Source organism: Chitinivibrionales bacterium, assembly GCA_014728215.1.
Lineage (GTDB): Bacteria > Fibrobacterota > Chitinivibrionia > Chitinivibrionales > WJKA01 > WJKA01.
This window is the reverse complement of the sequence record WJLZ01000133.1, coordinates 1-57,671: the sequence shown is the minus strand read 5'-3', so window position 1 is coordinate 57,671 and position 57,671 is coordinate 1. Positions and strand designations below refer to the sequence as shown.

Annotated in this window: 45 protein-coding genes and 2 tRNA genes (1 of these 47 running past the window's edge); 19 read left to right on the top strand and 28 right to left on the bottom strand. The window is 48.9% G+C overall.

The features are described from left to right. Together trkA and GF401_10960 are read left to right on the top strand one after the other, a co-directional pair. Window positions 1–367: the final stretch of a Trk system potassium transporter TrkA gene (trkA, locus tag GF401_10965; protein ID MBD3345571.1), read on the top strand. 1,004 nt of this gene lie to the left of the window's left edge; 367 of the gene's 1,371 nt are visible here — the last part of the coding sequence; its start codon lies beyond the left edge, outside the window; its stop codon occupies window positions 365–367. Window positions 368–535: 168 nt separating this feature from the next. Further along, on the top strand, window positions 536–2,038 hold the full coding sequence (locus GF401_10960; protein MBD3345570.1) for a TrkH family potassium uptake protein: 1,503 nt from the start codon (window positions 536–538) through the stop codon (window positions 2,036–2,038). 37 nt (window positions 2,039–2,075) lie between these two features. On the opposite strand, the gene GF401_10955 is transcribed toward GF401_10960, so the two are convergent. From GF401_10955 to yajC, 3 genes are all read right to left on the bottom strand, one after another. After that, a complete protein-coding gene (locus GF401_10955; GenBank protein MBD3345569.1) occupies window positions 2,076–3,446 on the bottom strand; it encodes a SpoIID/LytB domain-containing protein in 1,371 nt (456 codons plus the stop codon). A 146-nt stretch (window positions 3,447–3,592) separates the two neighbouring features. Continuing rightward, window positions 3,593–4,120 (bottom strand): peptide deformylase, encoded by a 528-nt coding sequence (def, locus tag GF401_10950; GenBank protein MBD3345568.1) that lies wholly within the window; start codon window positions 4,118–4,120, stop codon window positions 3,593–3,595. Continuing rightward, window positions 4,117–4,461, bottom strand: coding sequence for a preprotein translocase subunit YajC (gene yajC / locus GF401_10945; protein ID MBD3345567.1), 345 nt, complete (start codon window positions 4,459–4,461; stop codon window positions 4,117–4,119). The genes def and yajC overlap by 4 nt, the downstream gene beginning before the upstream one ends. A 188-nt stretch (window positions 4,462–4,649) precedes the next feature. Between yajC and GF401_10940 the strand changes: the two genes are divergently transcribed. Beyond that, window positions 4,650–5,882 carry an amidohydrolase family protein gene (locus GF401_10940; GenBank protein ID MBD3345566.1) on the top strand — a complete coding sequence of 411 codons (1,233 nt, stop codon included), beginning with the start codon at window positions 4,650–4,652 and terminating at the stop codon, window positions 5,880–5,882. Window positions 5,883–5,979: 97 nt separating this feature from the next. On the opposite strand, the gene GF401_10935 is transcribed toward GF401_10940, so the two are convergent. Continuing rightward, window positions 5,980–6,915, bottom strand: a complete 936-nt coding sequence (locus GF401_10935) for a hypothetical protein (GenBank protein ID MBD3345565.1) — start codon at window positions 6,913–6,915, stop codon at window positions 5,980–5,982. 19 nt (window positions 6,916–6,934) lie between these two features. Further along, window positions 6,935–7,681 carry a hypothetical protein gene (locus GF401_10930; protein ID MBD3345564.1) on the bottom strand — a complete coding sequence of 249 codons (747 nt, stop codon included), beginning with the start codon at window positions 7,679–7,681 and terminating at the stop codon, window positions 6,935–6,937. Window positions 7,682–8,087: 406 nt separating this feature from the next. Between GF401_10930 and GF401_10925 the strand changes: the two genes are divergently transcribed. Both GF401_10925 and GF401_10920 read left to right on the top strand, forming a co-directional pair. Continuing rightward, a complete protein-coding gene (locus tag GF401_10925) occupies window positions 8,088–9,008 on the top strand; it encodes a hypothetical protein (protein MBD3345563.1) in 921 nt (306 codons plus the stop codon). A 226-nt stretch (window positions 9,009–9,234) separates the two neighbouring features. Continuing rightward, window positions 9,235–10,035 (top strand): M48 family metalloprotease, encoded by an 801-nt coding sequence (locus tag GF401_10920; protein MBD3345562.1) that lies wholly within the window; start codon window positions 9,235–9,237, stop codon window positions 10,033–10,035. A gap of 199 nt (window positions 10,036–10,234) precedes the next feature. Here GF401_10920 and GF401_10915 read toward each other — a convergent pair whose 3' ends face one another. Beyond that, on the bottom strand, window positions 10,235–12,199 hold the full coding sequence (locus GF401_10915; GenBank protein MBD3345561.1) for a protein kinase: 1,965 nt from the start codon (window positions 12,197–12,199) through the stop codon (window positions 10,235–10,237). A gap of 205 nt (window positions 12,200–12,404) precedes the next feature. Here GF401_10915 and kaiC point away from each other — a divergent pair, with 205 nt between their 5' ends. The 5 genes from kaiC to GF401_10890 all read left to right on the top strand — a co-directional run bounded on the left by kaiC (window position 12,405) and on the right by GF401_10890 (window position 16,231). Further along, entirely contained in the window at window positions 12,405–14,117 is a 1,713-nt protein-coding gene (gene kaiC / locus GF401_10910) for a circadian clock protein KaiC (GenBank protein ID MBD3345560.1), read from the top strand. Then, entirely contained in the window at window positions 14,114–14,437 is a 324-nt protein-coding gene (locus tag GF401_10905) for a hypothetical protein (protein MBD3345559.1), read from the top strand. The genes kaiC and GF401_10905 overlap by 4 nt, the downstream gene beginning before the upstream one ends. Next, window positions 14,382–15,293, top strand: coding sequence for a hypothetical protein (locus GF401_10900; GenBank protein ID MBD3345558.1), 912 nt, complete (start codon window positions 14,382–14,384; stop codon window positions 15,291–15,293). The genes GF401_10905 and GF401_10900 overlap by 56 nt, the downstream gene beginning before the upstream one ends. Window positions 15,294–15,697: 404 nt before the next feature. Continuing rightward, entirely contained in the window at window positions 15,698–15,967 is a 270-nt protein-coding gene (locus GF401_10895; protein ID MBD3345557.1) for a DUF4160 domain-containing protein, read from the top strand. A 9-nt stretch (window positions 15,968–15,976) separates the two neighbouring features. Then, window positions 15,977–16,231, top strand: coding sequence for a DUF2442 domain-containing protein (locus tag GF401_10890; protein ID MBD3345556.1), 255 nt, complete (start codon window positions 15,977–15,979; stop codon window positions 16,229–16,231). Window positions 16,232–16,401: 170 nt separating this feature from the next. Here GF401_10890 and GF401_10885 read toward each other — a convergent pair whose 3' ends face one another. From GF401_10885 to GF401_10875, 3 genes are all read right to left on the bottom strand, one after another. Next, window positions 16,402–18,054 carry a PAS domain S-box protein gene (locus GF401_10885; GenBank protein MBD3345555.1) on the bottom strand — a complete coding sequence of 551 codons (1,653 nt, stop codon included), beginning with the start codon at window positions 18,052–18,054 and terminating at the stop codon, window positions 16,402–16,404. A 292-nt stretch (window positions 18,055–18,346) separates the two neighbouring features. After that, the gene (locus GF401_10880) at window positions 18,347–18,874 is read right to left on the bottom strand and encodes a hypothetical protein (protein ID MBD3345554.1); all 528 of its coding nucleotides are present in this window, start codon (window positions 18,872–18,874) and stop codon (window positions 18,347–18,349) included. A 175-nt stretch (window positions 18,875–19,049) separates the two neighbouring features. Next, complete coding sequence (locus tag GF401_10875; protein MBD3345553.1) at window positions 19,050–22,031, bottom strand: PAS domain-containing protein; 2,982 nt, start codon at window positions 22,029–22,031, stop codon at window positions 19,050–19,052. 485 nt (window positions 22,032–22,516) lie between these two features. On the opposite strand from GF401_10875, the gene GF401_10870 reads away from it, so the two are divergent. Continuing rightward, complete coding sequence (locus tag GF401_10870; protein MBD3345552.1) at window positions 22,517–25,351, top strand: AsmA family protein; 2,835 nt, start codon at window positions 22,517–22,519, stop codon at window positions 25,349–25,351. A 108-nt stretch (window positions 25,352–25,459) separates the two neighbouring features. Here the strand turns inward: GF401_10870 and GF401_10865 are convergent, their stop codons facing one another. The 3 genes from GF401_10865 to GF401_10855 all read right to left on the bottom strand — a co-directional run bounded on the left by GF401_10865 (window position 25,460) and on the right by GF401_10855 (window position 29,717). Then, window positions 25,460–26,914: a hypothetical protein gene (locus GF401_10865; protein MBD3345551.1), complete on the bottom strand. Its 1,455-nt coding sequence runs from the start codon at window positions 26,912–26,914 to the stop codon at window positions 25,460–25,462. A gap of 44 nt (window positions 26,915–26,958) precedes the next feature. After that, window positions 26,959–27,561, bottom strand: a complete 603-nt coding sequence (locus tag GF401_10860; protein ID MBD3345550.1) for a penicillin-binding protein activator LpoB — start codon at window positions 27,559–27,561, stop codon at window positions 26,959–26,961. 218 nt (window positions 27,562–27,779) lie between these two features. Then, on the bottom strand, window positions 27,780–29,717 hold the full coding sequence (locus GF401_10855) for a tetratricopeptide repeat protein (GenBank protein ID MBD3345549.1): 1,938 nt from the start codon (window positions 29,715–29,717) through the stop codon (window positions 27,780–27,782). Window positions 29,718–29,912: 195 nt separating this feature from the next. Between GF401_10855 and GF401_10850 the strand changes: the two genes are divergently transcribed. Beyond that, window positions 29,913–32,018: a hypothetical protein gene (locus GF401_10850; protein MBD3345548.1), complete on the top strand. Its 2,106-nt coding sequence runs from the start codon at window positions 29,913–29,915 to the stop codon at window positions 32,016–32,018. 39 nt (window positions 32,019–32,057) lie between these two features. Here the strand turns inward: GF401_10850 and GF401_10845 are convergent, their stop codons facing one another. The 3 genes from GF401_10845 to GF401_10835 all read right to left on the bottom strand — a co-directional run bounded on the left by GF401_10845 (window position 32,058) and on the right by GF401_10835 (window position 38,138). Then, complete coding sequence (locus GF401_10845; GenBank protein ID MBD3345547.1) at window positions 32,058–34,262, bottom strand: S8 family serine peptidase; 2,205 nt, start codon at window positions 34,260–34,262, stop codon at window positions 32,058–32,060. A gap of 105 nt (window positions 34,263–34,367) precedes the next feature. After that, a complete protein-coding gene (locus GF401_10840; protein ID MBD3345546.1) occupies window positions 34,368–36,254 on the bottom strand; it encodes an OmpA family protein in 1,887 nt (628 codons plus the stop codon). 24 nt (window positions 36,255–36,278) lie between these two features. Beyond that, on the bottom strand, window positions 36,279–38,138 hold the full coding sequence (locus GF401_10835) for an OmpA family protein (protein ID MBD3345545.1): 1,860 nt from the start codon (window positions 38,136–38,138) through the stop codon (window positions 36,279–36,281). Window positions 38,139–38,335: 197 nt separating this feature from the next. Between GF401_10835 and GF401_10830 the strand changes: the two genes are divergently transcribed. Further along, window positions 38,336–39,217, top strand: coding sequence for an HDOD domain-containing protein (locus GF401_10830; GenBank protein MBD3345544.1), 882 nt, complete (start codon window positions 38,336–38,338; stop codon window positions 39,215–39,217). Window positions 39,218–39,266: 49 nt separating this feature from the next. Here the strand turns inward: GF401_10830 and GF401_10825 are convergent, their stop codons facing one another. From GF401_10825 to GF401_10810, 4 genes are all read right to left on the bottom strand, one after another. After that, on the bottom strand, window positions 39,267–41,276 hold the full coding sequence (locus tag GF401_10825) for a pyruvate carboxylase subunit B (GenBank protein MBD3345543.1): 2,010 nt from the start codon (window positions 41,274–41,276) through the stop codon (window positions 39,267–39,269). A gap of 11 nt (window positions 41,277–41,287) precedes the next feature. Next, entirely contained in the window at window positions 41,288–42,241 is a 954-nt protein-coding gene (locus tag GF401_10820; protein ID MBD3345542.1) for an acetyl-CoA carboxylase carboxyltransferase subunit alpha, read from the bottom strand. A 15-nt stretch (window positions 42,242–42,256) separates the two neighbouring features. After that, window positions 42,257–43,090: an acetyl-CoA carboxylase carboxyltransferase subunit beta gene (locus GF401_10815; GenBank protein ID MBD3345541.1), complete on the bottom strand. Its 834-nt coding sequence runs from the start codon at window positions 43,088–43,090 to the stop codon at window positions 42,257–42,259. Between the two features lie 467 nt (window positions 43,091–43,557). Next, complete coding sequence (locus GF401_10810) at window positions 43,558–43,935, bottom strand: DUF2294 family protein (protein ID MBD3345540.1); 378 nt, start codon at window positions 43,933–43,935, stop codon at window positions 43,558–43,560. 227 nt (window positions 43,936–44,162) lie between these two features. Here GF401_10810 and GF401_10805 point away from each other — a divergent pair, with 227 nt between their 5' ends. Next, complete coding sequence (locus tag GF401_10805; protein ID MBD3345539.1) at window positions 44,163–44,900, top strand: hypothetical protein; 738 nt, start codon at window positions 44,163–44,165, stop codon at window positions 44,898–44,900. Between the two features lie 79 nt (window positions 44,901–44,979). On the opposite strand, the gene GF401_10800 is transcribed toward GF401_10805, so the two are convergent. From GF401_10800 to miaB, 7 genes are all read right to left on the bottom strand, one after another. After that, window positions 44,980–45,054, bottom strand: a tRNA-Cys gene (locus tag GF401_10800). Between the two features lie 29 nt (window positions 45,055–45,083). Then, window positions 45,084–45,159: transfer RNA gene (locus GF401_10795), tRNA-Gly, on the bottom strand. 214 nt (window positions 45,160–45,373) lie between these two features. Beyond that, entirely contained in the window at window positions 45,374–45,640 is a 267-nt protein-coding gene (locus GF401_10790) for a hypothetical protein (protein ID MBD3345538.1), read from the bottom strand. Then, a complete protein-coding gene (gene gatB, locus GF401_10785; protein ID MBD3345537.1) occupies window positions 45,637–47,061 on the bottom strand; it encodes an Asp-tRNA(Asn)/Glu-tRNA(Gln) amidotransferase subunit GatB in 1,425 nt (474 codons plus the stop codon). Before gatB ends, GF401_10790 begins: the two co-directional genes overlap by 4 nt. Before the next feature lie 57 nt (window positions 47,062–47,118). Next, window positions 47,119–47,949, bottom strand: a complete 831-nt coding sequence (locus tag GF401_10780; GenBank protein MBD3345536.1) for a tetratricopeptide repeat protein — start codon at window positions 47,947–47,949, stop codon at window positions 47,119–47,121. After that, window positions 47,810–48,256 carry a DUF1049 domain-containing protein gene (locus tag GF401_10775; GenBank protein MBD3345535.1) on the bottom strand — a complete coding sequence of 149 codons (447 nt, stop codon included), beginning with the start codon at window positions 48,254–48,256 and terminating at the stop codon, window positions 47,810–47,812. Before GF401_10775 ends, GF401_10780 begins: the two co-directional genes overlap by 140 nt. A gap of 1 nt (window position 48,257) precedes the next feature. Next, the gene (miaB, locus tag GF401_10770; protein MBD3345534.1) at window positions 48,258–49,520 is read right to left on the bottom strand and encodes a tRNA (N6-isopentenyl adenosine(37)-C2)-methylthiotransferase MiaB; all 1,263 of its coding nucleotides are present in this window, start codon (window positions 49,518–49,520) and stop codon (window positions 48,258–48,260) included. 204 nt (window positions 49,521–49,724) lie between these two features. On the opposite strand from miaB, the gene GF401_10765 reads away from it, so the two are divergent. From GF401_10765 to GF401_10745, 5 genes are all read left to right on the top strand, one after another. Next, window positions 49,725–49,892, top strand: coding sequence for a hypothetical protein (locus GF401_10765; GenBank protein MBD3345533.1), 168 nt, complete (start codon window positions 49,725–49,727; stop codon window positions 49,890–49,892). 343 nt (window positions 49,893–50,235) lie between these two features. After that, window positions 50,236–50,754, top strand: a complete 519-nt coding sequence (locus GF401_10760; GenBank protein MBD3345532.1) for a phospholipase — start codon at window positions 50,236–50,238, stop codon at window positions 50,752–50,754. A gap of 149 nt (window positions 50,755–50,903) precedes the next feature. Then, window positions 50,904–52,154 (top strand): ArgE/DapE family deacylase, encoded by a 1,251-nt coding sequence (locus tag GF401_10755; GenBank protein MBD3345531.1) that lies wholly within the window; start codon window positions 50,904–50,906, stop codon window positions 52,152–52,154. 30 nt (window positions 52,155–52,184) lie between these two features. Then, a complete protein-coding gene (locus GF401_10750) occupies window positions 52,185–53,021 on the top strand; it encodes a peptidase M55 (protein ID MBD3345530.1) in 837 nt (278 codons plus the stop codon). A 7-nt stretch (window positions 53,022–53,028) separates the two neighbouring features. Continuing rightward, window positions 53,029–53,994 carry an ATP-grasp domain-containing protein gene (locus tag GF401_10745; protein ID MBD3345529.1) on the top strand — a complete coding sequence of 322 codons (966 nt, stop codon included), beginning with the start codon at window positions 53,029–53,031 and terminating at the stop codon, window positions 53,992–53,994. A 37-nt stretch (window positions 53,995–54,031) separates the two neighbouring features. Here the strand turns inward: GF401_10745 and GF401_10740 are convergent, their stop codons facing one another. Both GF401_10740 and GF401_10735 read right to left on the bottom strand, forming a co-directional pair. Then, the gene (locus tag GF401_10740) at window positions 54,032–56,149 is read right to left on the bottom strand and encodes an endopolygalacturonase (protein ID MBD3345528.1); all 2,118 of its coding nucleotides are present in this window, start codon (window positions 56,147–56,149) and stop codon (window positions 54,032–54,034) included. A 105-nt stretch (window positions 56,150–56,254) separates the two neighbouring features. Further along, window positions 56,255–57,220 (bottom strand): alpha/beta fold hydrolase, encoded by a 966-nt coding sequence (locus tag GF401_10735; GenBank protein ID MBD3345527.1) that lies wholly within the window; start codon window positions 57,218–57,220, stop codon window positions 56,255–56,257. Window positions 57,221–57,671 lie beyond the last annotated feature (451 nt).

Genomic DNA, 57,671 nt, shown 5'->3' with positions numbered 1-57,671 from the left:
ACGGCTCTTTCAATCGCTGGGCCTGGACCACATCATCAATCCGCGCAAAATTACCGCCCAGAAAATAATCTCGAGCATCCTCCGCATGCCGATCAGTGCCCATCTGGGGCTGGAAAAAACCGACATACAGGTTACCCGATTCATTGCAGAAAAGAAGTCAAAAATCATTGGAAAACCCCTGCAGGAGTTTAAGGAGATTTTTCGGCGGTCTATTGTGATCGGCGCGGTGATGCGGGGAGAAAATGTTATTATTCCCCGGGGAGATACGGTAATTCTTCCCGATGATGAAGTGCTTGTTTTATGTCAGACGTCGAGCCTCAAATTCGCGGGAAAACTCTTTAAAACCGGGGTCTCACTGTCGGTATAATCGTATGACTGCTGATTTTATGAATTCATCCGAACCATCCGTTCATTTATCGATAAAGGTGGCCGATTGAACCAACGCTTCATTTTTTATGCGGTTGGCAAACTGCTTCAAGTCCTCTCTCTTGTACTCTTTGTCCCCCTGGCAATAGCTGTTCACGAAGCGCGGCCGATCTCTTTACCCTCAACACTCTTAGATCCCCGCGTGCTGGGTTTTGTCATTGCCGTAATCTCGGCCTTTGTCTGTGGGACCCTGGTGGTCATTACAGGACGCAAGGAACGAAAAAGCGAGGGAATCAAGGAGGGATTTGCCATTGTAACTATCGGGTGGCTTTTATTTACGCTCTTTGGATGTATTCCACTTTTTGTTTTTCTGATCTCAGAAGCCCCCGTGGTCAACATAGAAACCGTCCTGCGGTTAATTACCGATTCCTATTTTGAAATCATGAGCGGATTTACGACCACCGGAGCGACAATTTTAACCGACATCGAAATTTTACCGCGGGGGCTCCTTTTCTGGCGGAGTCTTACCCACTGGCTGGGCGGTATGGGAATCGTGACCCTTGCACTGGCAATTTTTCCGGCCTTTGGTGTTGCTGCCTATCAGATGTTCAGGGGTGAAGTTCCCGGACCGACATCGGAACGTCTTTCGCCCCGTCTCCGTTGGACCGCCACGATTCTCTGGGGTGTCTATGCATTGCTCACCCTGGCCGAAACGCTTTTGCTCTGGCTGGGCGGTATGTCGATTTTCGAGTCCTTCTGCCATTCCTTCGGTACTATGGCAACCGGTGGATTCTCTACCCGAAACACCTCGATCAGCGCCTACAACAGCGCGTATATCGACTGGGTGATAATCATATTCATGTTCTTTGCGGGCATGAATTTTATTCTTCACTACCGGATTATCTTCTCTCAAGATTTCAATGTGCTTTCCAAAAACCGGGAATTCATTTTTTACGTGACCGTCATCATGTCGGTGATTATAATCGGCACGGTGCTGCTGAGAATATGGGGAATCAATTCTCCCGAACATATCGAACGAAGTTATCGGCCTGATCCGCTTTCTCAAATCGAGCTTGTCGACAAAATCGAGACAGAGGAAAACAAGGTCGCCACGATTGGAAAGACTATCCGGTATATGGCATTTCAAGTCATTTCGATCACCACCACCACCGGGTATACTACCGCCGACTTTGATGTGTGGCCTAATTTCCTCAGATTCGCGCTTGTAATTCTCATGTTTTTCGGGGGGTGCGCTGGTTCCACGGGAGGAGGCATGAAAATGATCCGGATTCTCGTGGTACTTAAAACCGCGTGGAAAGAAGTACGCACTATGATACAGCCACGACTTATCATGCCCATAAAAATCGGTAATGAGGCCATTGATTATAAAATCGTTTCCAATATCCTCGGGTTTTTTACCCTTTTTATGCTCCTTTTCGTGCTCTTTTCGGCAATTATGGCCTTCATGATCCCCGATTTTACCACCGCGGTAACGACCGTTGTTGCCACAATGTGCAATATCGGTCCCGGCTTATCGGGAATCGGAGCAATGGAAAATTATGCCTGGATACCGATGATCGGTAAATGGGTGCTTATTCTCTGCATGCTTTTAGGACGGCTTGAAGTTTATACGGTGCTTATTGCGCTGGCGCCTATTTCGTGGAAAAAGTAGATCTTTGAGAAACACTTCTGCAAAAAAGCACGCCCTTCTACCTTTTCGGAACCGCAGTCCTCATATCAACACCGGTGTAATACGCCTTGAGGATTTCTTCGAAACTCTGCCCGGCCCGGGCACGTCCGATAGCACCCATCTGGCACATACCCACGCCATGGCCATAGCCTTTGCCCTCGATTTTAACCGACCGGGCATTGCCCGAGCGAATCCTGAAATTGCAGGACCGCAGAATCGGATTCCCCGAAATATCCCGCCTGAGCACAAAGCGGATCTTATCGCCATGGTGAACACAGTCGCCCTGGGTTGTACGGATATTGAGATCGGCAATACGGCCACAGGAATGCCGCCATTTTATTTTCATACCCTTCACCGTACCTTTACATCCAGCGCTGCCCCCATGCCGGGCAATTATCGATGACAACCGGTAGGTTGACCAGTTCTCAATCCAGGTATAATATCTGGATATTGCACAATAGGCATTGCCGTTCTTATCGTAATCACTCACCGATTTTAAATAGGGCTTCGGCGGCCTTTGCCATACATCCTCCACATTGGCGGTCTTCCCTCCGCAGGTCGAATGGTAATAGGCGATTATCAGGCTGTCACCATAGACCATCACGAGATCTTCGGTGAGCCTTATGGCTTTATCGCAGTGCCTGTTTTCGGCATTCAGACCGCCGTATACCTGATCGGCGACCGTCGTGACAAGATCGAAGGATGCATTGCTTCTTTCAAGAATTTTCCGGTAGGTATAGGTACGGGCAGCCACCGCCTGGGCTTTCACCGCCTCGATCTCCTTTTCTTTCCGGGGGCCGATCTCGAGGGGAACAACACCCCGGAGATACTCTTCGACGTCGATATAATTAACTAAAGAAAACCTCTTGGGCTTTTCGGAAATGATAATCATCGATCCCCGGTAGGAGCCGTCGTCGAGTTCGATAAAATTGTATTCATTTTCCGATAGGAGAGTGCAGGGAACACTAACCTCCCGGCGCTTAATATCGTCTGCTGTTACCAGTACTTTACCGGCTGAATAGGATGCCTCAACCAGCAATCGTCCACGAAAGGAAATGCGATTTTTTTGCCCGGCACCTCTCAAAACGACTTTTCCTACCGAGTAAAGAGAGGTTTTAAGATTATTTCGAAGAACCGCAACCCGCGCTTTGACAGCGGGAACAGGAAAATCCGGATATCGCAGTGAAACCACCCCGGTTTTGTTCATTGAGCTTTTAGGATCGGTTTGTGGACGGCCGGACCGGGATGGTCTTTCTTCAAGTTCTGCGGTATCGACAAAGGCCAGACCGAAATCGAATGCATCGGGGTGAGAGGATTTTTTTTCTTCCTGTTGCGGCTCTGGTGCAGACTCTTCATGGGTTGTATCCGAAGAGGGAGGCTGTTTTTGCATTCCCCTGGGATGGGGCGTTAAAATTTTTGATGAAGAACATCCGGAATAGAGAAGGGGGAAAATGAAGACTCCTCCTGCAATGAGGATTCTCCGCAACCGGTAATTATATCTTTGTAGCACCAATGGTTTGAAAAGATGAAAAATGATCAGACGGTCTTATTTTTTATCTTTTGTGATTTGGCCATTTTTTTCAGCTTGCCGCTCACTAACTGACGGGCAACCGGGGAAGCGCGGTCGATAAAAAGTACACCGTCCAGATGATCTATTTCGTGCTGCAAAGCGCGGGCCAGCAGACCTTCGGCATTTTCGATACTATATTCTCTGCCTTCGGCATCGAAGGCTTTTATCGAAACTTTTAACGGACGGTTTACTTTAAGACGGATATCCGGAATACTCAGGCACCCTTCTTCGAAATCTTCACGCTCCTCAGAGGAGTGAATGATTTCGGGATTGATCAGAATATAAGGCTCCTGTTCGCCACCGGTCGTATCGATAACGGCAATACGCAATGATTTACTGACCTGAGGAGCGGCAAGGCCAACACCATCCTGGATTTTCATGGTTTCGGCCATCTCTTCAACAAAACCTTTCAGCTCATCATTGAATTCGGTTACGGCTTCAGCCTTTTTCCGCAATACCGGATTTCCGTAAATACAAACTTCAAACATGTCTATTTTCCGTCTTTCTTTTCACTCTTTTCGCCCATTTCCTGCTTATTGAGCACTTCGGAGACAGCCCCTTTGCGAACTTCAACGACGGTATTTTCCGCGATCTTGACCATCAACGAATTTTCTTTCACATTACCGACCGTCCCGTATACACCGCCGATTGTTACGACCTTATCGCCCTTTTTCATCTCGCCGATCATTTTCTGACGGTTTTTCTGCTTTTTCTGTTCAGGACGGATCATCAGGAAATAGATAATCCCAAACATGATCACCATCATAAAAATCATATTCGCACCGCCAACACCTCTTCCCGGCGCCTCATTCTGAGCAAATACAGCAGCATTCATTACAAAAAAGGTTAGAGCAGATAAATAATAACGCATCGGTAATCCTTTCATAATATTATTGTAATACGTTCGGAGTTAAAATAAATTATGTCTGGATACTTATTTCCGCTTGAAGGATCTTTTTCACTTCTCCTCAACTTCAACCTCAAGCTCAACTCCCTGCAGCAAATGTATTTTGATGGGTAGACATGTCTACTATCTATTATGCCAGATGGCTTTTGAGTCCCGACGGCGGGATAATTACCAATGCGGCGCTTGCTTTAGCAGGTGATAAAATCGAGGCGGTGGGCACCCGGAGCCAAGTGCCCCGCCGCCCGGGCGATCGTACAATCAACCTGGGCGATCAACTGCTTCTTCCCGGCCTGATTAATGCCCACAGCCATCTCGAGGAAGGTGTTGTACGGGGCATTCCCAAAGAAGACGCCGACACCTTTGCATCATGGATAGCTAAAAAGACTTCCCGCCTCAGAAATGCGCCGGTCGAATCGATCATGCCGGTAATACGGCTTGGTATCCGGGAATCGCTGACCAATGGAACAACAACGATTGTTGACAGTTCACGTACCGGCCATTCGGTTGTAGTGCTCAAGGATGAACCGGTGAGAAGCTGGATTATTCATGAAGTTCATAATAACGACCAGGCTGAAAAGGACAATCTTATCCGCACCATCGAACTGCTCAAGCGGGTTGCATCGACTTCAAACAGGGTCGGAATCGGCATGGGACCCTATGCACTTTTTTCGTGCACGCCACAGCGACACAGAAATTTAATTAACACCGCCGCAAAAGAACATGCACCCTGGGCGTCACATCTTGCCGAAAGCGCTGAAGAACTTCAGGCTTTCGCCGAGCATAAGGGCGATCTCTATTTCCAGATAACCCGCAACCGGGAATGGGCATACGGTGCCACGGGTATCGGCCCCATGCATTATGCGCTCACCGAAAACCTCCTCCCCGCGAGTGCTCTTCTTTATCATTGTAATTATGTCAACGGGGCTCAGTTGTCGTCTCTGGCAGCAAAAAACATATCGATTGTCATCTGTCCGCAATATACCAAGTCCCTTGGCCATAAGAATTTTCCCCTGGATCTTGCCCTCACCAGAGGCGTGAATATTTGTGTCGGGACCGCCAATATCCCGGGCGTGGGCGCAATGAATCTTTTTGATGAGCTCTATACTGTCAAAACTAATTATCCCCACATACCGGCTGCCGAGATGATCAGGTGGGTTACGGTCAACCCTGCAAGGGCACTAGGGGCTCAAGACAATATCGGCTCCCTTGCCCCGGGTTTACAGGCCGATTTTATCGCGGTAAGCTTTGCCCATGACCCGGGCGAAAATCTTCTGGAAGAACTCATTGCCGAAGAACCCGAAGTACGGCTTGTTGTGGTTGACGGGGAGGAAATTATTGTTGATTATTGAGGAGAATAGCAGGGAGATTGAAAATCCCTCGGTACTTCGGCCCACTCGGTGCGGCACACGATCAGGACTGGTCTTTTTTCTCTCATCCTCATCATCTTCACCGCCTCAATCCACCACCCCAAATCCTCACGATACCAACGTTCCCACGCTCATCTGTATAGCGCACAAAAACGACCCCGTCATTACCGGCCATTGTAAGGGCTTTCTTGAGCGGGGCGTAGGGCGAAAGTCCTTTGTATAGCGATATTCGCTTTCCAAGTGCATTATAAAGTGAGAACCCGTCGATCTCCCCTCTTTTAACACCCGTAACCAATTCCTGGAAATGCATGGTTCGCCTGTTGCTGCGGCTCGAAACATCGCCGGTGGTAATCCGGGGATTTCTTACTGCGCTGTAGGCATCCCAGTAGGTAGCGGTAAGATCGATCACCCGCTCGCGTACACCGTTGATCGGCGTACCGGTGGCTTCCCAGATGAGTATCTGTGGATAGTCGACTGCCTCGACAACCAGAACGGTATGGCTTCCGTGCTTCACCAGAATATCGCCCGCGGTCAGCTCGGTTTTGTCGATATGATCGTACCGGTCGAACGTTGCCAGTTCCCTGGTCGAAACCCGGGGTTCATCCCAAATCCAGCAGACATACCCCGAGCAATCGGTGCCGGTAACATCATTTGAGGGATTACCGCACTGGCTGTAATGACACAGGTGCGATCCTACGGGCCATTGATCCAGAAGCCGCTGCCGGAACAAAAAATAGGGATCTTCACCACCATAGGAATACGCCACGCCCCGGTAGCTTTCACCAGCGATAAAATCGCATTTTTTAAGATCATCGGAACATCCCGACCCGCAGGAATTCCACCAGTCCGATCCTGTGTTGGCCGCAGAGGGAGTCCAGACAATATTAAGGCAACTGTCTCCCCGGGCAAGGACCGAATCGAGATGAATTCCATCTACCCGAAAGATCCAGACTCCCGTTGTTATAACGAAAACTGCCGCTGAAAGTATCGAAAAAGGGATTTTTGGTATTTTCAAGGCCATGGCTCCTGTTCTCTCACTGCACTTCAACAATTTTCATCTCTTTTTCCGACAGCACAAGCGAATAAAGCCTGCCGTCAAACATAACATACCGTTTGCCAGCAACAGGAAAATGGGTCATAACCGTATCGCCTTTCACCGTATCGCCGGCCAGCACCTTTCCATTATTCACAACAACCACGGACCTTCCGTGCATATTTTCCAGCCGTATTCCCGATTCAACCGAGTGAATTTTCGTATTCGCGCTCTTCTTTCCCAGTCTATCATTAAAATAAAAGTAGTGATAGGAATTACCCAGTACGATGTTTCCATCCACCAGAAATATTTTGTTGATGACTCGCCGGGTCCGCCGGGGCTCGCGTGCGAACACATCGAGCGGATAGGAGATAGACCGTTTATGTTCACCGCTTTTCATATCGAAAACCTCGATTCTTTTGTCAACTGTATTGAGAAAAAGCGCTTCACTGCCCCTGATCACGAAATCATCACCGGCATACGTTCCTCTCCCAAAAGACGACAGCTCTGTTTTTGCCACAACAGCTCCATTGTTATTGAAAGCAACGATCTTTCCGCCGGCCATATCATAGATATACAGCGTTTCTGCTCCTCCATAAATCCCTCCGATCGAGATAGTATCCCCGTTATCGCTCCGAAGCAAATGAAATTCATCACTCCACCGGCTCCTGATAAAAGAATCCGAGGTTTGAGCACACCTTGCAGATCCTAACAGAAGCATGGCAAATAGCAGATTGCGGATAAGCATAAATCCTCCTGGATACATTTAATCTTGACTTGGCTTATGAAGTAAAATAAAATAAGAATGATTTTGGTACCGTAATATTTGTGCCGAAAAATTTTTGGACTATGGCATCCTTTGTATGTGTTCTTTTCGGTACCATTCGGGCAGGCTTTCTCAACACAACGGACCACCGTTGACACAGGCTCTCTTTTCACAGTATTTTGATCTTATCACATTGTATATTTATTAGTTATACAGAAAAAAACGAAATCATCTATGCTTAGGATATTCGTGGAGGACTATATATTTTACAACCGTCTCATTGATGTAGAAAGGAGGTGCGTTTTAAGAGATCATAGCTGATTTAACTCTTAAAACTCTCAATCACGGCAACTGTTACAAGCATTAACCTTTTCTGAAAGGACATGAGATGAAATACCGAAACTCATTTAAAAAATTCGGCGTAATTTTTCTTTCTGCATTTTTGATGATTGGTTATATGGGATGCGGACTCTTAGATCCGGAAGAAGATACGGATGAAGTTACTGTTTCGATTACCAATGACGCCGACCTTGCGACAATCAACCTTACTGGGACATCAGTAATTGTTCCGGTTGAAGGTACCATTGAAGGGTCTGCCGCACCATCTTCGATTTCAGCTATCATGACTAATAACGATGCCACTGGTACAGCAGACGGCATCCAGATCAATACTACCCAACAGCCGGACCTCGATAAAATTGAGATCGGGGAAGGGAAAGACATGCAAATAGAAATTGTGGTGAACCAGAGTGCCTGTAATGGCACCTACACCCTGACTATTTCAGCGACTGTGGGTGGTGCAACCAATACAGCAAGCCAGACAATTGTCCTGGAGGGTGCGACCGATTGCAGCCAGACAGGTACTCCGGTAACCACAAGCAGCTCAATTACGCTGGGCGCTCAGAATGCAAACTCCGGTTCATACCTGGACGCCGACGCCATGACTGCCTACAACAGCACTTCCGTTTCGGGCAATGAATCAAAAATTGATATACTGCTCGGTTACGCTGGTGCAGCAGGTGAACTGCGTCTCTATTCACCCGCAGAAGCCAAAAACGACGGTTTTATTGGGTCCTGGACAAGCCCGCCGTCCACGCAGATTCTGCCGGTAACGTCAACCTTTGATCAGATCACCACCCAGGAAGAAATCGACGCCCTCTGGACCGGAACGCCGGTTAATGAGCTGGCTATTACCGGTGGTGAAGTCGTTGTCGTGGAAACTACCGAAGGTGAATATGTGCTTATCAAAGTTGAAAGCGTTTCAGCCCAATCTCAAAGCGCAGAAATTTCCGTTATCGGAAAATATTAATAGCGATCAATCTCAATTCATTCTCCATGCCGGGCCGGCTACTTGCGGGTCCGGCCTTTTTTTGGCTCTGTGTTAAAGGCACTTAAGCATTGCTCTGCAATTCAATTTATGGTATATTTTCCAAAGGGACCATCTCATTGATTTATCTGGTACGGCAACCGGGTTCTTTTGCCGGGACACCGGATATTTGATTGTGAACCATACGACGCTCTCAAGGAACCAGAATATGCAAAAATTCCTTTCCCCCCTCTTAATCTGCCCGCTTCTCATTCTCTTTTCCTGCAGTAAGGTCAATGATGTTGCCACGGCCGTTTTGATCAGTGATGAGCAGGAGGTTCAGATGGGGCGGAATTTCAAGGAAGAGATCGAAGCCGACACGGAAAATTTTCCTCTGTATACCGACAAGCCCGGTTATAATGTCAACCTGGTTAATTATATCGATTCGATCGGCCAGGCGCTGGCAAACAGTCAGGGGGACCGTACCGGTATCGAATATCATTTCACCATAATCGATATGGATACGGTCGTTAACGCATTCGCAGTGCCCGGTGGGTTTATCTATATCTACACCGGTCTGATTCTCGCGGCGCGCAATGAAGCTGAAATCGCCGGGGTCCTTGCCCATGAACTGGGCCATATCACCAAACGCCATGGCGCAAAGCAACTGGTCAAACAGACCGGCATGGATTTTGTTCTCGACCTTGTTGTCGGTGAAGAATCCGGCTTGCGAACAGTTCTGGATGTTGCTTCGGGTTTCATGTTTCTCAAATACAGCAGAGATAACGAATACCAGGCCGACAGCTGTGCGGTAGAGTATCTTACTTCAGCCGGCTATAACCCCAACGGCATGAAAACCTTTCTCGAATACCTCGGTTCACTCAGCAACCATAGCTGGGGTGTTTTAACAGAAGCCATATCCACCCATCCCGCTTCGGACAAACGCGTTGACTCGGTGGAAGTGCTCATCGCCACGAAACCATCATCGGTGACCCAACGGGCGATTCAGGATAAAAGGTATGGGCCTTGAGGGAATGGGGTGGTGGAAATGTCATTCAGCAGCCCCACCATGCAATGAAAACAGCACATTTTTTTTAAATTGACCGCCTCTCCCGGTGTCCTATCAGGAACGCGACAACGATCTGAGATAATAACAGAACATGGTCTGGAAGACCATGCCACAAAATTTTTGAGCGTTGAGCGTTGAACGTTTGGCCCGCCCTTTGCCCCTATTCCTCGAAATACTTTTCCAGTACCGATGACGCCACATTTGCGACGAAGGGGTCCCGCAGGCCCTTTTCCTTGACTTCCTTGAGTGCGGGTATTGCCCGTTTGTCGCCCAGCTCACCCAGTTTGCGCGCCGCCCGAATACGCGTCCGGGCGCTGCCTCCATGGTTCATATCGAGAATGTACACCTCCACCATATCAACATCCTTTCCCGCAGCCTCGAGAATTCTCACCGTGTTCCACCGAAGCCAGTACGGTTTTTCATACGCCCACTTCTGCACTTTTTCGTATCCGGCGAGCTCAAGCGTATGCGTTGCCAGAGACGCCAAAGATTCGGGTGCTCGTTCCCGGGTCAGGAGCCTTTTTGTCTGTTCTAAAAGGGCATGCCGTTCTTTGTCCAGGACACGTTTACCGTGGGGAAGTTCCAGTGCCTTTTCAAAGGCGTCTTTTGCGGCAAAATACTCCTCATCTTCAAGCTCGATTCTTCCCTGGAGCAGGTACCCGTATGCCGCGGCAGCGCCTTTCTCTTTGATAAGAGCGGCCGCTTTTTCTTCTGCTTCATCGAAATCACCCCGGTTCATCAGAACGAGACAACTGTCAATTATATCCCGATGGTTGCTGCTGAGTGCGGGAACCGGAAAAGACAGCAGTTTTGAAATCCCGGATTCGGAAATCGATTCCTCGCCGGGAGATAAAAGCATCAGCAGGACGAAAACCACAACGGCTCCAGCAGAAACTCCAACAGAAGCATAGCGCAACCGCCTGTTGTGGGCAAGCACTTTGGCTGTTTTTTTATATTGAGCGACAATAAATCGGGTGAGCCTGCGGGATCCCGACATGAACACTTTGCCGCATCGCCGTTTTGCAACCGCGGCATGCGGCTTGAGCCGGACAAACAGGTCTGCCGAACGGTCAATCACCCTGTTAAACGTTGGGTTTCTGCGCACCAATTCATCAATTCGAACGAAAAACTTCATTATCCCGGATACCGGAATCACAATCTTCGGCAGCTCGCTTTGTTGCGTAAACTTTTTTTTTGCGGCCAAGGAAGACTTTACAACCCTATCTTTTCCGGTGCAATCGATATTTTGAAGCAGACTCATAAGTTCATCAGCGGATTTCAGGCGCTGCTCCTTATCCGGTGTCAGGCACCGGGCCACTCCCTGCTCGAGGTCTTCAGGAATATCCGGTGCATGCTCTCGAAGAGGGACATATGATCCCCCAAGTGTTGCATAGACGGTCGCGGCAACAGTTTCCCGGGCAAAGGGGTGTTTTCCCGCGATCATTTCATACATCACCACGCCGAGCGAAAAGATATCCGAGCGCTCGTCAAGCTCCGCACCGTCAACCTGCTCCGGCGACATATATCCCGGCGAGCCGAGGGTGGCGCCTTCCTGCGTTAACATAGCCCAGGGCGCCTTGGCAACTCCAAAATCGGCAAGTTTTGCAATACCGGTGGTGTTGTCGATAAGAATATTGGCCGGTTTTATGTCGCGGTGAATAATCTTGTCGTGGTGTGCCGTGCGTAAAGCCGACGCTATATCACCGGCAATCGACAGCGCCCGGTCAACCGGCAGACAACCAGCCTCCTTCAGCAGGTCCTCGAGACTCCGGCCTTCTACATACTGAAAGGCAATCCAGGGTATCCCCTCCTCATCACCGGCATCATATACGGCAACAATCGATTGATGGCTCAATTGAGCGGATGCTTTGGCTTCGACCGAAAAACGGCAAAGATACTCTTCCCGATTGGCGCCTTTGAGTAGTGGCGCTATCGAAATCACCTTGATCGCAACATTACGCCCCAGAACCGGATCCTGCGCCAGATAGACCCTTCCCATAGCGCCTTCACCAAGAAGCCGCTCCACTTTGTAGCGTCCGAACTGTTCAGGTGCGGGGGACATGGCGCCTCGCAGTAATGTCTGGGTGGGAAATAATCGTTTTCGAATATGCCTTCTTTTATCCATTCACACGCGCTAACGGCATTTTAAAAATATAGCTCTCAAAAATTATAAATACAAGTGGCCTCAAAACCATCAGCCGCTACCACCGGTTAAGCCAAGCCAAATCCGGGTTATCCGACAGAGCTATGAATTAGCAAAATCAGTATCCAGGACTTATTTTGCTTTTTAATATTTTCCCTGTTTCACCCATTCCAAAAACAAAGGTATTATGACCCAAAAACTCATAAAACTCTCTTCTGGAATTGGCGGCCTGGATGCAGCACTTCGCGGTGGTTATCCTTCCGGCCGTACAACACTTATCCACGGCGAAACCGGCACCGGAAAAACCATTATCGGCATGCATTTTCTGATTGAAGGCGCGCAGAATAGCGAGGCGGGCATACTGATTTCCTTTGAAGAACGCGCCGATGCACTCAGGCGTAACGCGCTTACTCTGGGATGGGATCTGGCGAAGCTCGAAAAGGAAGGACGCCTTGCGGTGCTTGATCCCCGGCTCGATCCCAGAGCAGTCGTCACAGGGGAATTCAGCTTTGCGGGACTCTTCGCCCTGCTTGAAGGCCTTATACGGAAACTGAATGTAAAACGTATTGTTATCGATGCAGTCGATGTTCTTCTGCAATTGCTTGAAAACCCCGCGAGGGAACGCAACGAAATTTTTATGCTTCACGACTGGCTTTTAGATCACAAACTCACCGCACTGATCACCATGAAGCTTGCCGGCGAACAGTCCTATTACCCCTTTGTGGAGTTTTTAACCGATTGTGTTGTCAGACTGAGGGCGGAGACCACCGAGCACCAACGGCTGCTGCAGATTGTCAAATGCCGCGGCTCCGGATTCAGCAGCGGCGCCAACCCCTACGCGATCAGCGAACGGGGATTGGTCTTTCATCCCTTGGTAGATCTGGAAATGTCCTATCCACCGATAACAGGCCATATCTCCACCGGCTTTGAGGAACTCGATCACATGATGGGCGGCGGGTATACCAAAGGAGGGTGCACCGCTATTGTCGGCGCCACCGGAACCGGCAAAACCACGATTTCCAATACCTTTGCGCGCAATGCATGCGAGAACGGCGAGCGGGTGTTGTATGTCAACTATGAAGAATCGGCCGGGCACATGGTTGGCATGATGAAAAGCTCGGGAATCGATCTCGAGCCGGTAATCCAAAAAGGTTCGCTCAAAATCCTCTCGCAAATGCCGGAAGCCGTCGTTCCTGAAATCCATTTAGATAATCTGATGAATGCCATTGAAGACCATAACCCAGGGTATGTAATTGTAGATGCGGTCTCCTCGTTTGATCGAATGGGCTCCGAGGCAACCGCTTTTTATTTCATGCTTCGGCTTGTCACGCATTGTCGCCGAAAAGGCATTACCGTTCTGCTTACCAACCAGATCACCGGGAAAGAAAATATCGGCGAAATTTTCGGAATCGGCTATTCATCGATTATCGATACGATTGTGTATCTTAACTATTCGTCAATCGGCGGGGAAATGAACCGCACGATTCTGATCATGAAATCCAGAGGTTCTCAGCATACCAATCAGTTTCGGGAATTCATGATAACTTCAGACGGTATACGATTTGCCGACATTTATAGCGGCAAAGGCGGCATGCTCACCGGCGTGGCCCGTCAGGAGCAGGAGATCCGTGAGCAGCAGGAAGAACGTCAGCGGCAGTACGAGGTTGAGGCCAAAAAGAAGGAAATCGAACGCATGAAGGCGTCCTCTAAAGCCGAAAGGCTGGCTTTGCAGGCCCGAATCGATAAAGCGATTGTCGAGCTTGAAAATCTGAAAAGTGAAGACGTCATTTTCGACAAAGCCCGTGAACAACGGGAAATTATGCGGAAAAGCAAAGATAGCGAAGAAAAAGTGCTACAGAAGAATCGCAGCTCCCGCCGCACCCGGAAAGGAGGCCAATGATGCCTTCATCCGATACCCATACCGGCGGCAAAGCTCATTACCGGTTTGTTCTCTTTGTCGCCAGCGATGAGCCCAATTCTCTGCGCGCACTCAACAATCTCAATAACCTTTGCTCGGGAAAAGCGACCAAACAATGTACCATACACGTAATCGATGTATACAAAGATTTTGAGGCAGCCTTAAAGGAACGTATCGTCGTGACGCCGACCCTTCTTGTCACCTGCGATGACCCGGCAATGCGCATGACTTTTTTCGGCAGCCTTGATGATAAAGATGCAATCGCGCAACAACTTAATATCGAACAAGGTGATGATGGCTAACAGCAAACGGGAACCTACCTACGAAGAACTTGAAAAGCGCCTGGCCGAAGCTGAAGAGCTTGTTTCGGCACTGCGCAAGCATGAGGTTGACGCCATTGTCGGCGAACAGAGTGTCGCGGTCGTGCGGTTGCGTAAAGTCGAGCAGCAGCTTGCGAAGGCGCGAAAAGCAGCAGAGCTCCGCGCAGCGGAACTCGAAGCTTTTTCACAATCCATTTCCCATGAGCTTCGCAACCCGCTCAACAACATCGGCGCCATGGCCGGTGTGCTCGAAGAACATTACGGCAATGTACTGGATTCCGACGGTCAAAAGTGCCTGCGCCTGATAAAATCGAATGTCTCGCGCATTACCGATACGGTTTCCGGGCTTCTGGAGCTGTCTCAAGTAGTACGACGCGAGTTGCGCCTGAAAAAAATTGACCTGAGCGTGATTGCCGAGGATTTCATCGCAGAACTGAGAGAGACAGATCCGGAACGCACCGTAGACGTAGTCATCGCAAAAAACATGACTGCAACCGCAGACAGCAAGCTGACCCGCCAGGCACTCGAACATCTCCTCAAAAACGCCTGGAAATACACCAGGAACACCCCGAATGCCCGAATCGAAATCGGCATGTACCATGAAGACAACCAGACCGTCTATTTTGTAAAAGACAACGGCGCGGGTTTCGATCTCGAACATGCCGAAAAAGTATTCGAGCAGTTCCACACGCTCCATTCGCAGGCTAAATATCCCGGTACCGGATTGGGCCTGGCCGTTGTACGACGAATTATTCAGCGGCATGGCGGCAAAATATGGGCAGAAAGCGAAGTCGGGAAAGGGGCGACGTTTTTCTTTACGCTCGGGGAGCAGGGGTGATAAACGAGCGCACGAAGTTACGAGCGCACGAAAGCACGAGGGGTGAAACGACGCGACGACGGGGCGACACGGGGACGCGACGAGGTAAGAACAAACGCACGAGGTGGAGGCGAAGGTTCAGGACTCAGAACAAACGTTCTCGTCCCGCTGTGCTGAGTTTATCGAAGCATCCTCCTCGTTCTCGGATTTTTTCCGGAAAAACAACCGACCCGGTAAGCACCCCCTCTTCAAGCCTCGTCAGAGGCGACATGGCTGTAGATAACGCACAAACACGCACAACCCTCTTCAAGCCTGGCAATAAAAAACCATCGTTCCTCCTTGAAGTATGGAAAACTGATACGGCATAATCTACTTTTATAAATATATATGACCATATTTATTAATTTTTATCCGAAAGAACCCTGATGCCCGCAATATCGATGTTTTATGGGATTATTATCTATATGTATTTCATTGACAACAAGCAACATAAAGCGCCGCATATTCATGCGCAATACCAGGAACAGGAAGTTGTTATAAGGATTCCCGATGGAAATGTCCTTGAGGGCTCTATTCCAGCGAATAAAATGAAATTGGTCTCTGCCTGGATTGAGCTTCACAAGGATGAATTAATGGCTGATTGGCAGCTTGCCGCGCAAGGTGATCAGCCGTACAAAATAGATCCTCTGAAGTGAGATAAAACTATGAACCCGAGAATTAAAGATGTTAAGCCGCTAGACGACTACATGCTTGAACTGCTATTCACCAATGGAGAGCATGGACTTTATGATTGTAAACCGTTGCTTGATTTTGGCGTGTTTAGAGAACTGAAAGATATTACCTATTTCCAGCAGGCGCATGCCGAACACGGAACGGTTGTATGGCCACATGAACAGGACATCTGTCCCGACACACTTTATCTTGATTCGAAAAAAGATGTTCCGATGACAAGCTTTTAATACGCGCGGTCGTTACAGACATGCCGGTTCTACGAACCTCGGGAAATTATCATTCCGCTGCGTTATCGTGCTACAGACATGTCGGTCCTACGGACCTGGGCAGCCCCCTTTCTTCAAGCCTCGTCAGAGGCGGCATGGCTGTAGACAACGGACCGACAAGCCCCCTCCTGCTACCCAAGGTAGAAATAAAAAGTTGCGCCCTTCCCCTTCTCGCTCTCGGCCCATATCTGTCCGTGGTGACGGGCGACAACCCTCTTGACAAGGGATAGGCCGATCCCGGTGCCTTCATATTTATGGCTGGTGCTCAGGCGCCGAAACGGCTCGAACAGCTCGCCGGCCTTGTCCATATCAAAGCCTTCTCCGTTGTCACGGACATAAAATATCGTTCTGTCGTCACGCTCGAAACTGCCGAACTCGATTGACGGGTCCTCCCGGTTACCGGTGTATTTCCAGGAGTTTTCTAAAAGATTGTAGAGCACATTGTGCATCAGGCCGCTGTCCGCGACTACGGTCATATTTTCTTTGATCGTCACGCGTATATTCGGGCGGGGCTTTGCTTTCTGCAGCTCCGCCACAATAATTCCGGCCATTTCGCTGAGATCGATCTGTTCGGGAACCGGCTCGTGGCGAGTTACCCGGGAGAGACGGAGCAGATCCGAAATCGTTGCCGACATGCGTTGTGCGCTCCGCTCCACTTCGTGCACACACCAGACACCGTCTTTGTCAAGTTTCTCGGAAAAGGAGTGCAGCAGCAAATCCGACATGGCGAGCAGGTTATTGAGCGGGTTGCGCAGGTCGTGCGAAATTGAATGCGCAAAGGCTTCGAGCTCCTTGTTGGATTCGGCCAATTCCCGGGCGCGTTGCTGAAGCTGTTCCTCAAGCTGCTTCCGCTCGGTAATATCGCTGGCGCTGAAAAGCATGCCCGAAGGATTTCCATTGTCATAGAGCATAACGTTTCCCGCCGCGGTCATGAACGTCCGTACCGAGCCATCCTTGTCATACACTTCGATATCGATCGATTCCGCAGGTCCGCCATGGGCGACTTCATCGATCCATTGCGTGATAGTTTCCCGCTGCGCAGGAACAATAAAATTGATGAGCGGCTGCCCGATAACCTCTTCCTTGCAATACCCCATTCTCCGCAGGGCCGCTTCATTGATATCGGTAATTTTTCCATCGAGACCGAGCACAACATTTGTCAACTGCGACTGCTCATAGAGAAACCGGTAACGCTGTTCCGAATACCTGAGGGCATCCCTGGCGTTGTGCTCCTCGGTGATATCGGTTAAAGCGACAGGTATCTCTACCTGCCCGGCTATCGGGCAGCGGCTGAATTTTGCCTGGAGCTGGACGATTCGCCGGTCTTCCGGCTTCGGCTCAAACCTGATTTCCACTTTTTGCGGCTGCTTTATTGTGGAAATTTCTCTAAGATACTTATAGCAGATATCCCGGTCTTCTGAAACCGCATGCCGCGAGATCCGGTCGCCGACAAGCTGCCGGCGGCTCACTCCCAGAAGCGATGCCGCAACCTCATTGGCTTCCCGAATCACAAGGTCTTCATCCAGCGTAATGTATCCCTCGGGTGCAAACTCGTACAGCCGCTGATACCGGTCGCGGGCCATCGTAGTCTCTTCCTGCGCCTGCACGATTTCATCATTGCGCATCTCCAGCTCTATCTGGTGCACCTGAAGTTCATAGATAAGTTCCTGAACATCTTCGGTTGCCATCGATGCTACCTCATCACGCGTTTTCTGCAAACGCTCCTCCGCACGCTTGCGGAATTCTGCTTTTTTGTTGCTGTTGCACATTTTGGTTGCTTTCATTGGTGGTGTCCTGGAGCTTTTGATTTCCTTAAACGGCAATATGGCCCTCCTTAACAGTCGGGCTACGGATTTTAATTTATGGTCCTCTTCCCATTGCAGGCTACGGATTTTAATTTATGGTCCTCTTCCCATTGCAGGCTACGGATTTTGTATAATTCCTTATTCTCAGTCGCGACATTCTATTAAAACGATCATTCCCTGTATTTGCATTATAGTATAACTTGAATATTCCAACCGACGAATGCAGTAGCCCGACTGTTAAGGAGGGCTTGTGTTATGCGCAGCATACCGATCATCTGTTGTTTTCTTTATGACCTTCATTTACATATAAGCACGCCTTTTTTAATTCGTCTTCGTTCCATAGATATCGTGTGCTTCCATGCCGCGACCATGGCTTTGTCGTTTCTTCGATGAATCCACCTTCACGCAGTCTCCTTGTGCACCACGATTTAAGACTATTCATCACCAGCTCCGGGTTTTTGCCGGCCGTTAATATGACATGAACATGATCCTGCATAACCCGCAAGGCATGAAGCAACCATCGATTATACTCGACCACACTCCGAATTGTTCTATCGACAACAAGCCGTTGCTGCGGAGTGAATAGCACAGGCGGATGTTTCATCTGCTTGCGTTCTTGTCGCTGCCTGGCATGCGAAGACGGCAGAAGAGGTATTCCCGGCTTATTATGCGATATTCGGTCCATTGAGCCTCGCTTATCTCCATGCAGCCATGTTCCATAGCAGCGGAATGTAATGAAATATGCCACCGGTCCTATCGGATTGTATGAGTGTTTATGCGTCGCGCTGGTAGCATTCATGCTATTTTGCCCTCCCTGATGATCGGGCTACGGCATAGTTCGGGAACCATATGAATACTGAAGCGAGAATATAGAAACAATTTTGATTTTGCATTTCCAATTCATTCTTATTTACAAATTATAAAATTTATCCCTCTCTCCTCTGATCAGCCACATCATCTTCCCGTCATTCTCCTCACTCCTTCTCTTTCATTGCCAGAAAAATCAACTCCTCGGCGCCTTCGGCGCGTTTGAGGCGGCGGCAATTGAGCAGGAATGTCCGGCGACCGATAGCCGGAAAGTCATGCTCAACCTTAAAATCGTTGAACTCCGTATTTTTAGGCAGGATTTCTTCCAGCAGGGCGTGAAATTGCGGGATATCCCATTGGCCGTTGCCGAGATCGTAGATTTTTTTGCCGCGCACCTTTTCGAAGCTGGTTGCAAAAGTACCGATAAAGGCATTGTTGACATACTGCACATGCATGTTTTTGTCGAGCAGAATAAGCGGTTCTCCGATAGTATTGACAATATCATAAAAAAACCCCATTGATTCGGCATGACTTTCGCTTTCCTTCAGACGCGATATGTCAACAAATGTTATCACCACGCCGCCGATAACATTCTCGGCGGTACGATAGGGGAGAATCCGCATGAGGTGCCAGGTGCCGTCTTTTGTAGCGACCTCAATTTCCTTCCGCACCAGGGTGTTCAGAACGTTTTTGCAGTCTTCGAGCAGATTATCGTATTTCAACTGGGCGGACAGGTCGCCGATGGGACGGCCGATATCGGAATCCCTGAAACTGATCAGGCCCCGCACCTTCTCGGTATACCGTTTCACCCGCAGTTGCTGGTCCAGGAATATCACTCCCAGATCGGTGCTGTTGAGCAGGTTACGCATGTCATCGTGCGCCTGCCGCAGGTCAACCACCTTACTGTCAAGTTCATTGTTTACCGTGGTAAGCTCTTCATTGAGCGACTCCATCTCTTCCTTGGAGCTCTGAAGCTCTTCGTTGGTCGATTGCAGCTCTTCGTTGGAACTCTGCAGTTCTTCGTTGCTCGACTGGAGCTCTTCAATCATGGTCTGATTCGATTCTCTGACCGAGAGCAGTTCCTTTTCGAGTTCTTCGACCCGCTCGGGAGGAACTTCGTTTTCACCTTCGGCCTTTTCCGTCTCGGGAGCTTTGGAAGGAGGAGCGGCTCGTGTGAGCGTAATCAGCAGCAGACCGCGGAGTGATTCGGGTTCCTGTATGGGAGAGACGGTTAGATCGACGCTCAGGTAGGTTCCGTTTGTCTTGACCCTGACTGCGCGTCGCGTAATTTCCTGGTCTTTTGTCTGGACATGATGAATGGCGGCGGAGAGGGGAAGACGCAGCCCTTCACGGGCCATCTCGATGATATTGTTTTGTGGGTTCTGCTCTTCGGGCTCAAGATAAAAACCGGTTCTTCCGTGGATATACACGATAGTGCCGTTACGATCGGCCACAATGCTGACCGGGGCAAATCGACTGAGCAGGAGGCGCTCGATCCGACGGTTTGTTTGCAACTGACGGGGCGGGCCGGGCTGCTCTCGTTCCGCCTGCGCCTCAGCCTCATGCTTCCCCGGCTGGGCAGGCAGTCTCGGCAGTTCGGTCGGCACATCCTTGCGGCGGTATATTTTCCAGCGGGTATCCAGCGATTCGAAAAGATCGGTATGGGGCCCGACACTCTCGGAAGAGCCTAAAAACAGAATGCCGCCCGGTGCCAATGCATAGTGAAAGGTCGGCAGAAGCAGCTTTTGGAGGTCCTGCTGGAGATAGATCAACAGATTGCGGCACACCAGCAGATCGATTTTCAGAAACGGCGGATCGCTGAGCACGTTATGAGGCGCAAACACCAGCATGTCCCTGATACTTTTCCGGACCGAATACATGTCCTCGCCTTCACGGCTGAAATAACGCTCCAGCCGCTCGGGGGAAACATCAACCGAAATACTTTCGGGATATACCCCCCGCCGGGCGCGCTGGATGGCCCTTTCATCAAGATCGGTGCCGAAAACACTGAACGTTATCGGTTTCCGGGACTTCTGCTTGATATCAGAAAGAATGATCGCGATGCTGTAAACTTCTTCCCCCGTGGCACAGCCCGGCACCCAGACACGGAACTCGTGGTTGTCGGGACGGGATACGACCAGTTCGGTAAGATATTTCTCCTGCAGTAGTTTAAAGGCCTCGGGATCCCTGAAAAAGCTGGTCACGCTGATTAACAATTCAGAAAACAGCATCTGCGTTTCCTGACGGTTTTCATGGAGAAAATCGAGGTAGTCCTGTGCTTTTTCCAGGCCGTGGACACTCATGCGGCGCTCGATACGCCGGTGGATGGTGCTGCGCTTATACGAAGAAAAATCATGACCGATCCGTGAGCGGATAAATCGTAAAATCGCCTCAAGATCTTTGTCGGTGAAACGATCATCTTCTTGCGGTGTTCTTGGCTGAAGATACGGGCCATTGGCATAATTCTGCATACATTCCGGCATCTTTTCCGGCGGCTCGATAAAATCCACAACACCCGTATCCCGCGCGCTGGTCGGCATACCGCCATATTTTGCAGCGGACGGCTCCTGAACAACGATCATGCCGCCCTGGGCCTTGACCTCCTTGATTCCCAACGTACCGTCAGAACCGGTTCCGGAGAGGACGATAGCAATCGCCCGCTCATGCATGTCATGGGCAAGCGAGCGGAAAAAGATATCGATCGGCGCATCATGCCCTCCGGCATGCCCCCTCTCCATCAAGTGGAGCACCCCTCGATCGATAGTTACATGGCTGCCGGGCCCGAGAACATAGACCTGATCGGGCTCGATGCTCATGCCGTCGGTGATCTCATGCGCCGGCATATCGGTTTCTCTGCGCAACAGCTCCGGAAGAACACTCTCATGCCCCGGATGCTGGTGTGTCACCACCACAAAAGCCATGCCGCTGTCAACGGGCATATGACTGAAAAATATCTGCAGCGCCTCGAGCCCGCCGGCCGACGACCCCAGGCCGACAACCGGAAATGACTCCCGCTGTGTCGAACTGCCTTCAGGTGCCTTTTGCAAAGCCGGGTTCTGCTTTTTCTTCGATGTTTGATTTGTGTCCGATTCTTTGCGCTTCTTTGCCATATACTCCTCCATATAGGCCCGGCTCGGCCCATGCGGCACGCAAACAAGCCGGCGGCAAAAAATTGTATATTCTCTCCCGCCGGAGTGCGTTCGGGTGATAGAAATATGTAGTTGTCTGCCGTGATAAATACTCTTTTTCGGCGGGATAAAAACGGAGATGCCCCCGCCGAAGCCGGCGGCTTATCTAAAAGAGACCTACACAACGGAATTGTCTGTTTTCACCGGCAGAAAATCTTTTTTTTGCGTTCGGATTTTCCAACACTCCCAAGCCTCGGTTGGAGAGCCTTCCTGCGCCTTAGCCTAAATCAATATAATTGTTGTGTGGGGGGGAGGCAATTTGGGGGACGAGGTCACGAGCGCACGAGGGAAGGGTTCGGAAACGAACCGACAGGCATCCCTCATCTTTTAACCTCGTCAGAGGCGGCATGGCTGTAGAACGAGGACGATTAAATTTCCCCTTCACCCCCTTACCATATATATTTTTTGATATCATTTAAAAAACCCTCCCCGAAAGGAGCCGTATCATGGCCAAAAAGAGCCCTGCAAAAATTATCGGAATTATCCTGGTTATTATCGTTGTCCTGCTTGTTGCCGCGGGTGTTACCTTGAAAATCATGTTTCCGCCGTCAAAGCTCAAAGCGATGACCATGCCGCATATCGAAAAGGCATTAGGCCGCGATGTCGAGATCGAACGGATCGGGCTGGCGGTGTTTCCTTATCTGGGCGTGAAAATCCGGAACCTTCAGATCGCCAATACGCAGCGTGAAGGGTTCAGTGATGAACCTTTTGTCACCCTCGAAGGGTTCATTGTAAAGGTCAAGGTGCTGCCCCTGCTCAAACGGGATCTTCAGATCGATGAAATAATACTGACGTCACCGCATATCCTGGTGGAGACCGACCACACAGGCTCGTTCAATTTCGATGACCTTGCGGTAGTGGCAAAAGACACCACCAAAGAAGAAAAGCCCGAAAAAGAGAAGCCTGAAGGTGCGGGAGGAATTCCGGTACCGCTTGTCATGGAGAAATTTATCATCGACGACGGCTCGGTGATCTATCACGACCGGAAAAGCAACATGAAGGTCGGGCTGGGGAAGATCAATCAGCGCGTGGATGTATCAGCCGATAAGGGCCTGAAAGATATCAAAACCACCGGTGAGCTTACCATGAAAGAGATTTCGTTCTACTCAAAGGATGTACCCAAGCCGATTACCGACCTTGTAGTGACCTTTAATCACGATCTGGTTGCAGACCTGGTTGAAGGCACACTCACGATCAACGAAATCAAAGCCTCGTTGCAGGAAATCTATATCGCCATGACCGGAAAGGTCACCAATTTCAACCAGACTCCCACCCTCGATCTGGCGATCAAAACCGAAAAACTCGACCTCGCGAACATCCTGGCCGAAGTTCCGGTTGCCATGGTTCCCGAGATCGCCAAGACAAAAGGTTCCGGCTCGCTTCGGCTCGATGTTGCGGTCAAAGGCGAACTCGACTCAGCAGGACCGGATATCAACGGTACCCTTGTGCTCAACAACGGCGAAATCAACTATACCGAGCTGCCCCAGAAAATCAGCGATATGAATGCAAACATCGCGTTCAACGCAAACAGCCTGAATATCTCGAAACTTCATCTCATGCTGGGCGCCAATCCGGTTGATCTGAAAGCACAGGTGGAAAATTTCGCCTCGCCGGTTGTCGACGCCGCGTTGAATGCAAAAGTGAACCTCGACGATATCAAAAATATTATCAAGCTCCCCGAAGGCAACGATCTGGGCGGGATGATTACCGCCGATGTCCAAGCGAAAGGGCAGGTCGATCCCAACGATCCCACCAAACTTGCGGTAAACGGTGATGTGGAGCTTCAAAAGGTAAGGGTAGTAACACCGGCAGTTGTCCAACCGGTGCTACTTAACGGCTCCCTCGATTTTTCCAACGATAAAATCGCCCAGAAACTCGCTGTTGATATCGGAAAATCATCGATGAACCTTACCGCACAGCTCAAGGATTATCTCGCCCTTGCTATTCCGGATACATCGAAGAACTATCCCCGCCCCATGCTCACGTTCGATCTGAATTCACCCTATCTCAACACCAATGAGATTCTTCCCGCATCTGAAGAAAAAGAAACATCGGAAGACGCGCCGGAAGAAAAATCTTCGACCCAGGAACCCGGACTCCTTCTGGCATCGCCGCTTCCGAACCTGGACATGAAAGGTACGATTACAAACGACCATATGATCTATCAGGAAATGGACCTCCGCAATGTAAAGGTTGCTTACCAGTGCATCAACGACATTATCGACATGACGGTACAAGCAAACCTCTTTGGCGGCTCATTTACTCAAGACATGAACGCCAATGTGCAGAATATCGAAAATCCACAAATCGAAAACAAACTCAGTATCGACGGTATTCAGGTCGGCGAACTGATTACGGCTTTCAAAGGATATCTTGATAATGGCAATGTGTTGTTCGGAGAACTCAAAAAACTGGACGAATCCCTTTCGGGTAAAATCGCACTTAACGGAGACTTGACCACCCATGGCGGGACACAGCAGGAGTTGACCGACAACCTCAACGGTGAACTGACAGCACGGCTAAAAGACGGCAAAATTGAGCGGGGTTCTATTTTCGAAGGCCTGACAAAAGTTGTTGACAAGTTCTATAACCTTGGTGCGATTGATTTCAGAAAAATGAAACTCACGGTCGCTATCGCCGACCGCTTGGTACACCTTAAAAACTTCGATTTGAATTCATCCTACGGTGACTGGCTGGCCGAAGGCTCGATCGGGTTTAATTCATCGTTGGATATAACCCTGAAGAACTATCTTACCAAAAAGCACTCAAAGCCGGTTGCGAAAATGGAAAACGCAGCAACCGGGGCGGCGAAAAAAGGACTTCAAGCCGCTGCAAAAGCCTCGGGACTGGCACAATATGTGGATCCCGGCTCCGTGGTTGATGATTTCGGCACCTATCTTGACGAGCAGGGGCGGGCCACGCTTAAGATTCAGATTACCGGAACAGTCTCCAAGCCGAAATTTTCGTCTCCCACCCTGGTACGCTATGACAGCGGCGGTAAAAAACAGGAACAGAAGCCCCGAGAGCAGATCAAGGAAAAACTCCAGGACGAGATTAATCAGAAGAAAAAAGAAGCCGAAGAGTTAGCAAAGAAAAAGCTCGAAGAGCAACGAAGGAACGTCGAAGCACAGAAGAAAAAAGCTGCCGAAGAAGCTGCCCGTAAAAAGGCCGAAGCCGAAGCAAAAGCTCGTGAAGAGGCCAAAAAAGCCGAGCAAAAAGCAAAAGAAGAAGCAAAGGATGCGGGGAAAAACGCGGTGAAGAAATTGAAGAAAATGTTTTAAAAAAAGAGAGATAATGCCCGTCTCATAACGTAATTTCACGTCTTATATGGTTGTTTCGCTCCCGGTAGCATCTTGGGAGGGTCTTTTGTTGTAAACCGTTCCATCCTGTCACCGCAAACTCGGAAAAAACACAAACTTCTTCTCTCCCGGAGCAACGGTCAGTTCGCTCCAGTGTTTTTCGGCAACGATTGCGCCGCCTGAGGTATGCGCAGCGGCATCGATAATGTGTGTGCCGGGTTCGACCGGAATACGGATGCACTGAATTGTCTTGGGAAGCAGAAAACAGATTCGGGTATCGGCCTTTTCGAGCTGACTCGAGAGAATATCGGCGCCCACATTGAGGAGAAAGTTGGCCATTCCGTTTTCGGTCTGCATTTTTGCTTTGGCTTTCTGGGCGGCAATGGTCCGGAGCACGACCCGGAGAGCGGTGCGGGCTAAAATTATCGGCTGATTATCCTGAAGCTCCTTTTCCACAATCCTGTCGAGATTGGAAACAACAAAAGACTTCCGGGGAATCCGGCTCGAGTCGACCGACATGGTGAAATAGCTGGTTTCGGAATTACGGAACACCGGCGAGGGAAGTGCGAATTTGATATGAAATGTCTGTCCCGACTTGACCTTTTCTCCCTTTTTCTTGCCTTCCCGCTTCTCCTCTTCCACCTCCGGAATCGGTGGTGCGGGCAAGCGAACCAGTACCGTGTCTCCCTGAGGATTGCGGTGGTGAAGAAGGAGCATGCCGTCAACAACATACGTACCCCACCAGACAACTTCACCTAAAATCGGCGAGTTTCCGGCATAACCAACAAAGATTATTTCGCTTTGATCATCGGTCAAACGGTGAATGTTTTCGGGTTCGGCAGCAGGTTCCAACTCTAAAAGCTTGATATCTTCTTCCCGGTCCGCCTGTTCGAATTCATAATAGGCCAGATTTTTCACCGGATCGGGGAGCGCGACCGGGCTTTCCTTGTAGGCCCGCACCGATTTGAACAGCGAGATGTGGGCATTGTCCGGTTCACCCTGTGCCGCGTAGATAATGGAGGAAAAATAATGCGACATGCCGTCATCATGGTATTTGTCCCGCCCTTTGCCTTTAGAACGAAAATTGTCGATCACCAGCTGGACCTTGCGTGTCTCCACCAGCGATTCATCGTATTCATCCTTACCGAGATAATTGAACGACATGAGCTGGTGAAGAAGAATTCTCTCGAAGCGCCAGCCGCGGTAGGGGCGGAGATTATCATTAGTCAAAAGCGATGCAGCTTCGTTGGTAATCGAGCGTGCATAGAGATCTTCGGATATCTGCTCTGCTTTCTGAAATTCCGCCAGACTTGAATCGAAAAGCCCGGCATAGTGAAACAGTACCCCCTGGTCGTAATGATACAGCAGACGGTTGAGATTTCCATAGAGGTCCCTGGACTGACGGATTTTTTCCACCCCCTCCACATAGTCTCCGTCGTGGGTGAGGTCGGAAAAGAGATCAGCCCGTTGCAGCGCCCTGCTGGTGCAGAAAAAGATGACCGGTATGCAGGTTATGAGCAGGAATAAGGAAAGTTTTTTGCGCATGCTCCTCAATTGTTCGACCGCGTTTTTATAACAACCGGTACGCTTTAAAGCCTCGCTTTACTCTTGGTGATAACCTTTTTGATTTTCTTATCGCCAATCCAGAGCTTTTTATGGGTCTCGATTTCGATAAGCTCCAAATCGACCTGATAATACATCACCCGCTTGTTCCCTTCCTGATCGGCAATGGTATTGATGCTTCCGATGAGCATCAGATCAGCGCCGGTTTCGTTGCCGGCCGATTTCATGGTCTCCTCAGAGGCATTACCGCTCATCTGATCGGCCTTTTCTTCACGGATCTGTACCCGTTCGTTTTTACTGGCCACAAACTCTACCTTACCGGAATTGATCAGGGTCCGTTCCAGATCTTTCACAAAGGTCTCCACATTGATATGCTCGTGACTTTTATTGCGCACGTTACCAACGATAATCGTGGGTGTGCTGTTGGGATAATTATTGGTTAGCCACGGACGGGACATACAGTCGGTAATCATCTCTTCGGCAACCAGGCGGGAATCGGTATCGTTCCATTTTCCGCTCAAGTCGGTGGTTGTGTTGGGATCGATCCGCGTCACCTGTTTCCCGCCACACCCGACAAGCGCTACCAATGCAACCGATGCAATAATCTGCAAAACGGCATTTCTTGTCATGTCGTCCTCCTTTTAAAACTTGTAAAAATTAAATGTGTATTTACTACAGATATATAAGTATAAAATCAAAGAGCATGAAAGAAAAGAAAAAAAGTGAAGAAATAAGGCGTTAGAGTGGTGAAGTAATAGAAAGAAAGCCTTCTTTTTTAGTACATTAATTGAATGATTTTTGCCTATCCCGAAACTCAATCACTCCACTATTCCACCCTCCCAATTCTTCACTCCCCATCCGCCTCAAATATACTATCGGGCTTTGCCGGGGAGACAGCCTCACTGGGGGGTGAGGGTGGATTTGCTTTCTTTTTCAGGCTTCTCTTTTTATTCAGACTCTTTTTTGATTGTTTCCGGGCGTTTTCTTTTTGCATTTTTCTTGCCCGTAATACCCGAAGGGTATCTTCAACAACCTGCAGACGGGGTTTGGCTTCTTTCAGACATAAATCCGACTCGGGGAAAGAGTCGCACAATTCAATATAGAGATCCCGGGCAGTCACATTCTTTTCCAGCTTGAAATCGTAGAGCCACGCCGCAGCATAGATCGACCGCCGGCCATATATCAGGTCGGGATAGGTTTCATAAATTTTCAGATACTCTTCGATAGCGCTCTCCATATCATCATCGGCAAAAAGTTTCTGCTCTGCCGAATTAAACCGATACTGGGCGGTATCTTCCCGGGTCTGAATCGTTACTTTCTCGCCCTTTGCCTGCTGGGCCTGTTTTGCATAGATATTAGTGGGATACTTTTCTATCAGCATGTTAAAGAAACTGTCGGATGTTGCCGTATCGTTTTTAGCGTGACGGCTTATCCAGCCAGCGGCATAGAGTGCCTTTGGAAGGGAATCATCACGCAACAATGTATCCGATGCCAGCGCGGTGTAGTACTTGAGCGCAGAGTCGGGTTCATCGAGACTGAGCCAGAACAGCTCTCCTATACGGAACATCTCCAGCCCCCAGTCGGATGTTGCCGTATCTGCTGCACTCGCAGTATCGGTCGAATCCGGTTCACCCCGGTACCGGGCCAGTAATTTCAGCGCTTCGCTACGCTTTGCTGCGCGCTCTTTGATCTCGGGGTCTTTTGCCAGTGACGCCGCCTTGACAAAACATTCCTCCGCTTTCTCGTAATCACTCTTGTTTTTCTGATAGATAATTCCCAGCTCAAACCATGCTTCACCAACAACATCGCTTGTGTCATACCGCTCGGTAATCCGCTCATAGCTCGCAATAGCATCATCGTACCGCTCCATTTGCACCAGAATCGCACCTTTTTTCAACAGTATTGCGGGGATTTCATTTTGATACTGTTTTTTCTTTAGCATCCCATCGGCCAGATCCAGGGCGGTTTGCAGAGAATCAATTTTCAGATAACAACTCAACAGCGCATAATCGATCCGGTAGTGGAGCTTATTCAAACCCCGTTTACGGGGACTGGTTTTCAGCAGGTTAATGGCTTTATCATACTGATGGAGATCCATGTATAAATCGGCAATCTGCAAAAATAGCTTCATCTTCTCGACAGGGTTTTTGATCGATTTTCTGATTTTTTCCAGAATTTCGAGTGCCATAGCCTTGCCTTCCCGGCGAATTGCCACCTCGGCAATCAGCACCGAAACCTGCTCGTTTTTATTGAGCTGAGGATATTTTTCGAGAATATAATTGAATGTCTGTTCCGCTTTATCGAGTAATCCATCTTGCAGGTACGCTTTTCCCAGATAGAGATAGGACTCGGGTACGTGAGGGCTCTGGGGAAATTCTTTCTGCACCTGGCGAAGCCGGCGGATTGCACGGCTGTGCTCCTTTTTGTAAAAATGTGCTTTTCCCATCAGAAAAACAGCATCATCATGCCATTTCTCCTGCTTATGGTACACATCGAGCACCTTCAGACTCTTTGAAATCGCCGAATCATATCCCATAGCGATGTTCGAAGGCAATTCGATCGTCGAGTCGGGATGCTCCTGCATTAATTTTTTATGTTCCGAGTACGAACTATTGAAATAGGCTTTGGCATTGTAAAACGTATTAAGATATGCACACCCTCCCAGCAAAAGCAGGCAGAAGGAAAGTATGAGGACCAGATGATAGAGTGAAGACGTGCCGATTCGTTTCATAAGTCTTGAGGTAAAATACATAATAATGCGCTTAAACTGTAATAGTCGATTCATAAACTGATTTAAAAGTATATTTTAGTTTACTTTGTTACCGCAGACAGGCATGTATTTTTAACACAGATATAACTTCCATTGCACACACAAACAATCATGAAATACAAATTTTCCTCATTTTTCTCTTCTTCGAAATACCTTCTTTTTGCCCCTGCTCCATCTCAAAAGTTCTCTCCTTCAGGTATTACTGTTTGCGTGCTTTGTTTATTGCTTATTTCCTCATCCAAAATTCATGCACAAACAACAGCTTCTTTTGAGAGAGATACCGCGCACACAGATTCTGCCGCCGATACGCTGCATGATATTTCGACTGCAGAAGACAAACTAACCGCTACCACAGATTCAGCAGCATCCTCAGATACAGCCGTTACCATGGGACAACCACCCAATGATTCACTACGGAAACAGCATACCCAGACCCGATTAGACTCGCTTAAGGCCGATTCTTTGAGAAAAGCTGCGCTCAAGGACTCCCTGCTCGAAATGAATGCCTATTATAAAGGCCTCTATGCACGTTTTCCTGAATATGTTGATTCCTTTTACAATCCTTCTCATTTTTATACCTGGCAATTGTTCAACACCGACGGAAGCGGTATTTCCGAAGCGCTCCGGTTTTCACCCATGGCGATTTCGACCCGCTTTTCTCTCTCTTCGAGCTTGAATCGATTTCTCTACTACGGCTTTCCTTCAGGATTCGGTGCGCCGGTGCCTGAAACCGGTATTTTTCCTATCGGTTTCGACCCGGTTGACGGAACCGATTTTTTCAGCAATGCCGAAGCTTCCCGGATTAATTTCGGTGGCCCAGGCGATAATACCATAGAGCTTCATCCCTACAATATCACCACCCCCGAGATGTCGATTTTCTGGGAAAACGGCGTATTCAGTGAGAATATTCTCGATATCAGATTCGCTCGCCCTCTGGCATCAAACCTTCAACTCGGGGTCTTTTCCAGCTACCGGTTCCTTGCTCATGATGAATACTCTCACCGTCCAGGGGATATCTATAACTTTTTCAAAAATTCGTACGATTTTTTTGGCGCCGATACGTCGGCAGTGGCGAACAAGGGCACCAACCCCCTCACCGATGAACTTGCAATAGGCATTCATCTTGAGCAATACAAAGACAGGGATGCGAAAAACTACTTCACCTACGAATATTCCGATATCAAAGATGAACTACTTTATCAGCAACAGAACAGCACCATGCCCTCCGATACCGCACCACTGCTCTGGGAACGCCTCACCCAGTATCGCAACGACATAAGGTTCGGGATGACCGGTCTTGGCCGCGGGCCTCTTCGGGGAGACATGCAACTCTCTGTCGACAGGGATGTCAATAAACGTCACCCGCTCTCGGGGATATACTGGGACGGCTCCCGGAAACGGCAGGGCGCCCTTACACGAATCGGTTGTCTGCTCAAACCCTATCTTCTTCTGGGAAACGATACTCTCTTTGCCGACTATCTCTTCGATAACAGCAAAAAAATCCTCTACACCAACGACCGGTGGCATTCGACTGGCCACCGGACAAAAACGGGATATGTACATCCCTTTCAAATGGGTACAATCCAGGGTTTGGTTAAAGGATCCGCCGGACATCGTTTCTTAACCATCGAAGATTCCAGCGGACATGTCTGGACCTGGGATGCAAAAGTACAAGGCGAGGTTTTCAATCACACCCTCAATCTTTTCGCTCAACAGGATGCCAATCCATACGAAATTCCCTATGACGTCTCCGAAAAGATATCAGGACTTGTATTCGATACCTACCGGGCTTTTGGTGCAGAAGCATTTTTTGCCGGTAAAAAACTCGGCCTGGCAGTCGGGTATGCCTATCTGGACGGCATCGACAGCGCCACGGTTAAACATTCCTGGCCCCACGGCATTGCACCCTACGAACAACCACAATCGGTATTCACTATCGCCCCGGTATTCGGCAAATGGCACGGCCTCACCTTCAGTTCACGATGGATGATTTCCGATACCAAACCCTATACCAAATCCCAGACCGCACTCACCTGGGATATTGTCGCCCGGGGAGGACGGCAACATATCATTCTCGATCTGGCCCTCGACTACTGGAGTGAGAGAGGTGATATCAGGCTGGGCAGCCCCGAAAACCGGGATATCTGGAGCCGGGAAATATACGACCTCTACTTTAAAACAACGGTCCATATCAAATCATTCCGCCTCTTTTACAAAATAGACAACCTTCTCAACCGTCAAATAGCCTATGTTCCGGGCTATATCATGCCGGGGATTACCTTCCGGTGGGGATTCAGCTGGTTGATTAAGGGATAGGGATAAGAAAAGTCCTTCTTCTCATTTTCCTTTTCCCGTCTATCCCACAATAAGAATTTCTCTTTTATAGGACTTTCCATTATAGCGCAGCAAAAAGATATACATTCCCGGCGCGATCCGTCTGCCCTTTTGATTACGGCAATCCCACCGGGTAACCCTTGGTGACGTACCTTCGATAAGGTATTCGCTGTGACTCCAGACAAGATCGCCGTCAATGGAACGGATCGACGCCTCCATGCGCTCGTTCTCCTGTAATTCGGCAGCTATGAAATCATAGTTGACATGAGGAACGGGATGTGAAAGGCGGACAACATTGGGATAGACGATCAACTGTTCAACAGGGCGGCGTTTCAGATACAATGTTGCGATCATTTCCGGCTGCAGCAAATCGAGGGTGAGGGTATCCGACGAAAAATAACCCTTTGCTGAAGCATAGAGGTGCGCAGCACCGAACCGGGTAAAATGGATAATCGTGAATCCGCCGGTAATGGGATAGGAATAATATTTCGTATCATCCGGGGCTCTCCAGTAGAGGGTTCCCTGCTCTATGGTCCGTGGCACTTCTCCAGCCGTATCCAGTAACGATACTTTCACATAACCGAGAGGCAGGTCGATATTTTTCCGCAAAGGCGTAGTATCGACCTGCACCTGTTGTCTGATATCGCCCGATTGTGCTCCTATATACAGGGTTTTCGGATGCATGGCCTCGCCTGCTTCCAAAATCGAAAGCCCGATGCTGTCGGTGATACCCAGGACGTTCTGATTGTTGTCGTAAATCGACACATTGCTTACGGAATTTCTGCTTGTGTCCCGCACATGTATGACAACTGAATGTGGTGTAAGCCTGCATGCCAGTGCGGCATCGGGGATACCCCGTCCATAGGTGTTGTCGATTGTATCCTGCCAGGGTGTGAGCATGCATGATGCATAGAGGTACGAACGAATCATCTCAGCGGCATGCCCGGGATGGCTCTGTTGAATAAGCGCACAAACGCCCGCGGTTATTGGTGAAGAATAGGAAGTGCCCGATTCCAGCCGGAAGCCGTCGATACCATGGGGCACATTCACGATGCTTCCATAGGCCACGCAATCCGGTTTGATTCGTCCGTCAGCAGTGGGGCCATGACTGCTCCACAGGGCAACAGCGCTGTCTTTGCCTACCGCACCCACGGCAACGACCCCTTCTACATCTGCGGGGGCATTCAGTGTGGAATCGCCGGTTGCGGTAAGCATACCGTCATTACCTGCCGAGTTGACAATCAACATGCCCCGCTCGACCGCGGCCCGGGCAGCCAGGGAAACAATAGTCGACCGGCCGTCCATGTCCTCGAAAGTATAATCTTCATCCGGCGGATCAAAGGTATACCGGTATCCGAGGGAGCTATTGACAATGTCAACACCCAGGCTTTCGGCCCAGACAATCGCCGCAGCCCAGTTGTCTTCTTCGATATGCCGTTCGTAAGCGGCTTCTTCGGTGCGGGCAAGCACAAACCGGGCCCCCCATGCCGCTCCCATGAATGTGCCCGGAGCGTAACCGGCCACCAGCGACAACGTTTTCGTGCCATGATCATCGCTCTGAGAAACATCGCCGTCATGGTCAACAAAATCGCTGTCGGCAACAACCGAATGATGCTCATGTACATAGGAAAACACATCATGGTCGAGATCGAATCCGCTGTCTAAAAACCCGATCACGACCCCCTCACCCGGAGGAGCGCCGTAGCGAGAATCAATAAACACATGGGCGGCGGGAATCGAAACCAGATTAAGCTGATCCTCGCTGAATCCGTATCGTTCATTTTTCAGACTGCGACTCTTTCGCAGACCTGGTTGAACCGGCGTCGGTGGTTTTCTGATGAAAGTACGGACCGGGAGCACCGTTTTGACACAGGAAAGAACGCTTACCCGGTCGAGCAGCGATGCATGACAATCGAAACTTGCAGCATTGGCCCATTTAAAGGTATGCACAAGACGGGCGCCGAGTTTTGTTACCTGGCGGATATTCTCAGTCGATACGGGAATATCACTGTAATGATGCCGCGGAAAATTCGCTTTTGCCCGTCGTTTTGCAGCACGGGTCGTTATACGGCTTTTGTGAAGACTCTGAGGTTTACCTTCAAAAACAACCCATACCGAAAGGGTTGTGTCCATTTCAGTAAAGGAAAGGAGCTTCGCATTTAAAGCGGCATGAACCGGGATTACGGTTATAAAAAGCCAGGTAATGAACAGCACAGGGGATCTCATGAGAGTTCATCGAATGCCGGCAGCCGCCGGTCTCGTACAGGTGAAAATAAAGAGAGGCGCTGGTGCGCCTCTCTTTTATGAAAACATATGATTTTACACTACGGTTTACTTTATTCTGACGATTTCGATACGCCTGTTCTGGGCCCGTCCGGCGGCAGTCCTGTTGTCGGCAATCGGGCTGCTTGAGCCAAAACCGACCGCACGCATCCGATGGCCTTCAATCCCCCGGGACATCATGTACTGTCGTACCGACTCGGCCCGCATTTGTGAAAGACGTTTATTCGCCGAACTCCTCCCGATACTGTCGGTATGTCCACGTATCTCAATCTCTATTTCGGGATACTTTTTCATCTCTTCGATAATCGGATCGAGATGCTTGTAGGAATCGAAACTCATCTCAGCACTGCCGCTGCTGAAATTTACACCCCGCATGATCTGGTGTTTCGGCATTTTTGACTCCTGCTTTTTCTCATCCGGACAGCCGTCCTTATCATTGAGATTATTGAATGTCTCGGGCTCATTCGGACATTTGTCTTTTAAGTCGGGAATACCGTCCTTGTCGTTATCGATATCCGGACAACCATCATCATCCTTGAACTTATCGAAATCTTCGACATCGTTGGGGCATTTGTCCAGAGAATCCGGCACGCCGTCTTTATCGTTGTCATAATCAGGGCAGCCGTCCTTGTCTTCAAATCCATCGAAATCTTCAGCAACCAGAGGACATTTGTCTTTTGTATCGATAATACCGTCTTCGTCGTTATCAGGGTCGGGACACCCGTCTTCATCCTCGAATCCATCTTTGTCTTCGGGCTCTTTGGAGCATTTATCTTGCTTATCCAGCACACCGTCTTTGTCATTGTCCTCTTCAGGGCACCCGTCCGAATCTTCAAACCCGTCGATATCCTCGGCATCCTTGGGGCACCGGTCGTCTTTATCTTTTATACCGTCACGATCTTCATCCTGCGCCGAAAGGAATCCGCACCATCCAAAGGCAAACTGTACTCCCAGTTTTGGTACCGGTGAAGTAGAATATCTTCCGCCGTCGACCGCCCAGGTTGTCCGGTACTCATCGGAATCCTGAGACAAGCCGATATCCGCACCGAGCTGCACATAAACGCCCACCGGCGCGGTAATGCGGATACCCGGTGACAGCCACATGGGTTCGCCCAGAAGCTCATCGGGCCGGTTGATCACCGTATTACCACGGAACTCGCCGGCATAATCGACATAAATGGTAAGTGCATCGACCGGAGTATAAGTAAGCGCCATATTTGCCAGTCCAGTTATAGCCCTGCTACCGTCGGGAATGGCAATACCACCGTTCACCGTGATTTCCAGAGGAACGTTTTCGGCAGCTGCCTTGATATCAAAAGTCCAGCAGAGCATCGCTTTTACAACAAAAGAAGTTGCCGACATGACATCAGCATCTTGACCGGCATTATTAACATTGCCGCCTTCGGAAAAACTTTTAGAAGTATAATATGCATGACGGGGATAGATGCCATGATCCATCATCTGGGTAACACCAAAACCAGCAGCAAGATAGTAGGCTTGATAAAAAACCCGGGGTTCGGTAGGGCGGGGGTAGAGAATCTTTGTGGAAAATTCCAGATCACCGATACCAAAGGCCGAAAGATCATCATACAAATCGCTGCCGTCCCACATAAAAGGAATGCTGACTCCGATATCCCAGAACGAAGCCACTCCCAGAGCAAGATAGGCATTGGATGAAATGAATTTGCCGTTTTCTTCGGCACCTGCAGAAAATCCCGTTTCACCATCCGGCACCTTATCCCATCTGATAAAGGGCGATGATGAAAGTCCTTGTGCGTAATTCAGCCCTGCACCGACATTCATTTTCGATTTTCCAAGAGTCTTACCGGATATCGTGCGCGTTATCCCTTTTTGACCATTGGTATTAAGATTTCCTGCAGCAATACCCCACAGCAGACTTCCACAAAGTACGGTTTTTACCATCAAACGTACCATAAAGGCGCTCCCCTTAGTTAAGTACTAATCTATCCGGTGCAACTCTACCCGCCGGTTCATTGCCCGGCCGTCCGCAGTCCGGTTGCTGGCAATGGGATCTTCTTCACCCATGCCTACCGCTCTCAGACGGGACGGATCTATTCCTCTGGTTACCAGATAATTCATAACAGCTTCTGCCCGTTTCTGAGACAGAATCTTATTCGCGCTATTGCTTCCAATGCTGTCGGTATGGCCTCGGATCTCAACTTTTACCTCGGGCCATTCTTTAAGCGACTCATATACTTTTTCTAAAATCTGATAGGAATCGCCGGTAAGCACTGCGCTACCGGACTCAAAATTGACACCTCGGAGAACAACCCGGCCCCGCTTGATTTCCTTGGGCTTGGGTTTCTGCATGGGACATCCATTATTCTCGGGAACACCTTTTGTATCAGGACATTTATCCACACTATCGGGAACACCATCCTGATCGTTATCCAGGTCGGGACAGCCGTCGTGATCCATAAACCCGTCTCTGTCTTCAGGATCGGCCATACACTGATCGGATGTATCGGGAACACCGTCCATGTCGTTATCGAGATCGGGACAGCCGTCATCATCTTCAAAACCGTCGACATCCTCAGCCGCCATAGGACACTTGTCTTCCAGATCAGGAACCCCGTCTTTATCGTTGTCGAGCTCAGGACACCCATCTTCATCTTCAAAACCATCCTTATCTTCAGGATCGGTCGGACATTTATCATCTAAATCGGATATGCCGTCCATATCGTTATCGAGATCGGGACAGCCGTCGGTATCTTCGTATCCATCAAAATCTTCCGGGTCCTTGGGACAGCGATCGATATTATCTTTAATACCATCCTTGTCTTCATCCTGGGGAAGGATAAAACCACACCATCCGATTGTCAGATTCGCCCGCCATCGAGGCTCAACATTTGTCTCAAAGAGGTTATTATCGACGTTATAGGTATGATGGGTCGAATCGGCTGAGAGATTGATATCTCCACCAAGGGTAATGTAAAAACCGCCGGGAGGGGTAAAGGAAATTCCGGGCGACAGGCGAATCGGATCTTCCCCGAGACGGAACCCGTCTTTGACGTTGCCCACTTTGGTTTCGCCGCTGAATTCGGTAAACATTCCAAACCACTTTGAAGGATGATATTCGAATCCGAGATTGAGCAGAAACAGATTATCCAGATCTTTATGCATGGTAAACCGGGCGCCGAAATTCAGATGCAGTTGAAGTGGCGCTTTTCGTTGAAACTGATTGAGATCCAGTGTCCATAGCATCTTGAGATCGAGTTCAGTTGCTTTCGACGTATACATTGCCGTAACATCGCCGGTGTCCGAATCGGTCTCCCGGAAATAATAGGTATGACGAGGTATCCAGCCGTCATCTCTGCTCCCGGTCGGAATACTGATTCCGCCGAAAAAAGCAACCTCGAATACCGTTGAGTGAGGATAGGGCGGATATTGAAACTTGCCGGTTAACTCGAGGTCACCAAAATTGCCGGTAAGTCCGAACGGATCGTCATCATCAATAAATATATTATCCCAGTATACCGGCATGGTGAGCGAAAAATCCAGAAAATTAGTGGCACCATAGCCAATGCTTGGAAGCAGGTTGGCGGTAAACATTCCGATATCGGTGGAAGAATCACCATTAAGGGCATGGATAAAATTCTTGTCAAGACTTGCCGCGGTATTTGCACTCACCACCAAACGGCCCATACGCAATGTTTTGGCCGAATGAGTATAGAACAAACCGGTTTGTCCGTTGCGATTGATTATGGGCGCGGGAGAAATAGCGCTTAAACTAACAGACGTAAAAACACACAGAAAAATAGACAAACGGCAAAAGCAAGTGGTCATAAGAGTCTCCATCCAGCCTATAAATCAGGCACTTGGATGATATCATAGTGTATACAATATGTCAAATAAAAATAATCATTTAGATAAGAAATGTGCAACAACCTTTGATTTTTAATCTTTTTTGAATAATGGACATTATGATTCCGAGAAGATATACTTTAAAAATCGGCCCATTAAAATGGTAATATTCAACAGGTGTGGCACAATTCATGGCCTTATCGAACTATGCTCAACTCCAGGAAAAAGTAAGCGGCATCAGCAACCTGCCGACACTTCCGCAGATTGCATCACGGCTTGTAACAACGATCAACGATCCGACGACATCGGCAAATGACGTTGCTTTTCTGGTCAGCCAGGACATGTCATTATCGGCAAAAGTGCTCCGGCTTGCAAACAGTGCTTTTTACGGAATTCCCAGGAGTATAACAAGTATCCAGCAAGCGGTGGTGATTCTGGGTATGAAAGTTATTAACACCATGGTACTCAGTCTGACGGTCTTTGATATGTTTCCCCAGGACAAAGGTTCCCGCCTTTTTAATCGCGAAGCTTTCTGGCGCCATTGTTTAGGCTGTGCGCTCATATCGCGCATACTTGCCGACACCATGAAATCCTTTGTTATTTTTGATTCTGAGGAAGCGTTCGGTGCGGGACTGCTGCATGATATTGGAAAAGTTGTCATGGAACAGTACTTTCATGAAGATTTTCATAAAGCGCTGACCCTTGCGCAGGAGAAAAATATTTCCTTTTTTGATGCGGAAAAAGAGGCTCTCGGATTCACCCATGTGGATATTGCCGGCTGGCTGACCGAAGACTGGAACCTTCCCCAGGAACTGCTGCTCCCACTTATTCATCACCATGCACCTGCGGAAAGTCAGGAATATTCCGATATTGTTGCACTCTGCCACTATGCAGACTGGCTCTGTTATCAAACCGGAATAGTTATCGACAGTTCCTATGCGGCCCCGAAGCTGGATGAACAGTCTGTTGCCAAACTGAACATCGACCAGAAGGTGATCGAAAAAATTAAAGGATCTATCGATCAGGAATTAAAGAAGATGACGGTCTTTTTCGATCTTGTTTCGGGTAAATGAAAATGTGTTGAAATATTGATCCGCCGTATCAGGATCAATACTCCAGCTTTCACTGCAGTTCTTCGATCGATATAAGCGGCTGGTCCTTTTTCACATTTTCGCCGTCAGCAATGAGAAACTTAACAATCCTGCATTTTATTGGAGCTTCAATTTCATTAAACAGTTTCATTGCTTCGACAATACAGACCTTATCGCCCTTTTCAACGATATCGCCTTCACTGACAAACCGCGGCTTTCCCGGTCCTGCGGCAGAGTAGAATGTCCCGACCAGCGGGGATATTATTGATGTGCCGGTTTCCGGTTCAGCAGTACTTTTCGGTGCACCGGGGGCTTCGGCGGATGTTTCCTCGACAACGTCTTTTGTCCCAAGATGCCGAATCGATTCAGACACTTTAATCGATTTTCTCCGGGCGGATTTTGACGCCGCGCCCGGACCATGAAGCGTCAGGGAAAAATCTCCTTTAGCGATAACCAATTCATCAAAAGCGATTCCTTGCGCATTTGCCAGAAGCTCACTGATTCCGGAATAATCGACCGGATCGAGGATGCGTTTGACTTTTTCTTCTACTTTCGACCGGGCAGCGGACTCCTGTTCACACTGAGCGATTTTTTGCTCTTCCTGTCCCATCTGACGCAATTCGGTATCGGCGGGTATTTCCGGCCGCTGGTCCGGCGGAAGCTTGCGCCATTTGAAATACTCCAGCGAGGGTTTCGGAAGAACACAATAGGAAAGAATATCCTCTTCGTGCTCGATTAGTTCGGGATCAAGCCCTGCCGTTGCCTTTGGAAGCATCGGCGGGAGATTATCGGCCGGCCGATGATCGACAGGTTTTTCATCTCCCATAATCTGTTTAACGAATTCCGGATCGACGGGTCCAGGAGATCGTCCATACAGGCCCCGCACATAATCTTTCACTTCATTAGGAACCATTTTATACCGTTTCCCGGTCACTACATTGACAACCGCCATAGTCCCGACAATCTGACTTGTTGGCGTTACCAGGGGCGGATATCCGAGATCTTTTCGTACCCGGGTCACCTCTTCAAAAACCTCGGGCAGCTTATCGAGGGCGCCCTGCTTATCCAGCTGGGAACGAAAATTGGAAATCATACCGCCGGGAATCTGATGCACCAGGATGTGAGGATCGATCACGGCCCTGGAAGCCGACCGCTGGATCCGTTTGGGTGCCAGACTTTCCATGAATGTGGCGACCTTCTGAAGCGCATCCATATCGAGATCAGGAGAATAGCTGGTTTCTGAAAAGATGGTTGCCAGAGCCTCGACCGGAGGCTGGGAAGAAAATCCGGCCAAGGTGGATATTGCACAATCGATCGCCCCTGCTCCTGCTCGTACCGCCTCGACATAGGTTGCCGTGGCCATACCACTCGATGAATGACAGTGGAGCTGGATCGGAACACGCACTTCTTTGATAAGCGTACCAACCAGCCGTTCTGCTGCAAAGGGAGTCAGAATACCCGCCATGTCTTTAATGACCAGTGAATCGATTCCGATAGCAACCTGTTCCTTTGCATACTCAATATACTTTTCGATTGTATGAACAGGGCTTATGGTATAGGAAAGCGTTCCCTGTGCATGACCGCCATGCTTTTTAACCGCTTTCACGGCAGATTCAAGATTTCTTGTATCGTTGAGTGCATCGAAAACCCTGAAAATATCCATGCCGTTTTCACAGGCCAGGGCAACAAACCGATCCACAACATCGTCGGCATAATTGCGATATCCAACCAGATTCTGACCACGCAGAAGCATCTGAAGCGGGGTTTTTTTTGCCTTGGATTTTATCATTCTCAGACGTTCCCAAGGGTTTTCCCGCAAAAAACGGAGGCAGACATCAAATGTCGCACCGCCCCATACTTCAAGTGAGTAATACCCCACATTGTCGACCGTATCGATAATGTTCATGATATCATCAGTACGCATCCGGGTCGCCCATAATGATTGATGTGCATCACGAAAGGTCGTGTCGGTAATTCGAAGCGGTATTTTGTGCAGTTTTTCTTCTTTTGCTTCTTTTTTTGGCTGGTGCTTTTTAGACATGGAAATTCTCCTTAACTGGCAAACATCCCGATACTGGAATACTTCTCAAATCGTTTTTGCACAAGTTTCTGGCCGGATGAACGATTTAATTTATTAATATGCTTAACAAGTGCTTTTTTAACATTTTCTGCCGTGGCTTGATAATCATGATGTGCACCGCCGGCCGGTTCAGGAATTATTTCATCGGCAATTCCCAGATCTACCAGTGATGGTGCCGTAAGCTTGAGCGCTTCGGCGGCTTCAGGCGCCTTTGCAGCATCACGCCACAGAATCGCCGCACACCCTTCAGGAGTAATAACCGAATAAATAGAATACTGGAGCATCAGTATAACGTCGCCAACACCGATTCCTATTGCCCCACCGCTGCCGCCTTCACCCATAACACAGGCGATAACCGGAACTTTGAGCTGGGCCATTTCGATGAGATTCCGCGCAATGGCCTCATGCTGACCCCGTTCTTCAGCATCCTTCCCCGGAAACGCACCCTGCGTATCGATTAATGTTACCACCGGAATTTGGAATTTTTCTGCAAGTTTCATGAGGCGAATCGCCTTCCGGTAGCCTTCGGGCCGGGCCTGGCCGAAATTACGCTTGATATTATCCTCAACACTTCTGCCCTTATTATGGCCGATAAGCATAACCCGGCGGCCTTCAAGAGTAGCAAAACCCCCGATAAGCGCCTGGTCATCAGAAAACCGCCGGTCGCCGTGAAGCTCGAAAAATTCGCTGAACATTATCGAAATGTAATCATCCAAAATCGGCCTTTTAGGATGGCGGGCGATCTGAACAATCTGCCAGGGTGTCAGATTCTCGTATATTTTTTTCCGGTGCTCATCGCACTCCTTCTCAAGTTCCTTGATCTGATTGGTAAAATCTCCCTTTTTATCTTCCGACAACTTCTTGAGCTTGGCTATCATATTTTCGATTTCAACAATTGGTTTTTCAAACTCCAGCGTTGGTTCCATGATACGCGCCTCCGGTTAAGATTTCGGCTTGTAATAAGCGAGTAATGCGGCAAGTGTATTTTTCATGTCCTTCCGCTGCACAATGCAATCGATAAAACCATGTTCGAGAAGATATTCCGCTGTCTGGAAATTATCGGGAAGCTTATGTTTGATAGTTTGTTCGATAACCCGCCGTCCGGCAAAACCGATCAGGGCGCCCGGCTCAGCGATGTTGACATCTCCGACCATTGCATAAGATGCCGACACTCCACCGGTCGTGGGATGGGTCATGACCGATATGTAGGGAAGGCCTCGTTGGTCGAGACGGGCAATCCCGGCACAGGTCTTGGCCATCTGCATCAGTGAAAGCATCCCCTCGTGCATGCGTGCGCCACCCGAGGCAGAAAAAATAATGTAGGGAAGGCGATGATTATAGGCGAGATTTGCCGCCTGAAGTATTTTTTCGCCAGTCCCGCTTCCAAGGCTCCCGCCCAGAAAACGGAAATCCATTACCGCAACCACAACCGAATTCTTATTGATCTCGCCCGTGCCGGTAATGACCGATTCATTGAGACTGGTTTTTTTCCGGGATGCAGCTACTTTTTCGGTATAGGAACCCTTGGCATCGGAAAAGGTCAGCGGATCGGAAGGGGTAATCTCCTGGTGAATCTCTTTAAACGTACCGGTATCGAAAATCTGTCCGATTCGCTCATAGGCAGTAATCCGGCCATGAAAATTGCACCGGGGACAAACACTTAAATTATTGGTCCAGTCTTCTTTGAAAACATGGGCTTTGCACGATCCACAGCGTATCCAGAGTTCATCTTTTACTACCTTTTTTTCATCCTTCGGTTTTGTGAACCAACCCATAGTGAACCCATCCTTTTGTCAAGGTAGATTCGAATTTCAAGATTCGAAATTCGAATAAGAATACTTTCCTGCACTTTTTACGGTACCAATCACCTGTCACCTTCGCTCCGACGGATACCGGGACGAATGTAATTTACCCGACACGACGCCCTCACAGCCTGGATTCATTTCCCATATTCATGGCTCGAGTTTACTGTTTGCCATATTGCATTCTCCCGCCGGGCAAAAGCGACCTTGTCAAACGAAAATTGTTTCTTAAGATAAAAAAACCTCAAAATGCGCTTGCCTTAAAAGGCATTTTGAGGAAATCCATTCCCGCCTGCGCTGGCTAAACCGGCCCACACCGGACTTGATTCACCTGAATAAAATTTTCTCTCTTAGGCTTATGCACCAGCCCGGCCGATAGCCATATCGACCGCTCTCCACATCAACCCCATAACGCAATAAATTACATCTCTGCAAAAGTATCAAGCAAACGACAACGGCTTATCCAGGATAAGAATAATAATTCGCTCGCCCGTTTGGGTGCTGAGGTCTGTATGGAGGCTGACAACCTTACGCCGGACTATGGTTTTAATCATGCCATCCAGTATCGGACGGTTACTCTCAATCAATTCGATACGCATCTGCTTGACCAGATCCCGCCCCTTTGCCTGTCGCTCGGCCTTTGAAAGCTTCAACTCCGCCTTGGTCAGAATCCCTTTCAGACGGATGATCACCATATCACCAATGATAGAGGTCCTGGTTTCAAGCGGACCCCGCCCCATATATTCTTTCTCGAATTTTGTCACCGCATCACTGATAGCGGCTTCGACTTGTCCCTTTGAGAGTAATTTACGTGACATGGTTATCCCAGGTTAAAATAAGATGGCGTTCGCCGGTTTCCGGTCGCTGGATAGCGGAGAGATAGGCATCTCTCTCACCATCCGGAAACAAGCAACCAGCATCCAGCACCTGCGCACGTCCGAAACGGCGACACGGCTATAATTTAATTTCCGATCAAGATTTTTTGCAAAATATCCGATAACTATATATAATGGTATAAAATAACATTTTACGAAGGATTTGCCGTATGATTATTGTTACCGGCATGCATCGAAGCGGAACCAGCTGTATTTCGGGTCTCCTGGAGAAATGCGGCCTCAGCCTGGGCACAAGTCATCCGATTCACGACAACAAGCATCCCACTAATCCAAAAGGACATTTCGAAAACCTTCAGACGATTGCGATTAACGAGACCATACTGAAACATGCTGGCGGTACCTGGTGTACTCCGCCTCCCCACAAGAATATTGCCACAATCGGACAACAGGTCGGCCATTTTATCCAGGCCTTTTCCAAAAGTTTCAACGGCGATATTGTGAAAGATCCCCGCACCTGCCTGACTATCGATGTTTGGGAGCAATTTTGCCCTTCAATAGAAAAAATTGTCTTTTGCCTCCGCAACCCCCTGGCTGTCGCCAAATCGCTCAACTCCCGTGACGGAATTCCGATGGAGATCGGGCTGGGACTCTGGTTTCACTACGTTACGCAATTTTTTCAAGGGGTGAAAAAAGCACCGGTTATTATCGTCGAATATGACAACTTGGCGGACAACTTTGAATTTGAATTTTCCAGCCTCATAAGCGCTCTCAATATCCCTCTCTCACAGGAGGAAATGCTTGAGCGGACCTCGGGCTTTTACGAAAAATCCCTGAATCACGGCGCTACCTTCGATGAACTCTACCTGTCGGTCCTGCCGCCCCATATCCGTGACGCCTATAAAGTGCTTAAAAAGCGTACATTCTCGACCATGTGCACGACGGCGTGAGGGTAAGGGATCGAAAGATCGAAGAGAAAAGCTTATCTTCACCAGGATTTCGGGTTTCGAATTGCGAGTTTATATAAGATGGAGGCGGCATCCAGATTCGAACTGGAGAATAAAGGTTTTGCAGACCTCTGCCTTACCACTTGGCTATGCCGCCTGAAATTCGGGGAGGCCCATAAAAAGGAATGGAGCGAGAGACGAGATTCGAACTCGCGACAACCACCTTGGCAAGGTGGGGCTCTACCAACTGAGCTACTCTCGCCCGAAACATTAAAAGATAGTTTATGATTTAAGTAGTGTCAATAGAAAGATTGCGGCTGAGACAGAGTAAAAGAGATAAACGATGAGGACTAATGAGGAGACGTTGGATTAGAGATAACAGTTTAAGACAAAATCCCTCTACCCTGTATCCTGATTTCGACACTTCGGCAGGCTCAGTACATTGCCTGCGACTTTCGACATTCACCACCTTTTCCTTACTTCGGATTCCATGCCTGCGACGTGGTCATGACCGCCAGAATGAAAGCCATCATTCCTACGGCAAGACCGACCTGTTCCTTGAAATTGAACTCCCGTTTGACAATTTTCAGTTTTTTTGTATGTGAGGTATCCTGTTGTGCCTCAGAGGAATCCAGGGAATGTTGCTGATACGTCGTATCGTTCAATTCGTACCCGAAATTCTGTGTCTGTCCTGAAAAGACCAGGGCGGAGCCGAAAAAAATTACAAATAGCAGTTTTTTCATCCTAGAAGTCCGCTGACTAGTTTGTTGATTTCCTTTGGGTTGCCTTTGCCCCTGGTGGCTTTCATCACCTGACCGATAAAAAAGCCTGAAAGCTTTTTCTCGCCTTCTTTGTACCGCTTCGCTTCATCGGGGTGCTGAGCAATAATATCCTCGGTGATACGCTTTAACTCCGATGTATCGGAAATCTGCTTAAGCCCCATTTCATCGATCAGGGCTCCGGGATCTGCATTACGATTCTGGATTTCGGCAAACACCTTTTTTGCAGCATTGGCCGACACTGCGCCGTCTTTGACAAGCCCCAGCAAGTGGCCCAGCCGCCAGGGAGTAACATTCAACTCTTTAAGCCCGGTTTTTTTATCCTTTGCTATTCTGAGCACTTCACCCATCACCCAAGTTGCAGCCATTCTGGCGTCACCACAGGATTTGAGAACCTCTTCAAAATAATCGGCAACCTCCCTGGTATCGGTCAAAATCTCGGCATGTTCTTCGGTGAGATTCATCTGCTGCATGAACCGTTCTTTCCGGGCCTCGGGAAGTTCGGGGAGGTTTTCCTTTACGGAATCGGCCCACTCTTTATCGATAATCAACGGAACAAGATCGGGATCGGGAAAATAGCGGTAATCGTGCGCATGCTCCTTTGTCCGCATCGCCACGGTCCGGTTTTTCTGAGCATCCCATAAATAGGTCTCCTGCCGAATCTGTCCGCCGGATTCCAAGACCTCCTGCTGACGGAGCCGTTCGCTTTCCAGCGCCTTTTCAACGCCCCGGAACGAATTCATGTTTTTCAGCTCGGTTTTGGTGCCGAGTTTTGTCTCCCCTTTGGGTCTCAGCGAAATATTGGCGTCGCATCGAAGGCTGCCTTCCTCCATGTTGCAGTCGCAAATATCAAGATACTGAAGGATTCGTTTCATTCCCGCCAGATAGGCATAAGCTTCCTGCGGACTCCGCATGTCGGGTTCGGTCACGATCTCGATCAGGGGCGTTCCGCACCGGTTGACGTCAAAGAGCGAATCTTCATCCTGGTCATGAATCAATTTACCGGCGTCTTCTTCGAGATGAATCCTCAATATCCGGATTTTCTTTTCGGCGCCGTTTACATGGACCGTTATAGCGCCGTTTTCACAGAGCGGTAATTCGTATTGCGAAATCTGATACCCTTTGGGAAGATCGGGATAGAAATAGTTTTTCCGGGCAAAGATCGATTTCTGCGCGATCGTGCAGTGGACCGCCTCTCCCATCAGCATGGCCATTTCCACGGCATGGCGATTGAGCACGGGAAGTGCCCCCGGCAGACCAAGACACACCGGACACCCATGGGTATTGGCATCATCACCAAACATCGGCTTACAACTGCAGAATATCTTCGTATTGGTTTTCAGTTGCGCATGAACTTCAAGCCCGATTACTGTTTCAAATTCCACCGTTACGCTCCATTACTGTTATCGGTTTGCAGGGAAATATACGAAAATTACCGACCATTATTGCTGTTGTTGCAAGGCTTTGTAGCCTATGTCACGGGGCACAAGATTTTTCTTTGCATAAGATTCGGCTTCTTCCCTGGAAAGGAATTCACCGATGCGCACCCTGAAAAATTCCCTGTTTTTTATTACCGCTTTTTCAATAGATAGTATATCGAAGTATTTTTCCAATTCGGCTTTTCTTTTCTGAGCATTTTCTATGGATGAATAGGAGCCGACCTGAAGCACGTAAGCACCCGCCTTTGTCGGGAAAGAACCTTCTGATGTGGCGCCTGAAGCCTTTTCACAGCGCTCCACCATAGAAATCAATGAAGGATCATTAACGAGCTTATACGCATCTTCAAAATATCGAGTTGCTTTCTCATAGTCGTTTCGCATGTAATAAAGGCTTCCGAGGCGATAGAGGGCTTCAACCCTTACAGGTTCTGCCGCATCGCTGTCAGCGGCAAGAATTTTAAAATAAGATTCTGCCTTGTCTGCTTCCTTTTGAAAGAGCGCATAGGCCAGAATAATTTCGGGATCATCGGGATTTTCTTTATACGCAGCATCGACAAGACCCGCTGCTTTATCATACGCTCCCAGCTCCATTAACCGGGCCGCCGAATCGAGCGGTGAAGTACTGCCTTCAGCAATACACAAAAGCATGCAAATAAGTGCCGGAATACCGGCTCGCCTGACAAAATTTTTACCTTCAAGAATGAGTGTCATCCCGATCAAGAAACCTTTCCGTTTCGCTGCTTGAAGTCTGTGGTGTCTTTTCCGGTTCCGGAGAATGCTCCGAGTGCGGAGCAGGGTCAGGATCAGACACCGGTTCCGGTTGTGGAAGCGCATGGGTTGTAATCTTTTCGGGTTCCTGCCTGCTTTCCAGCTCCTTTTCTAATCGCTTGATAATCTTATCTCTTTTGTGAATCTCAGCCCGGAGCGCAATGTTGTAGTAAACCGACATAAGTATACCGATCAGTAAACCCAGGCCCAGTGCACCGGCAACATAAAGATACACCGGGATGGCAGGTGAATTATAGGAAAATATCTTTGCCGAGACCTGCTGCTTGAAAGGTTCCTGAATAAAGGTAAATATAACTATCCAGGCGATCAGAAAGGATGCGGTAAAAAAGAGTGCCCATTTAAAAAATTTCATATCATATCCTTTCGGCAATAAGGGTCATACCCGAGCTGGCGGCGATCCTGACCTTTAAAATCGTTCCTGATATGTCTCTGTCGCAAGGCACAAGCACATTCTTGCAGCCGTAATCCTTTCCCATCCAGAAACGGTCCTTTTTTTTCTGGCGACCGGTGATCAAAACCCCGGCATTTCTTCCCGTCATGGAATTGTAATACGCCTTGGTAATATCGGTCTGCAGATTAATAAGCTCAGTGAGCCGGGCCTTCTTTTCTTTCTCCGGAACAGCGCAATCCATGGTCGCCGCCCGGGTCTCATCACGCCTCGAATAAGCAAACATGAATGCCGAAGTAAACCTCACGTCCTCAAAGAGAGAAAGGGTTTCCCTGAAATCATCAACCGTCTCCCCGGGAAACCCGACCATGACATCGGTGGTAATGTCGGCATCGGGAATATACGATCGCAGCATATCGATCTGACGCAGATAGTCGTCCCTGGAATACCCACGGTTCATCAGGGTCAGTATGCGGCTTGACCCGGATTGCACGGGGAGATGAACATGGTTGCAGAGTTTGGGATAATCGGCGATTGTCTTTATGAGCTTTTCGGAGCAGTCTTTAGGATGGGAGGTGGTGAACCGAATCCGCTCGAGTCCGTCGACATGATGGATTCGGGCAAGCAGATCGGGAAAGTCATACCCATCGGCATCATAGGAATTAACATTCTGCCCTAAAAGCGTTACTTCTTTTGCCCCCCGGTCGACCGCCCGACCGACCTGCCGCTCAATCTCCTTTACGGAAACCGAATGCTCTCTTCCCCGCACAAAGGGCACAACACAATAAGAACAGTAATTATCACAGCCCCGCATTACAGGGATAAAAACACTGATCGCCGCACGGTGGTGCTTCCCGCCGGGAGAGAGAGAAAGGCCGGCAAGATAGCTGTCGAGTGTCCGGTCGATATACTCGATTTCCGGCGCACCGATCACCCGATCGATACCCGGAATCTCATTTATCAGTGATTCACCCATACGCTCGGCCATGCAGCCGATCACCCAGAGCATCTGTCTGTTACCGGTTTTCCCGGCGGCAATTTCCCGAATCCGGGCCATCGCACGCTGCTCAGCATGGTTCCGGACACTGCAGGTGTTCACAAACACCAGATCGGCAGTATGAGAAGAATCGGTTTTCTTAAAACCCCGGTCATCCAGAAGCGACGCCAACAGGTCGGAATCCGAAACATTCATCTGGCAACCAAAGGTATGAAAAAAATATGTGAGCATAGTAAAACCGGTGTGTCGTGATTTATCGACCTAAAGAAAATTATGAATGAACAGAACTGAATATTTCACTGTAAAAATAACATTTTGCACTGAAATTCTCTGATTTTGACAAATAATTGCGGATTTATGCTAAAGTTACGAGCAAACCGCCCGATATATTAAATGAGTAATACTCCCCAGAACCCTAACCGGAAGAGGCTAACCATGGATGGAGTCAGTTCAGTAGCCCAATCAGTGCAAGCCCTCAATCAGGTCCTCCAGAGCGCCAATAAAGAAACCGTCGAAATGGCCGAAAAAATGGTGAAAGTCAATGTCGAAATGGCCCTCGGCGCCGAGCTGGGTAAAGGTGGGAGTGTCGATGTGTCGGCCTGAATTTTAGTGTAGAATCGCCACAAATAATTTAATATCAATGAATTAGTGCCCTTCAACAAGTCTTGCAACACTATCGCTTAAAGACTAAGGCCCCCGTATTGCCCTTAACTGAATGATTTTGCTTGAATTAGGCGGGTCGGAGGCCGGAATGACGGTCAAACGAATACATCACCGAACGTACGAACAAGACCACTAAGTCGCTGAATCAGCCTAAGATATAGCGTAAACATGTTTCAATTATGAATTTTTCCATGCAGCTAACCGGCTGGTTATAAAGCGATCCATCAATCAAAATATTCCCCATCCACTACAATAAATCATTACAGAGACTCTTGTGAACGCCATAGAATTTATTACCAACACCGAAATATACGATCGAGTCGTCACCGGCAAAATTCCCGAGGCCCGGTCATTTGTATGGATCGCAACCGCCGATATCAAGGACCTCTATGTTGCAAAGGGCACAACGATGGTTCCTTTTCTGGAAATCCTCTCCGACCATGCAGGTAATGGTGTTTCGTTGCGCCTGATGCATGCAAAAGAGCCGGGGCCGGCATTCCGAAAGGATTTTGACCGCTACCCAAAACTTATCGAAGGGCTGGAAAGGATTCTCTGTCCACGAATTCATTTCAAATGCGTTGTTGTCGATGGCGAATTTGCCTATAGCGGCAGTGCGAACCTCACCGGCGCCGGCATGGGTGCGAAAAGCGAGAACAGAAGAAACTTTGAGTCGGGCTTTATCACCTCCAATAAGGATCTTGTTTCACAAATAATGGAACAGTACGATACCGTTTGGATGGGAGCGCATTGCGCCACCTGTCAGAGAAAGAAATATTGTGCCGATTTCAGCGATATTATGTGAACCACTCACCAGATTCCCGATAATGACAAAGGCATTTCCCGAAAGCGGGAAAACCCCGTCTCTTTGCAAGGGAAAGAAAGTGCTTATTTGATACTTAAGCGCATCAGTGCCGGCATAAATATTGCACCTATTTTTTTTATGGGGTTTTTATGAATAGTGCGGGAAAAGAAAATCTCAGTCGCGAATTAGATACTCAGGTCGATCGTTCCAGTGACGAAATTCGGGAGTTCCTCACAAAATTTATCGGCATTCGGAGCTACTCGGAAAAGGAATATGAGGCACAGGAGTTCCTCAATGAATGGTTACAAAGCGCCGGTTTTAAATCACATCTCATAAGCACAGTCGACAAACACTACCGGCGAAAGACCTTCCATTTTCAAAGCAACGGCACTTCACCTGCCCCGAATCTTGCCTGCCCTCTTTCTTCACCGGGCAAGGGGAGGAGCCTGCTTATCAATTCTCACTCCGATGTTGTCCCGGTTCACCATGAAGAGCTTTTCACGCCAAAGGTAGATGGCGACAAAGTGTTCGGACGAGGGGCAGTGGACGCCAAGGGGCAGATTGCCACCTGGATCCTTGCGTTTCTGGCATTGAAACGTGCTGATGTTTCTCTCAGGGGCGAATGTATCGGATCATCGGTGATCGAAGAAGAAACCGGCGGGAATGGATCGCAGAGCTGGATACGGGATCAGAAAAATCGGGATCTGGTTATTGTCATGGAACCGGCCGATTTGATTGTCCACCCCGCGGCGCGAGGGGGACTCTGGTTTCGAATTACCACCACCGGGGTTCCGATTCATCTGGGCCGATGGTGGGAAGGCGAAAGCGCATTTGAAAATCTCGAAATCATTTTAAAGCGGATCAGGGAATGGGAACAGAAGATTGTTGAGGAGAGCAAGGGGATCGACCTTTTTCCCGATAATCCATCGCCGGTACGGGTGAATGTCGGGGTTGTTCGCGCAGGCGACTGGGCAGCCAGTGTACCGGCTGATGCAAAAGCCGAAGGCGGCGTTACCTTTTTACCCAATAAAAACACCAGTCAGATTCATGATGAAATGCGCTCCATCGTCAAGGCCGTTGCCCGTGAAAGGGGCTTTGAGGCCGATATCGAATTCCAGGAACTCCAGAATGAGAGTTATTTCATGGACATAAATCATCCCGGTGTAAAGCTCCTGGATAAAGCCAGGAAAGAGGTACTGGGAACATCGGCCATTTCAGGATATCTGGCGTCATGCGACGCCCAGCTTTTCTATCATAAGGCGGAAATGCCTGCCCTGGTCTTTGGCCCCGGCGACCTTCGGGAAGCCCACTCCGATCATGAATTTATCACCATGCAATCGATTCGTGACGGCGCAAAGATTCTTTCCCGTTTTATCGTTGACTGGTGTGGCGTTGAATAAAGACAGAATTTATGAAATTGTAAAAAAGATATGAGCGAAAATGGTGAAACAATGAAAATACTCATTATTGCAGATATGGAAGGTCTCGGGGGTGTTGTAGCTGCCGAAGAATGCGATGAAACACATCGTGAATATCCGGCGTTTTGTGAGGTCATGACGAGTGAAGTCAATGCTGCGGTTGAAGGAGCTTTTGCCGCAGGGGCAACCGATATCGTTGTTAATGATTGTCATAATTTAGGGCGGAATATCATTCCTGAAAAGCTCCACCCGGATGTAGTACTGGCCAGAGGGCAGCCCCTGCCCGTAATGGTGGCGCCGCTGGATTCCTCGTTCGACGCTCAGATTCTCATCGGCTTTCACGGAAAACGGGGAACCGCCCGGTCGGTCCTCGATCATACATTAACCGAAAAATTTCATCTGATAAAAATAAACGGCGTCGAGTACGGGGAAGCGGCTATGGCCATGGCCTATGCCGGTGAACTCGGTATTCCCACTGTATTCGCATCCGGCGACGATAAACTGGATGCAGAAATAAAGCAGGTCATCCCGAATATTACAACTGTCGTGGTTAAGAAGACGATGAGCCGGACAAGCGCCCTCTGTTTTTCACCCTCACAGGTGCGTTCACAAATTCGCGACGGTGTACGCCAGGCTCTTGAAAACCGCACCACGATTAAACTCTTTACGCCGGAAACACCTCTGGAACTGGAAATCGAATTATTTGACAGCGGGGCGGTGGATCAAGCCGTTTGCCTTCCGGAAGTACAAAGAACCGGAGGACGGACTATTACCGCCAAATTCGAGAATTTTTCATCTCTTCTTAAATGGTTCAGCATTTTACCAAACGTTATTGAAGGCCCGCAATGAGGTGCATATGAGAATAACAATCGCCTACAACGGAAAAGCCGATAAGTCGGAAAGCCAGGCCGAATTGCTCGAACAATCCTATATCGACCGGGTGCGTGAATGGACAGAAAAACTCAACCATACCGTCACGCCCGTAGATATGACCTGCTCAAATTCCGAGGCGGTGGACCGGCTGCTCAACTCCTGCCCCGAAATGATCCTCAATATTGCCGAGGGTACAGAAGGAACAGCCCGGGAAGCTAAATACCCGGCAATATATGAACAACTCGGGATCCCCTATACAGGCGCCAATTCAGCAATGCTCCTTGTCAGCCAGGATAAGCGGTTATGTGAAAAAATTTTCGAGGTATGGGGTGTTCGTGTTCCTCGTGGTATCATTGCAACTCCTCAAAATCCCGAAATCCCCGATAGCCTTCACTATCCGCTTATGATTAAGCCCAACTATGAAGGGTCGAGCAAAGGAATCTATGAAGATTCTATTGTCCGTTCGGAACAGGAAGCACAAAAGGTCATAACCGACCGGCTGGAAAAGTATCCGGCAGGGGTCATCATTGAAGAATATATCGAAGGAAGGGAATTTACGCTGGGCCGCCTTGAGACCTGGCCGCGAAAATATCTTGAAATTGTCGAGTATACCTTTGGCGACAAAGAAAACATTCATGATTTTGAAACAAAGGAAAAGGAAGAAGAATCCATTATCTGTCCGCCGGATATTACACGAGAACAACGACACGCTATTGTGAGCATTGCCGATCATGTCTTTCGTATTATGCCCTGCCCTGATTTCGGACGGGTGGATTTGCGTATGAAAGAGACCGGGGAAGTGTTTTTAATCGAGGTTAACCCGCTAACCAGCCTTCGATGGAACAGCGCAATGATTCTCGGAGGAAAAGCAATCGGTCTCGAAGCACATGAAATAATCAATTACATTATTCAATCGGCCCTTTCGCGATATCATATTCCGCTCCACTGATAGATGATGCGGTCATGAAAATAGATGCAAGACAAATCTAATGACGGGCTTTTATGATGGTAACGCCGGCGGGCAGGCTTTTAAACCGGGCAGATGATATGGGTGAATCGATTATCCGGATACCCCTCATTCGTTGTCCTTTCAGATTGTAGATATCAAAATCACAATCCAGGCCGGACATTAAAGATCCCTTTCTCCCGGTCATAACAAAAAGGGAAGGTACGAAGTTTTTTCCCGGTAAGTGGGAATTGAAGCCGGAGAGGGTAGGAACAGCCTGCTTTGTAATTCCTGTATAGAGGGGCAGGACAAAGGCGCCATGGAAATCAACCGAATCCGGTGATTCCTCTACAGCTTCTCTTACCGGAAGGTTTTCTTTCAGCAAGACCTCACAGGCGTCTCCGCGCATTTCATGCACCACCGTCGTATAATAGGTTTTATAAAGGCATTCGCTGATACTGATTGACACATTTGCATTATCGTTAATAAATGCAGGCTGACCGGGCGGGGGCGGCGCCCCATAAGCCGGATAGATATTTCCTCCGAGAATTTCGGTGCTGCCGCCGTTGTTTGTCTCGACAATTGTTCCTTGCATCTCGGTTTTCAGCCCCAGTATCCATAGCAAACCGCCGTCATTGATGATTTTAGCGCCGTCAATTTCAGAATTTAACTGACGGGCCCAGACGGTCTGATTCTTGAAGTGCAGTGGCGCAGCAACAAGGTCTTCGATAAATATTTCACCAGGCCCTTCACCGGTAATATTTATCATGCTGCCGGCAACCACCAGCCTTCTCCCCGACGCCTGTTCTACCGTTATATTATCTTTGTTCTCCAGACGCTCAAAAATCACCGCCGGCGATTCGCCGTCGACAACCTTGAACCCACCACTGCCGTACAATCTGGTTTCCAGGCCGATCACGCGGGTAATCGTCCCGCCGACAATAACCGTACCATCGATGCGAAAACTCCCGTTGGGAAAATAGAGCGTGGACTTGCCGGCGTCGGCAGCCTGCTGAACAGCAGACGTAATATCGACTTCACCCCGGATAATGGAGGTGTCCGACATGTCAAGAAAGTGGGTCGGGCTCACCCATTCGGAAAGATCATCCCACTCGACTTCAGGGGTCTCTTTGATATCCATACCAAGCGAATGGCTCGGAGAATCAAATAACGTGTAAATGTCATGGGAGACGAATTCACTTATCGAATCGCCCGTCACATTCCGGCGATGACCCGCCCTGTTTTCCACTGCCTTCCGGTATCCACGTGTGGCAACATTCCTCGCAAAGAACGTTGCCTCGTTAATAATCGCCGGAACCGATTGTGCATTTTCTTTTCCTTCGAGCCTGGAATCGATAAGAACGATATGCCCCGAATGCAACGCATTATACACAGCGGTCACCCGGTTGTTACTTAGTAGCTTTCTAATCGAGAGGGAGTGACGTTCATTATAAATTCCATACTCCTGCTGATCCTCGATATGGATATGCTCAAAGGTGACGCCGTTTTGCAGATATCCTGTTTTGATACCGATATCAAAACCGCGGATCGACACATTTTTTATCAGGCAAGGTCCGATTTCCGCGGTATAGGACATATCAAGGCCTATTGCGCCGGTCAGATCCTGAGAAACGATTGCGACATCCCTGATACACCCCTGATTTGACGCATTGAACTGGACGCCGATCGCCCCGTTATTGCCGGTTCCGACCGAAACGGTAAGGTTTCTGACCGCATTCCGAAAACGCTGCGCAGGACGGTCTCCGGTATAAATGATTGGCCTCGGATTATTCTTTGAATTAAATCCCGGACAGTTTTCCTTGAGCCTGATTATTGTATTTTTCCGGCTCTGGCCCTGAAGAATTGTCCTTTTCTCCCTATCTCCGGGGTTGGTACCAAAAGGCCATCGCAGGGTTGATGACACCCTGTAGGTTCCGTTTGGTAAGTATATGATTTTATTTGCACTTGGATAGCCGGCAAGCGCGGCCTGGATCGCTTCGGTATCATCGGTTGTATCGTCGGGAACGGCATTATAAGGTGGGTCTGTAATATCGATAACACCGCCGTCGGAGGGAAAAACAATATTCTCCGCCTTGCTCGGTGCGTATAGAAAGCAGAAAATAACAATGCCTGGTGCTAAAACATGATTTAAGCGCATAACGAATCACTCCCCCTGCTTCCTTTCCCACTATAAGATAGGTGGTCGTTCTCTTTTTAGCAACAATTAGTATGTTTTTGTAAATCCGGCACTAATTTTTATGCCTTAAGCGCCGCAAATAAAATCCGTCACCCTTGTCTCGTGCCAGTATTCACGTTCCGGATTAAAACCGACAAATCCAACGTGACCGCCCGATTCGGGCATTTCTAAAAACAGATATTTACTCAACCTGGCTTCGATAATCGGATAGCACTGGTCGGGAAGCATGGGATCGTTTTTGGCGGAAAGGCAAAGTGTCGGAACCGATATATTTTTCAGATACCGCTTACAGCTTGCTTTTCGCCAGTAATCTTCGGCGTTGGTAAATCCGTTATGCGGAGCGGTATAACGATCGTCATATTGTTTGAATGTTGTGATGTACTTAAACCCCTTATCATCAATTTGGCCGGGCATGCGCTCCATTTTCTCCCGTATTTTTTCGTGAAAAAATTTTAAAAATCGTTTCATGTAAAGCCCGTTTGACCGCCGCGCCATATGCCGGGCGCATGATTCCAGATCACAGGGAACCGAAATCGCAGCAGCGCCAATAATGTACGATGGAATTTTCTTTCCCTGTTCGCCGAGATATTTCAGCACGATATTCCCGCCGATACTGAACCCGATCAACACGATTCTTTCGCACGGTTTCGTTGCATGCACGTGCTGGATTGCCAGATCGAGATCATCCGTTTTCCCGCTGTGGTAGGATCGAGGGTACCGGTTCGGTTCTCCGCTGCACCCCCGAAGGTTCATCGATACCGTGCTCCATCCCCGACGGTTGAATGCTTGTGCCATGCCGAGCATGTATTTCCGCCGTGAGTGCCCCTCCATGCCGTGCACGAGCACCGCATAGTTGCCCCCGCCGGTTTCAGACCAGTCAAGGTCTATAAAATCGCTGTCCGGCGTCTCGATCCGCTCGCGCACATACGCCACATCCGTAATTTTCCTGCAAAGCGTGGAATATAATGTCTGAATATGGCCGTTTGAGAATAACAGCGGGGGACGGTAAGTTGAAGTACTGATTATCGGCATAGGTCTTTAAAAATAGCATTATCGCGGCGTAATAAATAATATTTTTTCATGAAATTGCCTTAGAGTCCCTAACATAATGAGGTACGTAACGATGGCTGAGCGAGAAGACCCAGTGGCGAGGCAGGCGAAGCAGACATATCCGCTGAGATATGGCGATGCAGCCCAACGAAGCCAATGGGTTTTAGCAGCTGGCCGGAGTAGGATTTCATTTTGTTAGGGACTCTTAATTATTGAAAATGTCGGGATGAAAAAGAAAATGAGTCAACGACATCCCCGGAAATCGATCTCTAAAAGACACATGATATCGCTCACCACCCGGCAGAACGGCGCACTGTTTTTTGCCCTTTCATTCCCTCGGCATTCCGAAGCCTCTTCGACCACCGTTCCTTGAGCCGGTAACCGAACTCCTTGAGCATATCGATTGTGTCGCACTCTTTCGCCTGCGTTTTTT

What these genes read in the sequence shown, in the direction of transcription:
- GF401_10900 (MBD3345558.1), top strand. Translation starts at nt 14,382, where the DNA reads ATGATAAAGATGCAATCGCGCAACAACTTAATATCGAACAAGGTGATG.
- GF401_10925 (MBD3345563.1), top strand. Translation starts at nt 8,088, where the DNA reads ATGAAATACCGAAACTCATTTAAAAAATTCGGCGTAATTTTTCTTTCT.
- GF401_10860 (MBD3345550.1), bottom strand. Translation starts at nt 27,561, where the DNA reads ATGACAAGAAATGCCGTTTTGCAGATTATTGCATCGGTTGCATTGGTA.
- GF401_10825 (MBD3345543.1), bottom strand. Translation starts at nt 41,276, where the DNA reads ATGTCTAAAAAGCACCAGCCAAAAAAAGAAGCAAAAGAAGAAAAACTG.
- GF401_10765 (MBD3345533.1), top strand. Translation starts at nt 49,725, where the DNA reads ATGGATGGAGTCAGTTCAGTAGCCCAATCAGTGCAAGCCCTCAATCAG.
- GF401_10810 (MBD3345540.1), bottom strand. Translation starts at nt 43,935, where the DNA reads ATGTCACGTAAATTACTCTCAAAGGGACAAGTCGAAGCCGCTATCAGT.
- GF401_10740 (MBD3345528.1), bottom strand. Translation starts at nt 56,149, where the DNA reads ATGCGCTTAAATCATGTTTTAGCACCAGGCATTGTTATTTTCTGCTTT.
- GF401_10775 (MBD3345535.1), bottom strand. Translation starts at nt 48,256, where the DNA reads ATGAAATTTTTTAAATGGGCACTCTTTTTTACCGCATCCTTTCTGATC.
- GF401_10840 (MBD3345546.1), bottom strand. Translation starts at nt 36,254, where the DNA reads ATGGTACGTTTGATGGTAAAAACCGTACTTTGTGGAAGTCTGCTGTGG.
- GF401_10815 (MBD3345541.1), bottom strand. Translation starts at nt 43,090, where the DNA reads ATGGGTTGGTTCACAAAACCGAAGGATGAAAAAAAGGTAGTAAAAGAT.
- GF401_10885 (MBD3345555.1), bottom strand. Translation starts at nt 18,054, where the DNA reads ATGAAAGCAACCAAAATGTGCAACAGCAACAAAAAAGCAGAATTCCGC.
- GF401_10750 (MBD3345530.1), top strand. Translation starts at nt 52,185, where the DNA reads ATGAGCGAAAATGGTGAAACAATGAAAATACTCATTATTGCAGATATG.
- GF401_10780 (MBD3345536.1), bottom strand. Translation starts at nt 47,949, where the DNA reads ATGCGCTTCCACAACCGGAACCGGTGTCTGATCCTGACCCTGCTCCGC.
- GF401_10915 (MBD3345561.1), bottom strand. Translation starts at nt 12,199, where the DNA reads ATGGATAAAAGAAGGCATATTCGAAAACGATTATTTCCCACCCAGACA.
- GF401_10865 (MBD3345551.1), bottom strand. Translation starts at nt 26,914, where the DNA reads ATGCGCAAAAAACTTTCCTTATTCCTGCTCATAACCTGCATACCGGTC.
- GF401_10830 (MBD3345544.1), top strand. Translation starts at nt 38,336, where the DNA reads ATGGCCTTATCGAACTATGCTCAACTCCAGGAAAAAGTAAGCGGCATC.
- GF401_10855 (MBD3345549.1), bottom strand. Translation starts at nt 29,717, where the DNA reads ATGAATCGACTATTACAGTTTAAGCGCATTATTATGTATTTTACCTCA.
- GF401_10905 (MBD3345559.1), top strand. Translation starts at nt 14,114, where the DNA reads ATGATGCCTTCATCCGATACCCATACCGGCGGCAAAGCTCATTACCGG.
- GF401_10920 (MBD3345562.1), top strand. Translation starts at nt 9,235, where the DNA reads ATGCAAAAATTCCTTTCCCCCCTCTTAATCTGCCCGCTTCTCATTCTC.
- GF401_10940 (MBD3345566.1), top strand. Translation starts at nt 4,650, where the DNA reads ATGTCTACTATCTATTATGCCAGATGGCTTTTGAGTCCCGACGGCGGG.
- GF401_10930 (MBD3345564.1), bottom strand. Translation starts at nt 7,681, where the DNA reads ATGCTTATCCGCAATCTGCTATTTGCCATGCTTCTGTTAGGATCTGCA.
- GF401_10890 (MBD3345556.1), top strand. Translation starts at nt 15,977, where the DNA reads ATGAACCCGAGAATTAAAGATGTTAAGCCGCTAGACGACTACATGCTT.
- GF401_10880 (MBD3345554.1), bottom strand. Translation starts at nt 18,874, where the DNA reads ATGAATGCTACCAGCGCGACGCATAAACACTCATACAATCCGATAGGA.
- GF401_10735 (MBD3345527.1), bottom strand. Translation starts at nt 57,220, where the DNA reads ATGCCGATAATCAGTACTTCAACTTACCGTCCCCCGCTGTTATTCTCA.
- miaB (MBD3345534.1), bottom strand. Translation starts at nt 49,520, where the DNA reads ATGCTCACATATTTTTTTCATACCTTTGGTTGCCAGATGAATGTTTCG.
- GF401_10845 (MBD3345547.1), bottom strand. Translation starts at nt 34,262, where the DNA reads ATGAGATCCCCTGTGCTGTTCATTACCTGGCTTTTTATAACCGTAATC.
- kaiC (MBD3345560.1), top strand. Translation starts at nt 12,405, where the DNA reads ATGACCCAAAAACTCATAAAACTCTCTTCTGGAATTGGCGGCCTGGAT.
- GF401_10745 (MBD3345529.1), top strand. Translation starts at nt 53,029, where the DNA reads ATGAGAATAACAATCGCCTACAACGGAAAAGCCGATAAGTCGGAAAGC.
- GF401_10835 (MBD3345545.1), bottom strand. Translation starts at nt 38,138, where the DNA reads ATGGAGACTCTTATGACCACTTGCTTTTGCCGTTTGTCTATTTTTCTG.
- GF401_10895 (MBD3345557.1), top strand. Translation starts at nt 15,698, where the DNA reads ATGCCCGCAATATCGATGTTTTATGGGATTATTATCTATATGTATTTC.
- GF401_10955 (MBD3345569.1), bottom strand. Translation starts at nt 3,446, where the DNA reads ATGCAAAAACAGCCTCCCTCTTCGGATACAACCCATGAAGAGTCTGCA.
- GF401_10790 (MBD3345538.1), bottom strand. Translation starts at nt 45,640, where the DNA reads ATGAAAAAACTGCTATTTGTAATTTTTTTCGGCTCCGCCCTGGTCTTT.
- GF401_10755 (MBD3345531.1), top strand. Translation starts at nt 50,904, where the DNA reads ATGAATAGTGCGGGAAAAGAAAATCTCAGTCGCGAATTAGATACTCAG.
- yajC (MBD3345567.1), bottom strand. Translation starts at nt 4,461, where the DNA reads ATGAATGCTGCTGTATTTGCTCAGAATGAGGCGCCGGGAAGAGGTGTT.
- GF401_10820 (MBD3345542.1), bottom strand. Translation starts at nt 42,241, where the DNA reads ATGGAACCAACGCTGGAGTTTGAAAAACCAATTGTTGAAATCGAAAAT.
- GF401_10805 (MBD3345539.1), top strand. Translation starts at nt 44,163, where the DNA reads ATGATTATTGTTACCGGCATGCATCGAAGCGGAACCAGCTGTATTTCG.
- GF401_10870 (MBD3345552.1), top strand. Translation starts at nt 22,517, where the DNA reads ATGGCCAAAAAGAGCCCTGCAAAAATTATCGGAATTATCCTGGTTATT.